General features: G+C 61.6%; 54 protein-coding genes and 1 tRNA gene. 16 read left to right on the forward strand and 39 right to left on the reverse strand.

The window, feature by feature from the left end; all coding sequences use genetic code 11:
* Positions 1-1,009 (forward strand): energy-dependent translational throttle protein EttA (ettA, locus tag VFE81_RS09330; RefSeq protein ID WP_325044320.1); only part of this gene is annotated, 1,009 nt, incomplete at its 5' end.
* Here ettA and VFE81_RS09335 read toward each other — a convergent pair.
* On the reverse strand, positions 988-1,185 hold the full coding sequence (locus VFE81_RS09335) for a hypothetical protein (RefSeq protein ID WP_325044321.1): 198 nt from the start codon (positions 1,183-1,185) through the stop codon (positions 988-990). The two genes, ettA and VFE81_RS09335, sit on opposite strands and share 22 nt — an antisense overlap.
* 127 nt (positions 1,186-1,312) lie before the next feature.
* On the opposite strand from VFE81_RS09335, the gene VFE81_RS09340 reads away from it, so the two are divergent.
* Positions 1,313-2,434: a DUF748 domain-containing protein gene (locus tag VFE81_RS09340; protein ID WP_325044322.1), complete on the forward strand. Its 1,122-nt coding sequence runs from the start codon at positions 1,313-1,315 to the stop codon at positions 2,432-2,434.
* A gap of 70 nt (positions 2,435-2,504) precedes the next feature.
* Here the strand turns inward: VFE81_RS09340 and VFE81_RS09345 are convergent, their stop codons facing one another.
* From VFE81_RS09345 to VFE81_RS09355, 3 genes are read right to left on the reverse strand one after another with little or no spacing between them, the layout of a single operon-like run.
* Positions 2,505-3,128, reverse strand: a complete 624-nt coding sequence (locus VFE81_RS09345) for an HAD family phosphatase (RefSeq protein ID WP_325044323.1) — start codon at positions 3,126-3,128, stop codon at positions 2,505-2,507.
* A 33-nt stretch (positions 3,129-3,161) separates the two neighbouring features.
* Positions 3,162-4,976, reverse strand: coding sequence for an aminopeptidase P family protein (locus VFE81_RS09350; protein ID WP_325044324.1), 1,815 nt, complete (start codon positions 4,974-4,976; stop codon positions 3,162-3,164).
* Between the two features lie 19 nt (positions 4,977-4,995).
* Positions 4,996-5,250, reverse strand: coding sequence for a hypothetical protein (locus tag VFE81_RS09355; RefSeq protein ID WP_325044325.1), 255 nt, complete (start codon positions 5,248-5,250; stop codon positions 4,996-4,998).
* Positions 5,251-5,475: 225 nt separating this feature from the next.
* Between VFE81_RS09355 and VFE81_RS09360 the strand changes: the two genes are divergently transcribed.
* The 7 genes from VFE81_RS09360 to VFE81_RS09390 all read left to right on the forward strand — a co-directional run bounded on the left by VFE81_RS09360 (position 5,476) and on the right by VFE81_RS09390 (position 11,588).
* Positions 5,476-6,186, forward strand: coding sequence for a response regulator transcription factor (locus VFE81_RS09360; RefSeq protein ID WP_325044326.1), 711 nt, complete (start codon positions 5,476-5,478; stop codon positions 6,184-6,186).
* Positions 6,187-6,248: 62 nt separating this feature from the next.
* Positions 6,249-7,535 (forward strand): glutamyl-tRNA reductase, encoded by a 1,287-nt coding sequence (hemA, locus tag VFE81_RS09365; protein WP_325044327.1) that lies wholly within the window; start codon positions 6,249-6,251, stop codon positions 7,533-7,535.
* Between the two features lie 122 nt (positions 7,536-7,657).
* Positions 7,658-8,740, forward strand: a complete 1,083-nt coding sequence (gene prfA / locus VFE81_RS09370; RefSeq protein WP_325044328.1) for a peptide chain release factor 1 — start codon at positions 7,658-7,660, stop codon at positions 8,738-8,740.
* 6 nt (positions 8,741-8,746) lie between these two features.
* Positions 8,747-9,589 carry a peptide chain release factor N(5)-glutamine methyltransferase gene (gene prmC / locus VFE81_RS09375; protein ID WP_325044329.1) on the forward strand — a complete coding sequence of 281 codons (843 nt, stop codon included), beginning with the start codon at positions 8,747-8,749 and terminating at the stop codon, positions 9,587-9,589.
* 115 nt (positions 9,590-9,704) lie between these two features.
* On the forward strand, positions 9,705-10,016 hold the full coding sequence (gene grxD, locus VFE81_RS09380; RefSeq protein WP_012434475.1) for a Grx4 family monothiol glutaredoxin: 312 nt from the start codon (positions 9,705-9,707) through the stop codon (positions 10,014-10,016).
* 49 nt (positions 10,017-10,065) lie between these two features.
* Positions 10,066-10,665 (forward strand): UbiX family flavin prenyltransferase, encoded by a 600-nt coding sequence (locus VFE81_RS09385; RefSeq protein WP_325044330.1) that lies wholly within the window; start codon positions 10,066-10,068, stop codon positions 10,663-10,665.
* 137 nt (positions 10,666-10,802) lie between these two features.
* On the forward strand, positions 10,803-11,588 hold the full coding sequence (locus VFE81_RS09390) for a class III extradiol ring-cleavage dioxygenase (protein WP_325044331.1): 786 nt from the start codon (positions 10,803-10,805) through the stop codon (positions 11,586-11,588).
* Between the two features lie 141 nt (positions 11,589-11,729).
* Here VFE81_RS09390 and VFE81_RS09395 read toward each other — a convergent pair whose 3' ends face one another.
* Entirely contained in the window at positions 11,730-13,325 is a 1,596-nt protein-coding gene (locus VFE81_RS09395; protein ID WP_325044332.1) for an APC family permease, read from the reverse strand.
* A gap of 532 nt (positions 13,326-13,857) precedes the next feature.
* Here VFE81_RS09395 and VFE81_RS09400 point away from each other — a divergent pair.
* Positions 13,858-14,061 carry a cold-shock protein gene (locus tag VFE81_RS09400; RefSeq protein ID WP_325044333.1) on the forward strand — a complete coding sequence of 68 codons (204 nt, stop codon included), beginning with the start codon at positions 13,858-13,860 and terminating at the stop codon, positions 14,059-14,061.
* A 111-nt stretch (positions 14,062-14,172) separates the two neighbouring features.
* Here the strand turns inward: VFE81_RS09400 and VFE81_RS09405 are convergent, their stop codons facing one another.
* Positions 14,173-15,423 (reverse strand): Hsp70 family protein, encoded by a 1,251-nt coding sequence (locus tag VFE81_RS09405; RefSeq protein ID WP_325044334.1) that lies wholly within the window; start codon positions 15,421-15,423, stop codon positions 14,173-14,175.
* 190 nt (positions 15,424-15,613) lie between these two features.
* Here VFE81_RS09405 and VFE81_RS09410 point away from each other — a divergent pair, with 190 nt between their 5' ends.
* Positions 15,614-17,089 carry an MFS transporter gene (locus tag VFE81_RS09410; RefSeq protein WP_325044335.1) on the forward strand — a complete coding sequence of 492 codons (1,476 nt, stop codon included), beginning with the start codon at positions 15,614-15,616 and terminating at the stop codon, positions 17,087-17,089.
* Positions 17,090-17,255: 166 nt separating this feature from the next.
* Here VFE81_RS09410 and VFE81_RS09415 read toward each other — a convergent pair whose 3' ends face one another.
* Both VFE81_RS09415 and VFE81_RS09420 read right to left on the reverse strand, forming a co-directional pair.
* Positions 17,256-17,849, reverse strand: coding sequence for a nitroreductase family protein (locus VFE81_RS09415; protein ID WP_325044336.1), 594 nt, complete (start codon positions 17,847-17,849; stop codon positions 17,256-17,258).
* A 186-nt stretch (positions 17,850-18,035) separates the two neighbouring features.
* Positions 18,036-19,319 carry an MFS transporter gene (locus tag VFE81_RS09420; RefSeq protein WP_325044337.1) on the reverse strand — a complete coding sequence of 428 codons (1,284 nt, stop codon included), beginning with the start codon at positions 19,317-19,319 and terminating at the stop codon, positions 18,036-18,038.
* A 154-nt stretch (positions 19,320-19,473) separates the two neighbouring features.
* On the opposite strand from VFE81_RS09420, the gene VFE81_RS09425 reads away from it, so the two are divergent.
* Both VFE81_RS09425 and VFE81_RS09430 read left to right on the forward strand, forming a co-directional pair.
* The gene (locus VFE81_RS09425; RefSeq protein ID WP_325044338.1) at positions 19,474-20,115 is read left to right on the forward strand and encodes a TetR/AcrR family transcriptional regulator; all 642 of its coding nucleotides are present in this window, start codon (positions 19,474-19,476) and stop codon (positions 20,113-20,115) included.
* Positions 20,116-20,200: 85 nt separating this feature from the next.
* A complete protein-coding gene (locus VFE81_RS09430; protein WP_325044339.1) occupies positions 20,201-20,755 on the forward strand; it encodes a DUF1415 domain-containing protein in 555 nt (184 codons plus the stop codon).
* Positions 20,756-20,796: 41 nt separating this feature from the next.
* Here VFE81_RS09430 and VFE81_RS09435 read toward each other — a convergent pair whose 3' ends face one another.
* Positions 20,797-21,639: an SAM-dependent methyltransferase gene (locus tag VFE81_RS09435; protein WP_325044340.1), complete on the reverse strand. Its 843-nt coding sequence runs from the start codon at positions 21,637-21,639 to the stop codon at positions 20,797-20,799.
* Between the two features lie 384 nt (positions 21,640-22,023).
* On the opposite strand from VFE81_RS09435, the gene VFE81_RS09440 reads away from it, so the two are divergent.
* Complete coding sequence (locus VFE81_RS09440) at positions 22,024-22,344, forward strand: DNA-binding protein (RefSeq protein ID WP_074282059.1); 321 nt, start codon at positions 22,024-22,026, stop codon at positions 22,342-22,344.
* 89 nt (positions 22,345-22,433) lie between these two features.
* Here the strand turns inward: VFE81_RS09440 and VFE81_RS09445 are convergent, their stop codons facing one another.
* Complete coding sequence (locus VFE81_RS09445) at positions 22,434-22,643, reverse strand: DUF1059 domain-containing protein (protein WP_325044341.1); 210 nt, start codon at positions 22,641-22,643, stop codon at positions 22,434-22,436.
* A gap of 399 nt (positions 22,644-23,042) precedes the next feature.
* On the opposite strand from VFE81_RS09445, the gene VFE81_RS09450 reads away from it, so the two are divergent.
* Entirely contained in the window at positions 23,043-24,314 is a 1,272-nt protein-coding gene (locus VFE81_RS09450; protein WP_325044342.1) for a TIGR03862 family flavoprotein, read from the forward strand.
* Between the two features lie 68 nt (positions 24,315-24,382).
* On the opposite strand, the gene VFE81_RS09455 is transcribed toward VFE81_RS09450, so the two are convergent.
* From VFE81_RS09455 to VFE81_RS09490, 8 genes are all read right to left on the reverse strand, one after another.
* Positions 24,383-25,507 (reverse strand): class I SAM-dependent methyltransferase, encoded by a 1,125-nt coding sequence (locus VFE81_RS09455; RefSeq protein ID WP_325044343.1) that lies wholly within the window; start codon positions 25,505-25,507, stop codon positions 24,383-24,385.
* Positions 25,508-26,106: 599 nt separating this feature from the next.
* Positions 26,107-26,182: transfer RNA gene (locus tag VFE81_RS09460), tRNA-Thr, on the reverse strand.
* 19 nt (positions 26,183-26,201) lie between these two features.
* A complete protein-coding gene (locus tag VFE81_RS09465; RefSeq protein ID WP_325044344.1) occupies positions 26,202-26,729 on the reverse strand; it encodes a ClpXP protease specificity-enhancing factor in 528 nt (175 codons plus the stop codon).
* 74 nt (positions 26,730-26,803) lie between these two features.
* On the reverse strand, positions 26,804-27,415 hold the full coding sequence (locus tag VFE81_RS09470; protein ID WP_006052302.1) for a glutathione S-transferase N-terminal domain-containing protein: 612 nt from the start codon (positions 27,413-27,415) through the stop codon (positions 26,804-26,806).
* 94 nt (positions 27,416-27,509) lie between these two features.
* Positions 27,510-28,265, reverse strand: coding sequence for a cytochrome c1 (locus tag VFE81_RS09475; protein WP_325044345.1), 756 nt, complete (start codon positions 28,263-28,265; stop codon positions 27,510-27,512).
* A 23-nt stretch (positions 28,266-28,288) separates the two neighbouring features.
* Entirely contained in the window at positions 28,289-29,668 is a 1,380-nt protein-coding gene (locus tag VFE81_RS09480) for a cytochrome bc complex cytochrome b subunit (protein WP_325044346.1), read from the reverse strand.
* Positions 29,668-30,288 (reverse strand): ubiquinol-cytochrome c reductase iron-sulfur subunit, encoded by a 621-nt coding sequence (gene petA / locus VFE81_RS09485; RefSeq protein WP_120289276.1) that lies wholly within the window; start codon positions 30,286-30,288, stop codon positions 29,668-29,670. The genes VFE81_RS09480 and petA overlap by 1 nt, the downstream gene beginning before the upstream one ends.
* 221 nt (positions 30,289-30,509) lie before the next feature.
* Positions 30,510-31,256, reverse strand: coding sequence for a Nif3-like dinuclear metal center hexameric protein (locus tag VFE81_RS09490; protein WP_325044347.1), 747 nt, complete (start codon positions 31,254-31,256; stop codon positions 30,510-30,512).
* A 19-nt stretch (positions 31,257-31,275) separates the two neighbouring features.
* Here VFE81_RS09490 and VFE81_RS09495 point away from each other — a divergent pair, with 19 nt between their 5' ends.
* Positions 31,276-32,502 carry a Do family serine endopeptidase gene (locus VFE81_RS09495; protein WP_325044348.1) on the forward strand — a complete coding sequence of 409 codons (1,227 nt, stop codon included), beginning with the start codon at positions 31,276-31,278 and terminating at the stop codon, positions 32,500-32,502.
* Positions 32,503-32,738: 236 nt separating this feature from the next.
* Here the strand turns inward: VFE81_RS09495 and tatC are convergent, their stop codons facing one another.
* From tatC to VFE81_RS09600, 21 genes are all read right to left on the reverse strand, one after another.
* A complete protein-coding gene (tatC, locus tag VFE81_RS09500; protein ID WP_325044349.1) occupies positions 32,739-33,518 on the reverse strand; it encodes a twin-arginine translocase subunit TatC in 780 nt (259 codons plus the stop codon).
* Positions 33,519-33,552: 34 nt separating this feature from the next.
* A complete protein-coding gene (tatB, locus tag VFE81_RS09505; protein WP_325044350.1) occupies positions 33,553-34,071 on the reverse strand; it encodes a Sec-independent protein translocase protein TatB in 519 nt (172 codons plus the stop codon).
* Between the two features lie 39 nt (positions 34,072-34,110).
* Positions 34,111-34,350, reverse strand: a complete 240-nt coding sequence (gene tatA / locus VFE81_RS09510) for a Sec-independent protein translocase subunit TatA (RefSeq protein ID WP_028199650.1) — start codon at positions 34,348-34,350, stop codon at positions 34,111-34,113.
* A gap of 252 nt (positions 34,351-34,602) precedes the next feature.
* The gene (locus VFE81_RS09515; protein WP_325044352.1) at positions 34,603-34,968 is read right to left on the reverse strand and encodes a histidine triad nucleotide-binding protein; all 366 of its coding nucleotides are present in this window, start codon (positions 34,966-34,968) and stop codon (positions 34,603-34,605) included.
* Positions 34,969-35,050: 82 nt separating this feature from the next.
* Complete coding sequence (locus VFE81_RS09520; RefSeq protein ID WP_325044353.1) at positions 35,051-35,446, reverse strand: hypothetical protein; 396 nt, start codon at positions 35,444-35,446, stop codon at positions 35,051-35,053.
* Positions 35,447-35,540: 94 nt separating this feature from the next.
* Complete coding sequence (locus VFE81_RS09525; RefSeq protein WP_325044354.1) at positions 35,541-35,933, reverse strand: phosphoribosyl-ATP diphosphatase; 393 nt, start codon at positions 35,931-35,933, stop codon at positions 35,541-35,543.
* Entirely contained in the window at positions 35,930-36,340 is a 411-nt protein-coding gene (gene hisI / locus VFE81_RS09530; RefSeq protein WP_325044355.1) for a phosphoribosyl-AMP cyclohydrolase, read from the reverse strand. The genes VFE81_RS09525 and hisI overlap by 4 nt, the downstream gene beginning before the upstream one ends.
* 1 nt (position 36,341) lies before the next feature.
* Entirely contained in the window at positions 36,342-37,115 is a 774-nt protein-coding gene (gene hisF, locus VFE81_RS09535) for an imidazole glycerol phosphate synthase subunit HisF (RefSeq protein ID WP_054036627.1), read from the reverse strand.
* Between the two features lie 212 nt (positions 37,116-37,327).
* Positions 37,328-38,080 (reverse strand): 1-(5-phosphoribosyl)-5-[(5-phosphoribosylamino)methylideneamino]imidazole-4-carboxamide isomerase, encoded by a 753-nt coding sequence (hisA, locus tag VFE81_RS09540; RefSeq protein WP_325044356.1) that lies wholly within the window; start codon positions 38,078-38,080, stop codon positions 37,328-37,330.
* A 214-nt stretch (positions 38,081-38,294) separates the two neighbouring features.
* Complete coding sequence (gene hisH / locus VFE81_RS09545; RefSeq protein ID WP_325044357.1) at positions 38,295-38,936, reverse strand: imidazole glycerol phosphate synthase subunit HisH; 642 nt, start codon at positions 38,934-38,936, stop codon at positions 38,295-38,297.
* Positions 38,933-39,553, reverse strand: coding sequence for a MarC family protein (locus VFE81_RS09550; RefSeq protein ID WP_325044358.1), 621 nt, complete (start codon positions 39,551-39,553; stop codon positions 38,933-38,935). The genes hisH and VFE81_RS09550 overlap by 4 nt, the downstream gene beginning before the upstream one ends.
* 69 nt (positions 39,554-39,622) lie before the next feature.
* Complete coding sequence (hisB, locus tag VFE81_RS09555; protein ID WP_325044359.1) at positions 39,623-40,210, reverse strand: imidazoleglycerol-phosphate dehydratase HisB; 588 nt, start codon at positions 40,208-40,210, stop codon at positions 39,623-39,625.
* Between the two features lie 115 nt (positions 40,211-40,325).
* The gene (gene hisC / locus VFE81_RS09560; protein ID WP_325044360.1) at positions 40,326-41,396 is read right to left on the reverse strand and encodes a histidinol-phosphate transaminase; all 1,071 of its coding nucleotides are present in this window, start codon (positions 41,394-41,396) and stop codon (positions 40,326-40,328) included.
* 192 nt (positions 41,397-41,588) lie between these two features.
* Positions 41,589-42,911 carry a histidinol dehydrogenase gene (gene hisD, locus VFE81_RS09565; protein ID WP_325044361.1) on the reverse strand — a complete coding sequence of 441 codons (1,323 nt, stop codon included), beginning with the start codon at positions 42,909-42,911 and terminating at the stop codon, positions 41,589-41,591.
* 61 nt (positions 42,912-42,972) lie between these two features.
* On the reverse strand, positions 42,973-43,671 hold the full coding sequence (hisG, locus tag VFE81_RS09570; protein WP_325044362.1) for an ATP phosphoribosyltransferase: 699 nt from the start codon (positions 43,669-43,671) through the stop codon (positions 42,973-42,975).
* Positions 43,668-45,029, reverse strand: coding sequence for a UDP-N-acetylglucosamine 1-carboxyvinyltransferase (gene murA, locus VFE81_RS09575; protein WP_325044363.1), 1,362 nt, complete (start codon positions 45,027-45,029; stop codon positions 43,668-43,670). Before murA ends, hisG begins: the two co-directional genes overlap by 4 nt.
* 12 nt (positions 45,030-45,041) lie before the next feature.
* On the reverse strand, positions 45,042-45,281 hold the full coding sequence (locus VFE81_RS09580) for a BolA family protein (RefSeq protein ID WP_006052280.1): 240 nt from the start codon (positions 45,279-45,281) through the stop codon (positions 45,042-45,044).
* A gap of 15 nt (positions 45,282-45,296) precedes the next feature.
* Positions 45,297-46,061, reverse strand: coding sequence for an ABC transporter permease (locus VFE81_RS09585; protein WP_325044364.1), 765 nt, complete (start codon positions 46,059-46,061; stop codon positions 45,297-45,299).
* On the reverse strand, positions 46,058-46,990 hold the full coding sequence (locus VFE81_RS09590; protein WP_325044365.1) for an ABC transporter ATP-binding protein: 933 nt from the start codon (positions 46,988-46,990) through the stop codon (positions 46,058-46,060). Before VFE81_RS09590 ends, VFE81_RS09585 begins: the two co-directional genes overlap by 4 nt.
* 267 nt (positions 46,991-47,257) lie before the next feature.
* Entirely contained in the window at positions 47,258-47,560 is a 303-nt protein-coding gene (locus tag VFE81_RS09595; RefSeq protein ID WP_325044366.1) for an STAS domain-containing protein, read from the reverse strand.
* A partial coding sequence (locus tag VFE81_RS09600; protein ID WP_325044367.1) for an ABC transporter substrate-binding protein occupies positions 47,557-48,101 on the reverse strand: 545 nt, incomplete at its 5' end. The genes VFE81_RS09600 and VFE81_RS09595, both read right to left, overlap by 4 nt.

Consider the following 48,101-nt stretch of genomic DNA (forward strand, 5'->3'; position numbering starts at 1 on the left):
CTTCCTCGATAACGCCGCCGAGTGGATTCTCGAACTCGACCGCGGCCACGGCATCCCCTGGAAGGGCAACTACAGCAGCTGGCTCGATCAGAAGGAAGAGCGCCTGAAACAGGAAGAGTCGTCGGAATCGGCTCGTCAGAAGGCGATCAAGAAGGAGCTGGAGTGGGTGCGCCAGAACCCGAAAGGCCGTCAGGCAAAGTCGAAGGCGCGTATTGCCCGCTTCGAGGAACTGAACAGCCAGGACTACCAGAAGCGCAATGAAACCTCGGAAATCTTCATCCCGGTCGGCGATCGCCTCGGTAATGAAGTGATCGAGTTCAAGAACGTCAGCAAGTCGTACGGTGACCGTTTGCTGCTCGACGACGTCAGCTTCAAGATTCCGGCGGGCGCAATCGTCGGCATCATCGGGCCGAACGGCGCCGGTAAGTCAACGCTGTTCCGCATGCTGACCGGCCGCGAACAACCGGATTCGGGCGAGATCGTGCAAGGCCCGACGGTCAAGCTTGCGTACGTGGATCAAAGCCGCGATGCACTCGATGGCTCGAAGACCGTGTTCGAAGAAATCTCCGGCGGTGCGGACGTGCTGACGGTCGGCAAGTACGAAACGCCTTCGCGGGCGTACATCGGCCGCTTCAACTTCAAGGGCGGCGATCAGCAGAAGACCGTCGGCAATCTGTCGGGCGGTGAGCGCGGCCGGCTGCATTTGGCGAAGACGCTGATCGCGGGCGGCAACGTGCTGCTGCTGGACGAACCGTCAAACGACCTCGACGTCGAAACGCTGCGCGCGCTGGAAGACGCGTTGCTCGAGTTCGCCGGCTCCGTCATGGTGATCTCGCACGATCGCTGGTTCCTCGACCGGATCGCGACGCACATCCTCGCATTCGAAGGCGATTCGCAAATCACGTTCTTCGACGGCAACTACCAGGAATACGAAGCGGACAAGCGCGCGCGCCTCGGTGAAGAAGCTGCACGTCCGAAGCGTCTGCGTTACAAGCCGATCGCGCGATAAATCGCGAGCTTTGCGACCCGCTCGTCTTTCGATGAGCGGGCCGTTTTGCTGGTCGTTTTCTTGCTGACAGGATTGCTGACCGTTTGATTGACCGCCTGGTCGGTCGATTTGCCGGTCGATTTGCCGGTCGATTTGCCGGTCGATTTGCTTTTCAGGGCACACGCATTGCGTGCCACGGCGGGATGCACGTCGTCCCGGCGGGATGCGGTAACTACGCCATATCAAACAGATGTGCGTCCAACCGGCGCACGCTCAGGCCAATCACATCCACGCCGCGCACAGCACGGCGACGAGGAGGCAAGCATGGCGATGTCCAAGGGCAAGCGCTGGGCCATTGCGATAGGCGGCGTGCTGCTGGTGCTGATCGTCGTTGCGGTCGGTGCGCTGCAGTTCGCACAGCGCGAAGTCAAAGAGCGGGTGATTGCGGCGCTCGGTCCATTAGGCCGCGCGGAAAGCATCCGGGTCGGCCTCACCTCAGTCCATCTCACCAACGTTCTGCTCCAAGCGCCGCCCGGCTGGCCTGCCGGTGATCCGCTACGTGCCGACGAAATCACGCTCACGCCCGATATTCGCGATCTGCTCGCGCGGCGCATGCATATTCGTAGCGTAGTGGTGCGCGGCTTCGACATCGCAGTGCTGCGCACCAAGGACGGCGCGATCCGCCTGCTGCCGAATCTGCGGCAATCCGTGGACAAGTCCGACGAAGAAGCCAGCGGCGTAGCAGCGACCGCTCCCCGCGAAAAGCTGGTCGACCACATCAGCTTCGAGCAAGGCAACTTTCATTTCTACGACATGACGGTCGGTCCGCCGGCATTCAAAGTGACCGTCAGCAACGCCAACGCGACGGTCGATCATCTGCAATTGCCCGCGCTCAGCGAACCGACCAATGTCAGCGTCTCCGGTTCGATCAAGGGTCCGACGCACACGGGCACCGTTTCGTTCGACGGGTGGATCAAGATCGCCAGCAAGGATTCGCAGACCACCAGCAAACTACGCGACGTCGATGTCGTGATGCTCGATCCGTACCTGCTGAAAAAAACCGGCGCAAAGGCGCAAGTGACGGGCGGCACGGTCGACCTCACGGTCGACTCGACGGTGCGCAACTATCAGTTGCACGCACCTGGCACGGTGACGATCCACCAGTTGCAACTCGCCGACAGCGACAACCCGCTCGACACCTTTATGTCGATCCCGACCAAAGCCGCCATCGCCGCGCTCAAGACGCACAACGGCAACATCACGCTGCATTTCGTGCTGGATGGGAATTTGCGCGATCCGAAGTTTTCGGTACAGGAAAGTCTGATGACGCGCCTCGGCGCCGGGTTTGCGAAAGCGACGGGCGTGAGCGTCGAAGGCGTGGCGAAGGGCGCCGGGGAGACAGTGAAAGGATTGGGTAACGCGTTGAAAAATCTGCTTGGTCAGTAGGCGGGCCGAGGCCGGCGGCGCCGTTAAAGCGAAGTCGCGCCGCGTCGCCGCTTTAACCGGTGTCCCGCGCTTAAACCGGCAACCCTAGCTCGCGCAATTTCGCTTCGGTTTGCGCGGCGCCCGCATGATGCACGCCATGCCAGCCGAGCGCCGTCGCGGCCTCGGCATTTTTCGGATTGTCGTCGATGAAGACGAGTTCGTCCGGCTGGATACCCGGCAGTTGCGCCTCGATCCGCTGACGCATTTCCGCGAAGATCGCCGGATCAGGCTTTACCAGCTTCACGCTGCCCGATACGACGATGTCCCTGAACCGCCGCAGCACAGGGAAGTGCTCCCACGCATACGGAAACGTCTCCGCCGACCAGTTCGTTAGCCCGAAAAGCGGCACATTGGCGGCTTCAAGCTTCTCCATGATCGCCACACCCTCTTCCAGCACGCCGGCCACCATCTCGTGCCAGCGCTCGTAAAACGCACGGATCAGCGGTGCATGATCGGGAAACTTCGCGATCAGTTCGTCCGTCGCCTCGGCGATTGGCTGGCCGCCGTCCTGACGGACCACCCAGTCCATCGAACAGACGTGGGTCAGAAACCAGCGGCGCTCCGTTTCGTCCGGAATCAACTGCCGATACAGATACTCCGGGCTCCAGTCGATTAGCACGCCGCCGAAATCGAACACGACTGCCTTGATGGCCATGCACTCTCCGTCAGTAAGGTCGTGGCGACGCGATCAGATAGGCTGTGTGCGCAGCTCCAGCCACGCTTTGGCCTCACCCGACACATGCGGCGACAGGCGTGCGCGCACCATCTCGTGATACGCGTTGAGCCATGCGCGCTCGTCGTCACGCAACAGCGACAGGTCAAGGCAGCGCGTGTCGATCGGGCACAGCGTCAGCGTTTCGAACTTGAGGAAATCCCCGAACTCGGTTTTTTCCGCGGGCACGTTCAGCACCAGGTTCTCGATCCGTACGCCCCACTTGCCCGGCCGGTAAATGCCCGGCTCGACCGAGGTGATCATGCCTTCTTCCATCGCTGTCCATGGTTCGGCCGGCGCGTAGTGCGAAATCACCTGCGGGCCTTCGTGCACGTTCAGGAAATAGCCCACGCCGTGACCGGTGCCGTGACCGTAATCGGCACCGGCTTCCCAGATCGGCGCGCGGGCGATCGCGTCCAGCATCGGCGAACGGATGCCGCGCGGGAATTTTGCGCGCGACAGCGCCATGGTGCCTTTCAGTACGATCGTGAAATCGCGCCGCTGTGCCTCGCTGATGGTGCCGATCGGCACGACGCGGGTGATGTCGGTCGTGCCGCTCAGATACTGTGCGCCCGAATCGATCAGCAACAAGCCATTACCCTCGATCACCAGATGCGCATCATCGGTCGCGCGGTAGTGCGGCATCGCGCCGTTCGCGTTGAAGCCGGCGATCGTCGCAAAGCTCAGGGACACGAAGCCCGGACGGCGCGCGCGGGCTGCCGTCAGGCGCTCGTCGATCGTCAGTTCGGTGATCGTTTCACGGCCCAAGGCGCCTTCAAACCACGCGAAAAATTCGGCGAGTGCCGCGCCGTCCTGCTCCATCGTCTCGCGCACGTGCTCCGCTTCCGCCTCGGTCTTGCGCGACTTGAAGAACGTGGACGGATTAACCGCCTCGACGACATTCACCGTGGACGGCACCGACTGCAGCGAGCCATACGTAATGCGGCGCGGGTCGATCAGCAGCGTGCTGCCGGCTGGCAACGCGGCCAGCGCATCGGCCGCCTTTGCATATGGCTCGACGCTGATGCCGTCACGCGCGAGCGCATCGGCCAACGCTTGCGGCACCTTGCCGTCGGCGACGAAGAGCGATGTGCTCTCCTGACCGATCAGCGCGTGCGCCACAAACACCGGGTTGTAGCTGACGTCGGCCCCGCGCAGATTCAGAAGCCATGCAAGGTCGTCGAGCGTGGAAATGAAGTGCCACTGCGCGCCCTTTTCCGCCATCGCGCGGCGAATCTGCGCGAGCTTTTCGGAACGGGCGACGCTCGCGTGCGGAGCGGCATGCTCAAACACCGCGGCGGCGGGCAGCGACGGACGCTGCGGCCAGATCACGTCGAACAGATCGACGTCGGTGCGCAGCGTCACGCCGTGCGCGGTGAGCGCCTGGCTCAAAGCACGCGCCGCCGACACACCGAGCACTGCGCCGTCCACGCCGACCGTGCCACCGGCGGCGACGTTCTGCGCAAGCCATTCGAAATGCGGCACGGTCTGCTGGCCGCCGGTCATTTTCATCAGCTGAACGCCGGTACCGGCTAGCTGCGCGTTGGCTTGTTCCCAATAACGGCTATCGGTCCATACGCCGGCGAAATCGGCGGTCACGACCAGTGTGCCGGCCGAGCCGGTAAAACCCGACAGCCACTGCCGGCCTTGCCAGCGTCCGGGTAGATATTCGGAAAGATGTGGATCCGCGGACGGCACCAGATAAGCGGCTACGCCTTCGCGTGCCATGGCATTGCGTAATGTCGCGAGCCGTTCAGGGATGGAGGAGGTTTCGGGGAGTCGGGCATTCATCAGAGTCACCTGCAAGTATTCATCGACGGGAAAGCAAGCCGACCGTCACGGCAACGGCGAGCAGCGCGATGGCGGTACATACCGGCCATTCGAGCATACCGCCATCATGAAAGAGACCAACCACGTTGCCGGCCATCCGCGCGACACTCGCGCCCAGCAAGCCGGCCAGTAGCGCGACCCACCATTGGGCGCGGCTCGAACGGCGCAGCGGGTGCAGCCGCCACCCCGCCAGGCCTATCACCGCACCCAGCACCAGGATTCCAGGCCACCCCATTAGCGGCGGGTCTGGCGCGGTTTCGGATTCGTCCCGCGCAGTTTCAGATTCGTCTCATGGGCGCCGGAGGTTTGGGCAGCTAGCATTTTTGTCTCATTAACTATAGAGGTTCAGCACGGCGCTTTCCGCATAGCGGTTGAGTTTAGGGGTCGGGGTGATGTTAGGCAAGCTGTAAGCCTTACGGAGAATCCCGGTCCTTGATTGTTGCCAGGCTGAAAGCGCGCCATGCGAATCGCCCTTATCGAGCCGGACCTTCGGCACGCCACATTAGTCGGCCGGCTGATCTTTGCCGGCGGCCATATGTGCCAGCACTTCACCGCGAGCGCCCCGTTCCTGCATCGCGCCGCCGACGAATTCTTCGATCTTCTCATCACTGCCAGCTGGGCCGGCGATCATTCAGCCGAAGACCTGATCCCACGCGCCCGTTCCATCCTGCCAAGCTTACCGGTGATCGTGCTGCTGTCGGAGCCACGCGAGAGCCAGATTGTTGCCGCGCTGCACGCCGGTGCCGACGACTGCCTGACCAAACCGGTCCGCGGCCCGGAAATGCTGGCCCGCGTGGACGCACTGCTGCGACGCGCGGGCCTGCGGCGGCCACCCAACCGGCGGCTCGACGCGATCGGCGGCTATGCGTTCGACGCGGGGCGCTTCGCCGTCACATTCCGTGGCCACACCGTCGCCCTGACGCCGAAGGAATTCCGCTTTGCGTTGCTGCTATTTACCAATCTGTCGCGGCCGGTGTCGCGCGCGCATATTCTCGAAACCGTCTGGACACGCCGCCGCGACGTAAGGTCGCGCACCGTCGACACGCATGCATCGCGCGTGCGGACCAAACTGCAATTGCGCCCCGAGCACGGTTATTGCCTGACACCGCTTTACGGCTACGGCTATCAGCTCGACGCAATCCCGCCAGAGGCCGTTGTAGAGGCCGAATGACGCGCGCACAATGTAAGAATGGTGAAAACGCTATAATATTGGGCTAAACCATAGCTCCCCATATGCAGCTTCTAACGATCGGAATCAATCACCACACTGCGCCTGTCGCCTTGCGCGAACGCGTGGCGTTTCCGCTCGAACAGATCAAGCCTGCATTGGACACCTTCAAGAGCATCTGGCTCGGCCGCACCGCCCGCACGGCGCCGGAAGCGGCGATTCTGTCCACCTGCAACCGCACCGAACTCTACTGCGCGACCGACGACCAGGCCGCGCGTGAAGCCGCGATCCAGTGGTTCTCGAAGTACCACAACCTGCCTATCGACGAACTCGCACCGCATGTGTACGCGCTGCCGCAGTCGGAAGCCGTGCGCCATGCGTTCCGCGTTGCATCGGGCCTCGATTCGATGGTGCTCGGTGAGACGCAAATCGTCGGACAAATGAAGGATGCGGTGCGCACGGCGTCTGAAGCCGGCGCGCTCGGCACCTATCTGAACCAGTTGTTCCAGCGCACCTTCGCCGTTGCGAAAGAAGTGCGCAGCACGACCGAAATCGGCGCGCAGTCGGTTTCCATGGCGGCCGCAGCCGTACGGCTTGCGCAGCGGATTTTCGACAAGGTCTCGAACCAGCGTGTGCTGTTCATCGGCGCGGGCGAAATGATCGAGCTGTGCGCCACGCACTTCGCGGCGCAACAGCCACGCGAACTCGTGGTCGCAAACCGCACCGCCGAGCGCGGCACCCGTCTCGCCGAACGTTTCAACGGCCGGGCCATTCCGCTCTCGGAACTGCCCACGCGCATGCATGAGTTCGACATCATCGTGTCGTGTACCGCTTCCACCTTGCCGATCATCGGTCTGGGCGCGGTCGAGCGGGCGGTGAAAGCGCGCCGCCACCGGCCGATTTTCATGGTCGATCTGGCCGTGCCGCGCGATATCGAACCCGAAGTCGGCCAGCTCGAAGACGTGTTTCTCTACACCGTCGACGACCTCGGCGTGATCGTGCGCGAAGGCAACGCGTCGCGGCAAGCCGCGGTCGCCCAAGCCGAGGCGATCATCGAAACGCGTGTACAGAATTTCATGCAATGGCTCGACGCGCGCAGCATCGTGCCGGTGATCCGTCACATGCATACGCAAGCCGACGTGCTGCGTCGCGCCGAAGTCGAACGCGCGCAGAAAATGCTCGCGCGCGGCGACGACCCAGCGGCGGTGCTCGAAGCGCTGTCGCAATCGCTCACCAACAAACTGATCCACGGCCCCACGCACGCGCTCAATCGCGCGAGCAGCGAGAACCGTGACACGCTCATCGAACTGATGAGCGGCTTCTACAAACACTCCGGTTCTACGGAGCGTTAGCGGCGCAGCCACTGCCGCATCGTCCGCGCCACCCCGTGTGGCCCGCGACGTGCTTCTGACCAGGGCATCTGCCCACTTCCCTAGTCGTCGTCTTTGCCGGAGTCCGCTCCGATACCCGTCCGATGAAAACGAGCATGCAACGCAAGCTCGACCAGCTCACTACCCGGCTGGCCGAACTGAACGACCTGTTGAGCCGCGAGGACATCACCTCGAATCTCGACCAATACCGCAAGCTCACGCGTGAGCACGCCGAGCTCGGACCGGTCGTCGAGCATTACGCACTGTGGCGCCACGCAATGAACGACGCGGCGACCGCGCAGGAGCTGCTGGCGGACGCGTCGATGCGCGACTTCGCGGAAGAAGAAATTCGCGCGGCGCGCGAGCGGATGGAAAAACTCGGCGCCGAATTGCAGAAAATGCTGCTGCCGAAAGACCCGAACGACGACCGCAACATCTTCCTCGAAATCCGTGCCGGCACAGGCGGCGACGAATCGGCGCTGTTCGCGGGCGATTTGCTGCGCATGTACCTGCGCTTTGCCGAGCGCAATCGCTGGCAAGTGGAGATGATGTCGGCGAGCGAATCGGATCTGGGCGGCTACAAGGAAGTGATCGTACGGATCGCCGGCGAAGCGGCCTATTCCAAGCTCAAGTTCGAGTCGGGCGGCCATCGCGTGCAACGCGTGCCGGCCACCGAAACGCAGGGTCGCATTCATACGTCGGCGTGCACGGTCGCGGTGATGCCGGAAGCGGACGAAATCGGTGAGGTCGAGATTAATCCTGCCGATCTGCGCATCGACACATTCCGCGCGTCCGGTGCGGGCGGGCAGCACATCAACAAAACCGACTCGGCCGTGCGCGTCACGCACTTGCCGACGGGTATCGTCGTCGAATGTCAGGACGACCGGTCGCAGCATAAGAACAAGGATCGTGCGCTGAAGGTTTTGGCCGCGCGCATCAAGGACAAGCAGTCGCACGAGCAGCAGCAGAAAGAAGCCGCGACGCGCAAGAGCCTGATCGGCTCGGGCGATCGCTCGGAGCGGATTCGCACCTACAACTTCCCGCAAGGGCGGCTGACGGATCACCGAATCAATCTGACGCTGTATCGCCTCGACGCACTCATGGACGGCGATCTCGACGAACTGATCGCGGCCCTGGTCAGCGAGCATCAGGCCGAGTTGCTGGCATCGCTGGGCGACGCAGACTAAGCGCGGATGGATCCGGTCACGCCCGCCGCGCTGTTGCGCGCCTCGCCACTGCCGTCGCTCGAAGCGCGGATTCTGCTCACGCACGTGCTCGGCTGGCGGCATACGCAACTGATTACGCGCAGCGATGAAACGCTCGACGGCACGCTAGTTAAGCGATACCGGTTGCTGGAAGCGCGGCGTGTCGCCGGCGAGCCGGTGGCGCAACTGGTCGGCGCGCGCGAGTTTTTTGGGCTTGATTTCGAAGTGACGCCGGACGTGCTGATTCCACGTCCAGAAACCGAATTACTGGTCGAAACGGCGTTGGCGGCAATGGACAACATCGCGCGGCCGTGCGTGCTCGATCTCGGCACCGGCACTGGCGCGATTGCCGTGACCATTGCGTCGATGCGGCCCGAGGCACAGGTCTGGGCGCTGGACCGTTCCGCCGAAGCGCTGGCGGTAGCCACACGCAACGCCGCACGTCTGCTGGATACCCGACGCCCCGGCGGCGCCGTGGTATTGCAGCAAAGCGACTGGTACAGCTCGCTCGACGCAGCATTGCGCTTTAACGTGATCGTCAGCAATCCGCCGTATATCGCGAGCGGCGATCCGCATCTGTCGGAAGGCGATCTGCGCTTCGAACCGCGCGGCGCACTCACCGACGAGGCCGACGGACTCAGCGCGATCCGCGCGATCGTCGCTGGGGCGCCGACACGTTTGGCCGCCAACGGCGTATTGTGGATCGAACACGGGTACGATCAGGCGGAAACCGTGCGCGACCTGCTGACGGCGCAAGGTTTTAAGCAAGTCCGCTCGGAGCAGGATCTGGCCGGCATCGAACGAATCAGCGGCGGCCTGTGGCCCGGCTGATCTCGATGAATGGCCTCAATCGCCGAGGGTGACAAAGCGGCCCTCGGCCGGTCGTACCGAAATCCGCTATCATTTCAGCCTATTCCCTACACATAACGGAACCGCAAGGTCAGTCATGGATACGCAACAACGCATCAAGCAAATCGTCGACGAAAACAACGTCGTGCTCTTCATGAAGGGTACCGCTCAGTTCCCGATGTGCGGCTTTTCTGGCCGCGCCATCCAGATTCTGAAGGCGTGCGGCGTCGGCGAAATCAAAACCGTCAACGTGCTCGAAGACGACGAAGTCCGCCAGGGCATCAAGCAATTCTCGAACTGGCCGACCATTCCGCAGCTCTACGTGAAGGGCGAATTCGTCGGCGGCTCGGACATCATGATGGAAATGTACGAATCGGGCGAACTCCAGCAGCTGTTCGCCGCGGCTTAAGCGGCCGCTGCCCGAACGATTGTTGTCCTCTGATAAGGCGCCGCGAGCCATGGAAACACGCGCTGCGGCGCCACGCCGGCTGATCGTCGCGATCACCGGCGCAACCGGCGCCATCTACGGCATCCGGTTGCTCGAGACGTTGCGCAGGCTTGGCGGCGTCGAGAGCCATCTGCTGATTTCGAGCGCCGGGTGGCTCAATATCCAGCACGAACTCCAGTTGAGCAAAGAAGACGTGCATCCGCTAGCGGATGTCGTCCATTCGGTGCGCGACGTCGGCGCGAGCATCGCGTCCGGCTCATTTGCGACCGATGGCATGGTGATCGCTCCCTGCTCGATGAAGACGCTAGCCAGCGTCGCGCATGGCTTTTCCGACAATCTGATCACCCGCGCCGCCGATGTCACGCTCAAAGAGCGCCGCCGGCTTGTGCTCCTCGTGCGCGAAACGCCGTTCAATCTCGCGCATCTGCGCAATATGACGGCCGTCACCGAAATGGGCGGCGTGATCTTCCCGCCCTTGCCTGCCTTCTACAACCACCCCGCCTCGATCGACGAAATGGTCGATCACACGGTGGCGCGTGTGCTGGATCTCTTCGCGCTTGGGCCTGCTTTGTCGCCGGCTTGGCAAGGATTGCGCGGGCCGCAGGAATAACACGCGCTGCGGGATGTCGATTAATAACACCCACGACACAATCAATTCCGTTTTCACCCGTTTATCAAACGTCGGTACGGACCTATATTGATAGCAACCTCACTTCCGCGCCGCATTCCTGCGGCGGCGTTGCTGCCATGAATCGCTTACCGTCGCTTTTCCTTTCCCACGGCGCACCTACGCTGCCAATCGACCCTTCCCTGCCGTCCGCTGAATTTGGCGTGCTGTCGGCGCAATTGCCGCGTCCTGAAGCCGTGCTGATGCTGTCGGCCCACTGGGGCACGGCGCAGCCGGTGGTGAGCAGCTCCCCCGCACCGGAAACCATCCACGATTTCTACGGTTTCCCACGTCAGTTGTATGAGATTCAATATCCGGCTCCGGGTGCGCCCGATGTGGCGCGCCGTGCCGCCGTGCTGCTCGGCGAACACGGCATCCTCGCCAACGCCCAGCCGCATGGGCTCGACCACGGCGCGTGGGTACCGATGCTGCTGATGTTCCCGGCAGCCGATGTGCCGGTCGCGCAGTTGTCGATCCAGCCGCATCTGGATGCCACCCATCACTTCCGCGTGGGTCGCGCGCTGCGCTCGCTGAAAGACGACGGCGTGATGGTGATCGGCTCGGGCCAGATCACGCACAACCTGCGCGCGGCCGACTTTTCCGCACGCCCAGAAGACGCCGACCCGCGCGTGGCCGAATTCACCGACTGGTTCGAAGCAAAGCTCGCCGCGCACGACATCGACGCGTTGCTCGACTACCGCCGTCAGGCGCCGCACGCCGTGCTGATGCATCCGACCGACGAGCACCTGCTGCCCGTATTCGCGGCGCTGGGCGCGGCTGACGACGATTATTCGCTGGCGATCCAGTCGCTTGGAACCTACCAGCGGTCGCTCGCCATGACGAATTACGTGTTCGGCACTGCCTGATTCAACGCCAACCCCGTGCCGTCGGAACGCCGAAACAAGATATGAACGCAGCCAACAAAAAAGCCCGCCTGAACAACCAGGCGGGCTTTTTTCGTACCGTGCCGGATCAAGATGATCCGGCGGAAGACTCAGCGCAGCAATCTAATGCGCGCCCATGCCTTCGAGCACTTCGTCGTGCGTCTGACGCTCTTCGAGGTAGTCCGAACGATAGCCGCTACGCACGCCCCAGTAGTAGAACACCAGCGAGAACGCGATCACCACCAGCATGTCCCAGCCATACGGGAGGACGCCACGGCCGCCGAATTCCTTACTGCCGATCAGCGACAGGGTCGCCATCACCGGCAGATAGGCCACGAGCCACCATGCGGCCTTCAGGTCACGCCCCCAGCCGCCGAAACCCGACTTCGCCTGGAAGTAGAAGTACACCGGCAGCGCGACGACCATCAACAGAATGATTTCGCCGGTCAGCGGCCACTTTGCCCAGTACAGGATGAGCGACGCGCACACGAACGCGAACGGCGCAATGATCTTCATGCCGGGAATGTGCAGCGGGCGCTCCAGATCCGTCGCCGCACGGCGCAGCGCCATCAGGCTGATCGGGCCGGTCAGATACGAGATCACGGTCGCGACCGAGATCACCGCCGCCAACGAGCTCCAGCCGCGGAAGAAGAACAGGAAAATGAACGACACCAGCAGGTTGAACCACATCGCCTGACGCGGCACGCCGTAGAACGGGTGCACGTTACCGAACATCTTCGGCATCGTGTTGTTGCGCTCCATTGCGTAGATCATGCGGGTGGTAGTGGCCATGTAGGTCGTGCCGGTGCCGCTCGGGCTGACAAACGCGTCGACGTACAGCAGGATAGCCAGCCAGTTCAGGTTCAGCGCGATCGCCAGTTCGGCGAACGGCGAAGCGAAGTTGAAGTGGCTCCAGCCCTTCATCACGTCGCCCGGGCTCACTGCCCCGATATACGCGACCTGCAGCAGCACGTAGATCACCAGCGCCAGCAGGATCGAGCCGATCACCGCGAACGGTACGCTCCTGGCCGGATTGCGCGCTTCACCCGCGAGGTTGATCGGGCTCTGGAAACCGTTGAAGGCGAACACGATACCGCTCGTCGAGACTGCCGTCAGCACAGCCGACCAGCCGTACGGCGCAAAGGTGCTCGCTTCGCCGAAGTTTTCCTTGTGAAAGCCCGTCAGCATCAAGCCGAGGATCGTCGCACCCGGAATCAGGAACTTGAAGATCGTGATTGCCGAATTGGCGCGCGCGAACAGTTTCACGCCCCAGTAGTTCAGCAGAAAGTAAATGATCACGAGCGCTGCGGACAGCAATAGCCCGGTGGTCGTTAATGACCCGTCCACGAATAGCGCATGCGCCCATGGATACGGCCACGTACTCATATATTGAATGGATGCTTCAGCCTCGATTGGAATTACCGAGACAATGGCGATCCAGTTGGCCCATGCACTGATGAAACCGACCAGTGCACCATGCGAATAGCGCGCGTAGCGCACCATGCCGCCGGACTCAGGGAACATCGCGCCGAGTTCTGCGTAGGTCAATGCGATCGCGAGAATCACGACTGCCCCAATGACCCATGCACAAATGGCTGCCGGCCCTGCAATTTTTGCAGCCTTCCACGCGCCGAACAGCCAGCCCGATCCGATGATCGAACCCAAGCCGGTCAGCAATAGCGCGACCGGCCCAATGTTCCGTTGTATAGAACTTTTCACATCCTCTCCTGTGTCGACCAGAATTAGCGCTTTAGCGCTTACTCTGGTCCCATACACCGTATTTCGGCCAGAGTGAAGGCTGTGGCACTTACTCCGGTCCCATGCAAGTTGCAGCAGAACCATGTGGCACCGCGTGACAACGCTTGTGGCGCTGGAGACGGGGTGACGCGCATGCATACGCGACGGCCCAATCTGATCAGGTGCAACCGACGCGCGGCGCGTAGTTTAACGGTTGCACCCCCTCGTTGCAGCGAAACTAAGGGTTCTCCCTAGCAAAATTCTTGGGCGAATAGCAAGCTTTGTAAGCAATTTTTACGCCAATCCATCAAAATTTTGTAAAGTTGGGATCCGAGTGTTGACCTTCGCCCCAAATGGCCGTATAACGTTCGGGCAGGATTTCAAGCGGCGAGTGAATTGGTCTTTCGTAGTTCGCCCATCAACGGTACTCCGGTTGGTCCCATTACCCCTTCCTTGATTTTCATGCGCACCCATTGGGCTTCGGCCTTATTTACCATCTTTAGGAACAAGTAATATGGAAACCGGTACCGTCAAGTGGTTCAATGACGCAAAGGGCTTTGGCTTCATCACGCCGGACGGCGGTGGCGAAGATCTGTTCGCGCATTTCTCGGAAATCCGCTCGGAAGGCTTCAAGACACTGCAAGAAAACCAAAAGGTTACGTTTGAAGTGAAGACGGGCCCGAAGGGCAAGCAAGCTGCTAACATCAAGCCGGCGTAAGCAAGCACGCTTCCTTCTGGACGCAAAAAACCCCGCCTCGGCGGGGTTTTTTTATATCCATCGCCATTGCATACGGAGATTATCTCCGCAGTATGCAATTGGTTAGTCTGGTTATCCGAACAGACGCCGCGCGTGAATACCGAGACCTGTCGCAACGCTGGCAAGACGGTCGCCGAATACCGCTTTGGCATCCGGAAATGCCGCCGCCAATGCACTCGATAGAAACGCTAATCCGGTGGAGCCGCCCGTGAAATAAATCGCGTTGACGTCACGCGGGGCGACGCCGGCCGCCTGCACCGTATCGCGTGCCGCCTGCACGATGCGCTGCGTCTCGTCGTGACCGGCCTTGATGAGTTGCGCTTCGTCGAATGCCAGGCGCAGATCGTCTTCCACCTCGTCGAGGTCGATCACGGTCTCGCCACCCGCCGCCACGCCGATCTTCGCCTCTTCCGCGTGGGCCGCGAGCGCATGCCCCAAGCGGCGCTCCACGACGCGCATCAGCCGATCGTGATGTTTGGCCTGGATGAACAGATGCCGCATGAGCGCGAGTTCGCTGACGCGCTTCGGTGCGTAGACGGTATTGATCAGGTGCCAGGTCGCCAGGTCGAAATAGATACGGCTCGGAATCTCGCGGCCTTCGGGGTCGAGCGTCTGGTAGCCGAGTTCGCGCAGGATCGTCACCAGTTCGACACGACGGTCGAAATCGGTGCCTGCAACGTGCACACCGTGGTGGGCCAGCACGTCGTCTTTCCGCTCGACGCGCGTCACCCGCTCCGGCCCCACCCGCACCAGCGAAAAGTCCGACGTACCGCCACCGATATCGGCCACCAGCACGAGCCCCTCTTCCGTCAGATGGGATTCGTAGTCGAACGCGGCCGCGATCGGCTCATACTGAAAGTGGATCTCCCGCAAACCGACTGAACGCGCCGCGGCTTCGAGCTGCTGTTGCGCCATCTGGTCCGCGCGCGGGTCGTCGTCGACGAAGAACACCGGGCGGCCCAACACGGCGCGGCTGATCGGTCCGCCGACGCTCTTTTCGGCCGAGCGCTTCAGATGGTCGACGAAAATCGCGATGATGTCCGTGTACTTGATCGCTGAGCCGTCGCCGAGATCGGTCGAATTCTCGGCGAGCGGCGAGCCGAGAATACTTTTCATCGAGCGCATTAGACGGCCGTCGAAACCGTCGATGTACGCCGCCAGCGCCGCGCGCCCGAACTCGCGGGTGTCCTCGTCGGTGTTGAAAAAGACGGCAGTCGGCAGCGTCGTATAGGCGCCCTCGACCGGCGCAAGCCTAAGCGCAGCGCCGTCAGGGACGGCTACGGCCGAATTGGAAGTACCGAAATCAATCGCGCAATAGTTCATGGCAGGAATCGCCGCTCACGGCTGGCGCGGACAGAAAGGGGAGCGGCTTTGTATCACGAAAGCCCAATCAGCATCAACTGACGCTTTCCGGGACGCCCGCAACAATGTCCCAAGCCCGCTCGACGGAACAAAAATTGCTGAATTCGACAGGATACGCCGCCAATTTTCGACAATCAGGAGACTAACAGCAATGAGCGCGCCGCCTACCGCCGTTGTCCACGAGAAAAACGCCGCCGTCATTGAAACCGACCTGCCATCGCGGCTCGACCGTTTGCCGTGGGGGCGCTTTCACTCGCTAATCGTTGTCGCGCTGGGCGTAACGTGGCTGCTGGACGGTCTTGAGGTGACGCTGGCGGGCGCTGTGGCAAGTGCGTTGAAGTCTAGCCAGGCGTTGCACTTTACCAACGCCGACGTGGGTCTCGCCGGCAGCGCCTACATTGCCGGCGCCGTGCTCGGCGCGCTCGGCTTCGGCTGGCTGACCGACCGGCTCGGCCGTCGCAAGCTGTTCTTCATCACGCTCGCACTGTATCTGGCCGCCACCGCGGCAACCGCGCTGTCGTGGAATCTCACCAGTTTTCTGCTGTTTCGCTTTCTGACGGGGGCGGGCATCGGCGGCGAATATACGGCGATCAATTCGACGATCCAGGAATTCACGCCGGCGCGGGTGCGCGGCTGGACCGATCTCGGCATCAACGGCACTTTCTGGGTCGGCGCGGGAATCGGCGCGGCGGGTTCACTGATCCTGCTCGATCCGAATTTATTGCCGGGCGACTGGGGCTGGCGCGCCTGTTTCTTCATCGGCGCGGTGCTGGCGCTGGGGATTCTGCCGATGCGCATCTGGGTGCCCGAAAGTCCTCGCTGGCTGCTCACACACGGCAGCGAACGCGATGCACGCTCGATCGTCGAAGGCATCGAAACGCGCCTTCGCAGCGAAGGCCATGCACTCTCCGACGACGACCTCACGCGACTAAAACTGCGAGCGCGCGGACATACGCCGCTGCGCGAGGTGTTTCACACGCTGTTCAATGTGCACCGACGGCGCGCGCTGGTCGGCCTCTCATTGATGACCGCGCAGGCGTTCTTCTATAACGCGATCTTTTTCACCTATGCGCTGGTGCTGACCGATTTCTACAACGTGCCGGGCGACCACATTGGCTGGTATCTGTTGCCGTTCGCGCTCGGCAACTTCCTTGGACCGCTGGTGCTCGGCCGGCTCTTCGACGTCATCGGGCGGCGCAAGATGATCGCTGCGACTTACGCGCTGTCCGGCATTCTGCTGACGCTGAGCGGCTACCTGTTTGAGCAGCACATGCTCACCGTCGTGACGCAGACGATTGCGTGGATGGTGGTCTTCTTCTTCGCCTCGGCGGCGGCGAGTTCGGCGTATCTGACGGTTAGCGAATCGTTTCCACTGGAAATCCGCGCGCTGGCGATCGCGGTGTTCTACGCATTCGGCACGGCGCTGGGCGGCATCATCGGCCCGGCGTTCTTCGGCCGGCTGATCGATACGCATCAGCGCAGCGAAGTGTTTTTGGGCTACCTGGTCGGCTCGGGGCTGATGCTCGCAGCCGCGGTGATCGCTGCGATATGGGGCGTGGATGCGGAGCGCAAGTCGCTCGAGAATGTCGCCGCGCCGCTTTCGAGCGTCACGGACGACGCGGAATGAACGGCGCGTTTCGAGCGACGTGGAGGGCGCTGATTGAATCAAGCGCCTTGAGCGACATGGCCGACAGGGGACGAACCACCCACCTTAAAGCGACGCGGACAATGTGGAATAAAAAAACGCGCGGTCAGCGCCGCGCGTTTTTGTAACCACCCAAGCTGCAAGACGCTCAGAACGCCTTCTTCCAGCCGCCGCCATAAGCGATGTCGGCAAGCGGCAGACGTTGACGCACCGACTTCTCGCGCTCGCGCAGCACCGGATCGAGCTTATCGACGTCGCCGTAATGGCCGAGCGAAATCATGGCGATCACGTCAACGTCGTTCGGCAGCTTGAACGCCGTGCGGAACGCGGCCGGATCGAAACCACTCATCTGATGCGCGGCGAGACCCAGTGCGTGCGCCTGCAGCACCAGCGCCATCGCCGCGGCACCCGCGTCGTACGGCGCGCAACGGTTCACTTCGCCCTTGTTGGTGAGCGTGTGCGTGGTCACCGCGATCAGCACCGGCGCCGGCGCATTCCAGCCCTGGTTGAACGGCACCAGGGTGGCGAAAGCCTGCTTGAACGAGACTTCATCGACGCTACGGTCGAATACGAGGAAACGCCACGGCTGCGCGTTATACGAAGACGGCGCCCAGCGTGCCGCTTCGAGCACCGAATGCAGATCCTCGCGGCTCACCGGCTCGCTCGAATACGCGCGCGGGCTCCAGCGACCTGCAATCAGCTCGTGAATGGCAACTGCGGTAGGGGCGGGTTTGTTGGTCATGCGCTTCTCTCGGTCGAAATTCATGATCGGCGGGCGGCTGCCCGGGGTCTCATAGCATAACCGGGCTGAGCCGCTCGCGCTCCAACAAGTGCGCAGTTACTTTTTACGTCGGCTGCAATGGCAAACAGCCTCGTATGAGGCCGTTTGCGCTGGTTCGCTTTGGTCACCCTGCGCAGGGGCGCGGCTTTATACCGCCTGCGGCTCCGGCAACTTGGCCGGCCGGTTGATCCGTAGCACGATCACGGCGGCAACGAGGCACAAACCACCCGAAATCATCGACGCCACCGTGTACGTGCCGAGGCTCGCGCGCAGCATGCCCGCGCCGAGCGCCGCGAAAGCCGCGCCGAGCTGGTGGCCGGCGACCACCCAGCCGAACACGACCGGCGCCGCTTCCTTGCCGTAGACATCGGTCGCGAGACGCACGGTGGGCGGCACGGTGGCGATCCAGTCGAGACCGTAGAACACCGCGAACAGTGGCAGACCGAAGAAATCGATGCCGAACGCGTGCGGCAGATACATCAGCGACAAACCGCGCAGGCCGTAGTACCAGAACAGCAGCACGCGGCTATTGAATCGGTCCGACAGCCAGCCCGACAGCGTCGTACCGAACAGATCGAAGATGCCCATGGCGGCGAGCAAGGATGCGCCCTGCACTTCGGTCATGCCGTAGTCGCCGCACATCGCGATCAAATGCGTGCCGACGTAACCGTTGGTACTCGCGCCGCAGATAAAGAAACTGAAGAACAGCAGCCAGAAATCTCGCGTCTTGCTCGCCATGGCGAGTGTGCCGAAGGCGATGGCCAGCGGGTTCTGCTTCGTCACTGAAGCGGAGATCGGCGCGTCGGCCGGTTCGCCGAACGGGCGCAATTTCATATCCGCGGGCCGCTCCGGCAACAGAAACGCGACCAGCGGCAAAACAATCGCCGCCGCGCCCGCGACGACCCACACCACCTGGCGCCAGCCGTAATGCTCGGCGATGGCCGCAAGCATCGGCAGGAACACCAGTTGGCCGGTCGCCGAACTGGCGGTCAGAATCCCCATCACGAGGCCGCGATGCGTGGTGAACCAGCGCGTCACGACCGTCGCGGACAACGACAGCGCCGCCACCCCCGTCGAGCCGCCGACCATCACGCCCCAGATCAGAATCATCTCCCACGGGTGCGTCATCAGCGACGACAGCGCCACGCCCGCCGCCATCGTGCCGAGCGCGATCAGCAAAGTAGGACGCACGCCAAAGCGTTGCATCGCCGCGGCCGCGAACGGCCCCATCAGGCCATAGAGCGCAATGTTCACGGAGATCGCGAGCGAAATCGTCGCGCGGCTCCAGCCGAACTGATGCTCCAGCGGCACCATCATCACGCTCGGCGTGGCGCGCGTGCCGGCCGCCGCCAGCAACACCAGAAACACCACCGCTACGGTCAACCAGCCGTAGTGAAAACGTCCGCCAATCAGTCTCGCTGCCCAGTTCATCAGTTCTCCAATCGACGCCTGCCTGCAGGCCGCGCCGCTCGCATTGTTACGACTTCGGTAAAGGACTTGTGACAGATCAGTCACAATGAGTGTTGCGATATTAGTGACCAGTCGGTAACATGTCAAGGCGTCAATTTAATTCAGGTGGTATTCCATGTCCGACGGTGAAACCCTCAAACCAGCCGGTGCTCGGCGCGCGCGTGGCGCGCAGACAGCCGGCCCGCAGGCGCAGCAGCATCTGTTGCGCGCCGCGGACGAACTGTTTTATCGCGAGGGCGTGCGTGCGGTCGGCGTCGATGCGGTCGTGGAACGCGCGGGCGTGAACAAGATGAGTTTGTACCGCCAGTTTTCGTCGAAGGACGAATTGGTGATGGCATATCTGGAGCAAAAGGACGAACAGTTCTTCGGTTACGTGGAGAAGAGCTTTGCGAAGCATCCGGGCGAGCCCGCGAAGCAGCTTCAGCAATATTTCGACGACCTGGCGGTGCGTGCATCGATCGACGACTACCGTGGCTGTCCTTTCGTGAATGTATCGGTGGAGTTTCCCGACGCGACGCACCCGGCGCGGCAATTCGTGTTTCGCAACAAGGAACGGCTGATGGCGCGGCTTCTGGAACTGACGACCGCGGCGGGCGCCGATGACCCCGTAGCGTTGGCTAACGGGTTGGGTTTGATGATCGAAGGCGTGTACGCGGCCAGCCAGACCTACGGCCCAGGCTGCGGGCCGATTCTTGTCGCGCCGAAGATGGCGGCGCAATTGATTGCCGCGGCGTGCGGCGAGTCGCCGACTCGTTAAGGTTTTTGCCGCCCTGTTGCGGTTGGGCGCGAGTCGGTGCCGGTCCGCGCCGTTAGAATGACACTTTCCCCTTTCGCTGCTTGCCATGTCGTCGTCTGCCGAATCTCATGATGCTGTTATCGCCGCCACTCGTCATTGGCTAACGGAGGCTGTGATTGGGCTCAATCTGTGCCCTTTTGCCAAGGCCGTGCATGTGAAGGGGCAGATTCGCTACGCAGTTAGCGACGCTGTGGATATGGAAGGGGTTTTAACCGATCTCGAAACCGAGATTCAGGCGCTGGTCGCGGCGAATCCTGAAGCGGTGGATACCACGCTTCTGATTTTACCGCAGGCGCTCGGCGATTTTCTCGACTATAACGATTGCCTGTTTTTTGCTGAAAGAATGATCAGGCAACTTCGGCTGGAAGGCATTATTCAGATTGCCAGTTTTCATCCTCATTATCAGTTTGAAGACAGTGAGCCCGACGATATCGAGAATTATACGAATCGTGCGCCCTATCCTATTTTTCATCTGCTTCGCGAGAATAGTATTGAACGGGCGGTTCAGGCTTTTCCCGATGCGGAAGATATTTATGAGCGGAATCAGGAGACCCTTCGGCGAATCGGTCTTAAAGGCTGGAATGAACTGATGAAAATGTAGTTCACGCGGTGGCTACGAAAATGCCACCGCCGCAGGACAGATCAGGCGGTAACAAAGAACCTGTCTTTCAGCGCCTCGATCCCAAGTGTCTCCATCACTTCATTAAGCCTTTCGGTCGGTCGCCGCCTCGGCAGATCCTTGAACTGGGCAATAATCAGTTCATTTTTCATGGAATGCTCCCAGCCGACCAGCTCAGTCACACTCACCTGATAGCCATGCGCTTCCAGTTGCAGGCAGCGCAGCACGTTGGTTATCTGACTTCCAAATTCCCGGGTATGCAGCGGATGCCGCCATATCTCGGTCAAAGCATTTCCCAGCGATTTACCTTTGTTCTGCCGTAAAACCCCGGCCACCTCAGCCTGGCAACACGGCACGACCACGATGTACTTCGCGTGCTTTTCCAGAGCAAACCGGAGCGCGTCGTCAGTTGCGGTATTGCACGCATGCAACGCCGTCACGATATCGATCTGCGCCGGCAAACGCTCCGACGTAATCGACTCCGCCACCGACAAATTCAGGAACGACATCCCCTTGAAGCCCAGCCGGTCGGCCAGCGCCTCGGATTTCGTCACGAGATCCTCGCGCGTCTCGATGCCGTAAATGTGCGAAGCACCACCAGCAGCGTCCTGAAACTCCTTGAAGAAAAGGTCATACAGGATAAAACCTAGGTATGACTTGCCCGCGCCATGGTCGACGAGCGTCACCGCGCCCTGCTGGTCCTTGAGGTCTTTCAGCAGCGGCTCGATGAACTGGAACAGGTGGTAGACCTGCTTCAGTTTGCGACGGCTGTCCTGGTTCATCTTGCCGTCGCGCGTCAGGATATGAAGCTCCTTCAACAGTTCGACGGATTGGTTCGGACGGATTTCGTGGGTTTTGCTGGACATCGTGGGGACCGCCATCGATTGCAACGCGAACGTGCGACAGATGACGGAAAAAAGGAAAAGTTGCTGCCAGTTTACCCAAAGCGCAGGCCGCTCACCTAAGGAGCTGCATCGACCATGCGAGAAACACCACAAACCTGGAACACTTCCTGCTCAAAAAGCGGTATGCGGGACGTTTTCGGCGTGGCTTGAGAGCATCTTGCGGGCCGGCTCATACGATGGCGTAAGCCGCGTCGCGCATAACAACAGGCTGCCGGCCGTGACTGCGATCACGCGAACCGAATGCATGTGGGGAGGACGGTCCCGGAACACGGACCGAACGTTACGTAACCAGCAGCGCGCCGCGATATCAAACGGACGCGCGCCTGGATAATAGAAGAGGCAGCAATGGACACGGTACCCAACGGAAACGTCGAACAGAAATTTCAGGAAATGCTGGCGAAGCTCACCGCGGCACCCGCGTGGTCGGAAAAGCAGCAGCTCGAACTGGAAATGGCGCGCGATATTTCCACCGAAATGCTGCGACTAGCCGAAGTCATGCGCGATGGCAGCGTCGACATGGAAACATGCCTGACGATGCTCAAGTACGCGAAAGTGCTCGACTTCGTGATGACGACGCTTGCTTCGCGCCGCGACATCAAACCACAAACGCTGCGGGTCATTTTCAAGCTGGCCGGCCTGAAGGTGGACGAGGCTTATCCCGGCTAGGATGCCCGGTTAACACCGAGACCAGCGCGAGCGGCTCGCCGCCGCTCGAACTGATCAGCCAACCCAATCCTCAAGGAAAGGACGACGAATCACGCACGCGGCGCCTCGACCGGCGGCGTGCCTTCATGAAACAGCGTCTTCAGTTGCGAGCGCAGTTCCGGCGAGTCCGTATGTTTGTGCACCGTCACGGCATGCTGCACGGCCGCGTCGAGCAATTCGCTCTCGCTGTCGGCGGATAGGGCAACGGTGCAATTGATTTCGCTCGGGAACTCGCGACAGTCGATGTATTTGCGAGTCATAGCAGTCTCCTTGATCAAACGTCGAAATATCCCAACGAACCGCACGCGCAGACCACGTCGCGAGCCGCGACGTGGCAGCATTGGCAACGTCGGGCGGAATGAAAACGGCGGGTTAGTTTGACGCTGGGAAGACGCGGATTGCGGTCGATGGAAGGTGTTTGAAAAGTATAGTTCGCGCGAGTGAATAGCAAAGGAGCGCGGGGGATTGCGACACGCCCGAACCCAGCGCTTTTCGGCCGCCAGGCCGTTAGCTCGCTAGCCGTTCGCCGTTCGCCGTTCGCCGTTCGCCGTTCGCCCAGTTTGCCCTGCGCTGCCCACGGTGTGAAAATAGCGTCCTTCGCGCCGCCCGATCGTCAGATCGGGCCAACGCGCCGCCCTTCCGCTCATCCGCAGGACCGCATGTCATCCTCCTTCGCTTCCGCCCGCATCGCCGTGATCGGCGGCGGCCCCGCCGGCCTGAAGGCCGCCGAGGCGCTCGCTCAGCACGGCTTACAGGTCGACGTCTACGACGCGATGCCGTCCGTTGGCCGCAAATTCCTGATGGCGGGCAAAGGTGGCATGAACATCACGCATTCAGAACCGCTAGAGCCGTTTCTTGGCCGCTACGGCGCGCGCCGCGAACAGATCGCGCCGCTGCTCGACACGTTTGGTCCCGACGCCTTGCGCGCATGGTTGCATGGGCTCGGCGTCGAGACGTTCGTCGGCAGTTCGGGGCGCGTTTTTCCGACCGACATGAAAGCGGCGCCGATGCTGCGTGCGTGGTTGCATCGGTTGCGGGAAGCCGGCGTGAGTTTCCACATGCGCCACAAATGGACCGGTTGGGACAACGATGGTAGCGACACCGCTGCGCACACGCTGCGCTTCGAAACACCCCAAGGCGAGCAAACCTTGACTTGCGATGCCGTGGTGTTCGCACTCGGTGGTGCAAGCTGGCCGCGGCTCGGATCCGACGCCGCCTGGGTGCCGCTGCTGAGCGCACGCGAGGTGCCGGTGGCGCCGCTGCGGCCCGCGAACTGCGGCTTCGATGCCGACTGGAGCCCTTATCTGCGTGAGCGTTTCGCCGGCCAGCCGGTGAAATCGGTGGCCATCACGCTCACCGAAGTAGACAAAAAAGTCCATAATCGACAAGGTGAAATACTTCTGACCGAAACAGGTCTCGAAGGGAGTCTGATTTATGCGTTGTCGGCAGTCATCCGGGAGCGAATTCTGGCCGACGGGGATGTCACGATCGCGCTGGACCTGGCGCCAGGCTTGACGTTGGAGCGTGTCGTGGCCGAGGTCACGCGACCGCGCGGCTCGCGTTCCATGTCGACTCACCTGCACGGCAGAATCGGGATTAGTGGCGTAAAACTGGCCTTGCTGCACGAGATTCTGTCGAAGGAAGCCTTCGCCGATGCGAACGGTCTTGCGCATGCGATCAAGGCACTGCCGGTGCGGCTGACGCGCGCCCGGCCTATCGCCGAAGCGATCAGCACCGCCGGCGGAATTCCCTTCGAAGCGCTCGATAAACATTTGATGATCGAGCGTCTGCCCGGTGCGTTCTGCGCGGGCGAAATGCTCGATTGGGAAGCGCCGACCGGCGGTTATCTGCTCACCGCCTGCTTCGCCAGCGGACTAGTAGCAGGGCGCGGCGCGTTAGCGTATCTCAAGGCGCGCGGCGTGCCGGTCTGACGGTACCGCGTTTCAGCGCCGCCTTATTGAGTCAACGCGCTCCATCGCACTCAATCGCGCGCCATCATTTAGCGCGCCTTCAAACGCCAGAGCGACGTAAGTTCAGCCAGGCGCGCCGTGTGCAGCGCATCGGTCTCATCTGTCGACTTCGGGTGTCGCGGACGAATGTCCTCGCGACCAACCACGGTCAATCCGGCCTTTTCAATGGCTTCAAGCAACCACTCGCGTGTGCGCAATTCGAGATGCTCGGCGAAATCCGACATGATCAGCCAGCCTTCCCCACCCGGCGACAAATGCTCCGCCAGGCCGTTCAGGAAACCGAGCAGCATACGGCTTTCCGCATCGTAGACAGCGTATTCGATCGGCGATGCGGGTCGCGCTGGCACCCATGGCGGATTGCAGACCACCAGCGGCGCACGGCCTTCCGGAAACAGATCGGCTTGTACGACCTCGACCTGCTGAGCGTAGCCGAGACGCGTGAGGTTCTCGCGAGCACAGGCAAGCGCTCGCGGATCCTGGTCGGTCGCGACGATTTTCTTCACACCGCGTTTGGCGAGCAGTGCGGCCAGCACGCCCGTGCCGGTGCCGATATCGAATGCCTTGTTCAAAGACGGCAACGGCGTGCGCGCGACCAGATCCACATATTCACCGCGCACCGGCGAGAACACGCCGTAGTGCGGATGGATGCGCTCGCTCAGCGCGGGAATTTCCACGCCCTTCTTGCGCCACTCGTGGGCGCCGATCAGACCGAGCAATTCGCGCAGCGACACGACCGAGGGTTCATCGGTAGATGGCCCGTAAGTTTCGATGCAGGCCTGCTGCACTTCAGGCGCGCGGCGCAGCGGAATGCCGTAAGCGGCGTCGAGCGGGATCAGAATCATGCCGAGCGTGCGGGCACGTTGCGACTGTGCCTGACGATGCAGGTTGAACGCGTCGATCGGCGTTTCGCCCTGCTTGCGCGGTTTGCGCTCCAGGCGGCGCGTGACCGCTTGCAGCAACTGGCGGGCGTTCTGGAAGTCCCCGTTCCACAGGAGCGCCGTACCTTCGCAGGCGAGGCGGTAGGCCGAGTCGGCAGTAGTGCGGTCATCTGCGACGACGACGCGTTTGGGCGGCGGCACCGCGGCTTCGGAGCGCCAACGCGCGGAGCGGGGGCCGTCGGCTTCGGGCCAGGTGATGGTTGCGGGGCTGGTCATGATGAAGGTGGGATGTGTTGTGCGGGAGTGACGCGGTGAAATGTCGCGTCTCGGGGGCGTTGCCCGCCGAACTGAACGGATAGTGATGCCGACTGACGCCCGAATAGTACCTCTCCCGGTCGGGTTCGCGGGACGGTATCTGTTGGCAGCCGCCGGGATGGGGCGGATGCAAGCGCCTTTTGCAGTGGTCTGCCGGCAATTTGTAGACTATAAAGTCCACAATCGACAAGGTGAATGAGATCCGGTGAAAAAGAGCTATTTCCCGCCTCGCTCAGCACCCTGAATCGACAAGTCTCTGCGTTTCCCAGCCGTCAGCCGCCCGCCGCCAAATGCAAGCCCAGGGCGGCTCCTGGCAGCATTCCGATTGTTCGCGGCGACGCTCGCGCGGCCGCATATCTGCACAGCCCTAGCGCTGCGCCGTCGAACAATATCGTGATCGCTGGCGTCAGTACTGTGGGGACGCCGGGAGCTCTTTTGCTCTTGCTCTCGCGCCGCATTGCGCCGGGCACCACCGGTACCCGTCCAACTTGCCGGATTTCTCGCCAGGAATAAAAAAAAACGGGTTTCTGAAATTCTTCAGAAACCCGTTTTCGAACTACTGGTGCCGGCTGCAGGACTCGAACCCGCCACCTCATGATTACAAGTCAAGCGCTCTACCTGATGAGCTAAGCCGGCATGAGGCCGTGATTCTACTTCATTTCACGATCTTCAGGCGAGCCCTTCCGCCACCTTTTGATCCGTCATCGTCAGGCTGCGGGCCATCCGTCGCGCTTTCCGCTTTGGCGGCTGCGGCATCGGTTGCCGGCGACGCTTCGACCGCGCGCGGCGCCGTAGCGCGTGGTGCAGCCGGTGCCTCCGTCTCGTCCGCCAGTTCCGCGTCGGCGCCCGAATCCTGCGCTTCGCCGCCGGCCGATTCGACCGGGAACGCCATGCCCTGCCCGTTTTCGCGCGCATAGATCGCGAGAATATTGGCGATCGGCACTTCGATCTTGTGCGACTTGCCGGAGAAGCGCGCGCTGAACTCGATCCATTCATTGCCCATCTGCAACTGGCTGGTCGCCTCGAAGCTGATGTTCAACACGATCTCGTTATCGCGCACGAACTGACGCGGCACGCGCGTCTGATTGTCGACCCGGACCGCAATATGCGGCGTGTAGCCGTTATCCGTGCACCATTCGTACAGCGCGCGCAGCAGATAAGGCTTGGTGGAAATCTCTTGCATCAACAGTCCTCTTACCGGGTTTGGGCGCACACGGAAAACAATCGAGACGCGGCGCCCTCACCCCAAAGCCAAACTCAACGACGCATCACCTTTTCCGAAGGCGTCAGCGCTTCGATATAAGCCGGGCGGCTGAAAATGCGCTCGGCGTACTTCATCAGCGGTGCAGCGTTCTTCGACAGCTCGATGCCGTAGTGATCCAGACGCCACAGCAGCGGCGCGATCGCGACGTCCAGCATCGAGAACTCTTCGCCGAGCATGTACTTGTTCTTCAGGAAGATCGGTGCGAGCTGCGTCAGACGATCGCGGATGGCAAGACGTGCCTTCTCGTGATTCTTCTCAGCGGCCTTACCCTTTTCGTTTTCGAGCGTGCCGACGTGAACGAACAGTTCCTTTTCGAAGTTGAGCAGGAACAGGCGGGCGCGAGCGCGCTGAACCGGATCGGCCGGCATCAGTTGCGGGTGCGGGAAGCGCTCGTCGATATACTCGTTGATGATGTTCGATTCGTACAGAATCAGGTCCCGTTCGACGAGAATCGGCACTTGACCGTACGGATTCATCACAGCGATGTCTTCCGGCTTGTTAAACAGATCGACGTCGCGGATCTCGAAGTCCATGCCCTTTTCGAACAACACCAGCCGGCAGCGCTGGGAGAACGGGCAAGTTGTGCCGGAATACAGAACCATCATGTTTACGTTTCCTCAAAAAGCTGAAAGGCCAGCGCGCGGAAAACCCGTACCGCAGGTTTTTCCTGGCGCCGGCCCCACGCCGGTGACAGCGTGATTATTTGATATCTTTCCAGTACGCGGCGTTCAATCGCCAGGCGAAAAAGCTCAGGACCCCGAGGAACAGCAGCACCCACACGCCAAGCTGTTTGCGGGTTTTCTGCGTCGGTTCGGACATCCATGACAGGTACGACACGAGGTCGGCCACAGCAGAATCATAATCTACCGGCGACATTGTCCCCGGCGTGACCTGTTGGAAGCCGACAAACTTATGCACCGTTTCGCCCGTTTTCTCGTCGACTTCGTCACCGAACTTCGCGGTACGTTGTCCCTGAAGCTGCCACAGCACGTGAGGCATGCTCACGTTCTCATACACCAGATTGTTCCAGCCGGTCGGCCGCGTATTGTCGCGATAGAAGCTGCGCAGATACGTGTACAGCCAATCCTTGCTGCGCGCCCGCGCTTCCACCGACAAATCCGGCGGACTCGCGCCGAACCACGCTTTCGCGTCGTCCGGGCGCATCGCCACGGTCATGGTGTTGCCGACTTTATCCGTGGTGAACAGCAGGTTCGACTGAATTTCGGTCGGCGTTATGCCGAGGTCGGTCAGCCGGCTGTAGCGCATCAGGTTCGCGCTGTGACAATTCAGGCAATAGTTTACAAATAATTGGGCGCCGTGCTGCAACGAAGCAAAATTCTCCGCGTTATCGGGCGCGCGGTCGAGAGGGAAATTCTCGTCCGCGTGCGCCGGTCCTGCCAGCACCGCGAGCAGTGTCGCGCCGATCAGCGCGCACGTCGAAAGCAGTTTTTTCATCTTCGTGTTCTCCTGGCTCGCGATTAGTGGGGCTTGAACCGCACCCGCTCGGGCGGCTGCTTGAACGTGCCAAGCTTCGTCCAGACGGGCATACCGAGGAAAAACGCGAAGTAGATCAGCGCGCACACCTGTGCAATCAACGTGGAGGCAGACGACGGCGGTTTGGTGCCGAGGAAGCCCAACGTCAGGAAAGCGAGCACGAAGATCCCGTAGAACACCTTGTGAAAAAACGGCCGGTAACGGATCGACTTCACGGGCGAGCGGTCGAGCCACGGCAGGAAAAACAGCGAGATCACCGCGCCGCCCATCACCACCACGCCCCAGAACTTCGATTCGGTGAACGCCATGGCCAGAACCACCAGCACCGCGAGCACCGGCAAACCGAGCTTCCACTTGCCGCGTGCGCGCACCAGCGCGAACAGACCGAGCAATGCGATGATGATCATCAACACGATCTTGAACGGATCGGTGGTGGCGCGCAGCATCGCATAGAAGGCGGTGAAGTACCACACCGGCGCAATTTCCTGCGGGGTTTGCAACGGATTGGCGGGAATGAAGTTATTCGCTTCGAGAAAATACCCCCCCATCTCCGGCGCGAAGAAAATGATCGCCGCGAAGATCATCAGAAACACCGACACGCCCATGAAATCGTGCACGGAGTAGTACGGATGGAACGGAATGCCGTCGAGCGGAATGCTATCCGGGCCCTTCTTCGCCTTGATCTCGATGCCGTCGGGGTTGTTCGACCCCACTTCGTGCAGTGCCACCAGGTGAGCGACCACCAACCCAATCAGCACCAGTGGAATCGCGATCACGTGAAACGCAAAAAAGCGGTTCAGCGTGACGTCCGAGACGACATAGTCGCCGCGAATCCACAGCGAGAGATCCGGCCCGATGAACGGAATCGCCGAGAACAGGTTTACGATCACCTGCGCGCCCCAGAACGACATCTGGCCCCACGGCAGCAGGTAGCCGAAGAACGCCTCAGCCATCAGGCAGAGGAAAATCGCGCAGCCGAAGATCCACACCAGTTCACGCGGTTTGCGGTACGAGCCGTACATCAGCCCGCGGAACATATGCAGATACACGACGACGAAGAACATCGACGCGCCCGTGGAGTGCATATAGCGGATCAGCCAGCCCCACGGCACCTCGCGCATGATGTACTCGACCGACGAGAACGCGAGCGTCGCGTCGGGCTTGTAGTTCATCGTGAGGAAGATGCCGGTGACAATCTGGTTGACCAGCACCAGCAGCGCGAGCGACCCGAAGAAGTACCAGAAGTTGAAGTTCTTCGGCGCGTAGTACTCGGAAACGTGCTTCTTCCAGGTGGATGTCAGAGGAAAGCGCCGGTCGATCCAGCCGACCAGCCCGGTCGTCTCTACTTCATGTTCGATCGCCATTACGCTTCTCCTTTCTCGTCCTTGCCGATCACGAGGCCGGTGGCCGACGTGAACATGTAAGGCGGGATGTCGAGGTTCTGCGGCGCAGGTTTGTTCTTGAAGACGCGGCCGGCCATGTCATAGGTCGATCCGTGGCAAGGGCAGAGGAAGCCGCCTGGCCAGTCGTCGGGAAGATTAGGCTGCGCGCCCTCCTGGAAGCGCGGCGTCGGCGTGCAGCCCAGATGGGTGCACACGGCAACGGCGACGAAAAGATTCTTGTGATCGGTGCGCGAACGGAATTCGTTGTTGCAGTACTCCGGCAACGGCATCGAAAAAGGATTCTTGGTGTGAGGATCCGCTACTTCGTTATCGGCTTTCTGGACATCGGCGAGCATCCTGTCAGTGCGGTTGATGATCCACACCGGCTTACCACGCCAGGCAACGGTCTTCATGTCGCCAGGCTTGAGATCACTGATATCGACTTCGACCGGGGCGCCTGCCGCCTTGGCCTTTTCAGATGGTGCAAACGAACTAACAAAGGGTACGACAGTGGCAACGCCTCCTATGCCACCTGCTACGGTCGTCGCTATCAGCCAGGTACGGCGGCCGCCGTCGACGCGTTCATCTTCCTTGTCTCGCATTACACGCCCCACTTCTGAGTTGGATTTTTCCTTCACGTCCCTTCTACCGCCGCTAGTTTGCGCGAATGGAGTCGGCATTTACAAGGCCCCATTGCCAAAAACCGTGCGAAGCCCTTGATAAGTCAGGGTTTCTCCGTACGGATCGCAAACTTTTTTGCACCTCCTTTTAAGCGCCCTCTACGTTATTCGTGCCTTTTCCTTATCTAATGCCGAATTTCAATTCAAACGGGATTCGGGATATCGATAAACAGGTGCTCGATATCGAACTGCTCGGACAGATGCTTGCCCACCGCCTGCACGCCGAAACGTTCGGTGGCGTGATGGCCGGCCGCGAGGAATGCGACGCCGCTTTCCGCCGACGTGTGCATCACCGATTCCGACACTTCACCGGTGAGGTAGACGTCAGCGCCGGCATTGATCGCAGCCTCGAACATGCCTTGCGCAGCGCCCGTGCACCAGCCCACGCGGCGCAGTTCGCGATCCGGGTCGCCGAATACAAGCGGCGTGCGGCCGAGCGTCTGTTCGACTTGCGCGGTGAAGTGCGCGAGCGTGATCGGCATCGGAAACGTGGCGAGCCAGCCGAGATCGTTCTCGCCGAAGCGCGCGTCGCTGATCCAGCCCATCTTCGCGCCGATCTGCGCGTTATTGCCGAACTCGGGGTGGTCGTCGAGCGGCAGGTGATAGGCGAACAGGTTCAGGTCGTTGGCGATCAGCAGCTTCAGCCGCGCGTGTTTGCGCCCGGTGATCTGCGGCGCCTCGTTGCGCCAGAAGTAGCCGTGATGGACCAGCACCGCATCCGCGCCCCAGTCGAGCGCGGCCTCGAGGAAAGCCACTGAAGCCGTCACACCGGTCGCGAGCTTATTGATCCGGCGGCGGCCCTCCACCTGCAATCCATTGGGGCAATAGTCCTTGAAGCGCGCGGTTTCAAGAACATTGTTCAAGTACAATTCAAGTTCGATCCGATCCATATAAACCTCTAGTCTTCAGATGCTTAGACGCTTTTGGCTGTTCTTTGCCCAAGCGGTGACCGTGCTGTTGGCGCTGATGTTCATCATTGCGACCCTCAAACCGCAGTGGCTCCAGCGTCAAGGGCAATTCGGCAAGCAACTTGCCGAACCGATCGTCGCCCTTCGGGAAGTGGCGCCAGGCATCGGCACCGGCCCTGCACAGGCGTCCTATGCAGACGCCGCGCAAAAAGCCATGCCCGCGGTCGTCAATGTGTTCTCCAGCAAGGATGGCTCACTGCCACCCGATCCGCGCGCGAAAGACCCGCTGTTCCGCTACTTCTTCGGCGACAAGAACAAAGGCAAGCAGCAGGAACAACCCGCCTCGAATCTCGGCTCAGGTGTGATCGTGAGTTCGGAAGGTTACATTCTAACGAACCAGCACGTCGTGGACGGCGCCGATCAGATCGAAATCGCGCTCGCCGACGGCCGCACCACCAATGCCAAGGTGATCGGCGTCGATCCTGAGACCGATCTGGCCGTGCTGAAGGTCAACATGACCAACCTGCCCACCATCACGCTCGGCCGTATGGACCAAACGCGCGTGGGCGACGTGGTGCTGGCGATCGGCAATCCGTTCGGTGTCGGCCAGACGGTGACCATGGGTATTGTCAGTGCGCTCGGGCGCAATCACCTCGGCATCAATACCTTCGAAAACTTCATTCAGACCGACGCGGCGATCAATCCGGGTAATTCGGGCGGCGCTCTGGTCGACGTGAACGGCAACCTGCTCGGCATCAATACCGCCATCTATTCGCGCTCAGGCGGCTCGCTCGGCATCGGCTTCGCGATTCCTGTCTCGACCGCGCGCAGCGTGCTGGAGAGCATCATCACAACGGGCTCAGTCACGCGCGGCTGGATCGGCGTGGAGCCGCAGGACGTGACGCCGGAGATCGCCGAATCGTTTGGGCTCGAGCAGAAGTCGGGGGCGATCGTCGCGGGCGTGCTGAAGAACGGGCCGGCCGACCGGGCGGGCATCAAACCGGGCGACATCCTGGTGAGCGTGAACGGTCAGGAGATCACCGACACCACGCGTCTGTTGAACGTCATCGCGCAGATCAAGCCGGGCACGGCAGCGAAGGTTCACCTGGTGCGCAAGAGCCGCGAGATGGATCTTGACGTGACCATCGGCAAACGCCCGCCTCCGCCGAAGCAACCGGCGGAAGACAACAACGGCGGTGGCGATCAGCAGGACGACGACGGCGGTTGAGAACGAAGCGGTGGCCAACAGCACGGCGCCGGTTGATTGAATACACAGCAACAGTAGCGGGCGACGCTAGCCGAAGCAGCAGGTAAGACGGACACCGTTGGCTTGAGCAGCCAGCGACGTGGCAAGCCCAAACACCCCCGCCGCCGCAAAAACAAAAAGGGCATTCCTCAATGGACTGCCCTTTTTGCTGCGCCCGGCCTTCCGGCCAGCGCGACTAGCGCCCGAGGCGCATTACATCAATTCGGCGGACTCGCATCTTCAACAACCGCCGGCTGCTTGCCGACAATCAACCGCGCCGCGATGATGCCCGCCTCGTACAGCACGATCAGCGGAATCGCCAGAATCAGCTGCGAGAACACGTCCGGCGGCGTCACCACCGCTGAAATCACGAACGCGCCCACGATCACATAGGGACGGATTTCCTTGAGCTTCTTGATGGTCAGCACGTTCATGCGGACCAGTAGCACCACGACAATCGGCACTTCGAACGTCACGCCGAACGCGAGGAACATGGTGAGCACGAAGCTCAGGTAATTGTCGATATCGGTGGTCATCTCCGCGCCGAGCGGCGCGTTGTAGTGCGCCATGACACGAAAGATGGTGGGAAACACCACAAAGTACGCGAACGCCATGCCGCACAGGAACAGCGTGTAGCTGCTGCCCACCAGCGGCCCGACCAGCCTCTTCTCATGCTGATACAGGCCCGGCGCGACGAACGCCCAGATCTGGTACAGCACGATCGGCAACGCGATCACGAAGGCGACCAGCATGGTCACCTTCATCGGCACGAAGAACGAGCCGGTCACGTCCGTGACGATCATCTTGCCGTCCTTCGGCAGATTCTGCATCAAGGGCCGCGCCAGCAGCCGGAAGATGTCCGGCGCCCAATACACGAGCCCGACAAACACCACGATGACGGCCAGGCCGGCGCGGATGATACGGTCGCGCAATTCAACGAGGTGGGAAATGAAGGTCTCTTCAGTGCCTTCGTCCTGGGTTTGCTGGGGGTCGCTCACACCGGCCCTCGGTTAGAGATTGTCGTTCTGATCATCAGAAGAACCGCGTCTGACGACGCATGGTGGCCGGCGTATGCCGTGCCACGCGCGCAGCGCCCGACTGCACGCGCGTGCGGCGCGTGGTGGCGCGCTTGTACCAGGTGGGCATGGCTGTCTGCTTGACGCGCCAGTTCTTGCGTTTGGGGCCTGCCGGTGGCGTGCTAGGTCGCCATGGCGAATTGCCGGCATCTTCGAGCGCGCCGCCGGCAATGCTCGGCGACACCGACGTGCCGCTATTCCACGCGTCGTTCAGTTCGGATTCGTGCTTACGCAGATTGTCCTGAACGCTGGTTTCGACGTTGGTAGCGGCCGCTTCGAACTCGGTTTTCATGCGACGCAATTCGTCGAGTTCGATTTCGCGGGTGACTTCAGCCTTCACGTCGTTGATATACCGCTGCGCGCGGCCGAACAACGCGCCGGCCGTGCGGGCGACGCGAGGCAGGCGCTCAGGCCCGAGTACGACCAGCGCGACGACGCCGATCAGCGCCATCTTGGTTAGACCGAGGTCCAGCATGAAGTGGAATGTCCGTCAGTAACGCGGTTGGGCCGCGGCTTAGCGGTAATCGCCGGAACGCGGCGTCTTTTCCTTCGCATCCACATCCACGGTGCCGTTACGCGGTAGTTCGCGCTGTTGCGCTTCACCTGCGGGCGTTTCGGCTTCCTTCATACCTTCCTTGAAGCCCTTCACCGCGCCACCCAGATCAGTGCCGATATTGCGCAGCTTCTTCGTGCCGAACACGAGCGCCACGATCAGCAACACGATCAGCCAATGCCAAATGCTCAACGAACCCATGACTACTCTCCTTAACCCCGACACCGCATCTTGATGCGGCAGAACTCGTGCGCCTTGCGGCGTGAATCGAAGCGCGTACGCTCCATCTATACGTTGCCGCGAGCTGTTCCGATGCAACCCACGACACGGCGTGCCATTGTGACCCGACGATCGCGTCGGCGTCATTACAGTGCAGCAAAAACATCGGCCGCGCTATTGTCGACCGCCAAAACTCGCCGCCGCGCCTCACGGCTCACGGCTCACGGTTATCTGTCAGCCCATTCGCTGCCATGGGCGCGGCCCTGCGAGGATGTGCGCGTGCAGGTGATACACCTCTTGCCCACCACCCGGACCGGTATTGATTACCGTGCGAAAACCGGTTTCACCACCGGTGTACGCTACGCCCAACTGGTCGGCCAGACGCGCCACCAACACAAGCATTCTACCAAGCAGCGGTGTATCGCTTTCCGTGCAATTCGACAGCGTGGCGATGTGTTTGCGGGGAATCACCAACACATGCGTTTCAGCTGCCGGACGGATGTCGCGGAAGGCGACAAACTCGTCGTCTTCGTGGACTTTGGTCGACGGAATCTCGCCGGCGGCGATCTTGCAGAAAAGGCAGTTCGGGTCGTGACTCATCGTATTCCTGACACAGTATGGCTAGAGCGCGAAGCGCGGCGAGGCTTGGCTCATGGTCCGCCCGGCCGCAACCGGACTCGACTCAGAACCAGGCGCGCGGATTCGCGAGCGGCTTGTTATCGTACAGATACAGCCAGCCTTTGATAATACGGTACAGCATCCAGAGGCTGACGGCCCACAAAACCGGAATACCGATCACCACGAACAGCAGCACGCCACCGATCGCATACCCCAGCAAGGCCATCCAGAACGAGCGGATCTGCCACTCGAAGTGCGCTTCGTAAGGCGTGCCCACCACATCGGGCCGCTTCACATAGTTGATGATGATTGCGATCAGAATCGTCAGGCCACCCGTCAGCCAGTGGACCGCGTACAGCCCGTACAGCACATGCGTCAGCGTGCGCAGACTGCGTTCGCGCTCCGGCTCGATCGCGTTGCGGTAAACCGGCGGCGGATAATTTCCTTGCGACTGTTCCATGCTTGCGTCCTCCCGAGGATGCGATCCTATGCGTTCAGTGCAATGTGGGTGCCGACGTTCGCCACTTCAAGACAGGGCGGACAAATCCAGACAATCAGTCGCCGTTCTGCTCGCGCTCGCGGCTCTTGCGCAGCGCCTTTTCCTCGATGCCCGACAGGCCTTCACGGCGCTCGAGTTCGGCGAGCACATCAGCCGGGCTCAGGTCGAAATGCGACAGCATCACGAGGCAGTGAAACCACAGGTCCGCCACTTCGCCGACCAGCGCGGTCGGCGCACCGCCCTGACGCACGTCTTTGGCGGCCAGCACGACTTCGGTGGCCTCTTCGCCGATCTTCTTGAGAACCGCGTCATCGCCCTTGTGGAACAGGCGCGACACATACGAGACGTCCGGATCGCCCCCCTTGCGGCTGTCGATGATGGCCGCGAGGCGCAGCAGCGTGTCGTTGATGGACGAAGAGGGTTCCGTGGATTGAGTGGATTGCGTCATTTGTAGATGTGTTCGGGGTCTTTCAACACGGGTTCGACGGCGACCCAGCCGCCATCTTCAACCGTGCCTTCGAATTTCTGGAAAAAACACGAGTGACGGCCGGTGTGGCAAGCAATGCCCGACACCTGCTCGACTTTCAGCAACACGACGTCTTCGTCGCAATCGAGCCGTACCTCATGCACATGCTGCACGTGGCCGGACTCTTCACCCTTGAACCACAAGCGCTGGCGCGAGCGCGAAAAGTACACCGCGCGGCCGGTTTCGACGGTTTTCGTCAGGGCTTCGCGGTTCATCCACGCGAACATCAGCACGTCGTTGGTCGACGCTTCCTGCGCGATCACCGGCACGAGGCCGTTCGCGTCCCACCTGACCTTGTCGAGCCATTCTGCTACCGAAGGATTCACCACGTCACAACCTCACCGAAATACCTTGATCGGCCATGAAGCGCTTGGCCTCGCCCACGGTGTGTTCGCCGTAGTGGAAGATGCTGGCGGCCAGCACTGCGTCCGCGTGGCCGCTCTTGATGCCGTCGGCCAGATGCTGCAGCGAGCCGACGCCGCCCGAGGCGATCACCGGAATCGACACCGCATCGGACACCGCGCGCGTGAGCGCCAGATCGAAGCCGCTCTTGGTGCCGTCGCGGTCCATGCTGGTCAGCAGGATTTCGCCCGCGCCCAGTTCGGCCATCTTGCGCGCCCATTCGACGGCTTCGAGGCCGGTGGCCTTACGACCGCCATGCGTGAAAACTTCCCAGCGCGGCGGTTCACCATCCGCGGACACGCGCTTCGCGTCGATGGCGACGACGATGCATTGCGAGCCGTATTTGTCCGTCGCGTCGCGCACGAGTTGCGGATTCGCGACCGCCGACGAGTTCATGCTGATCTTGTCCGCGCCCGCGTTGAGCAGCCGCCGCACGTCTTCGACGGCGCGCACGCCGCCGCCGACCGTCAGCGGAATGAACACCTGAGACGCGACCGCTTCGATGATCGGCAGGATCAGATCGCGCTGGTCGGAGGTCGCGGTGATGTCGAGGAAGGTCAGTTCGTCGGCGCCCTGATCGTCATAGCGGCGCGCGATTTCGACCGGGTCGCCCGCATCGCGCAGTTCGACGAAGTTGACGCCCTTGACCACGCGTCCAGCCGTGACGTCGAGACAAGGGATGATGCGTTTAGCTAGAGCCATGATCCTGCAATTCTGCCAATACCGCTGATGAAGCCGCCCGCTTGAATCTTCACGAGCGGCACAATGCCGGCGCGGCTCGCCGCGTCAGGCCGCAAGCGTGTCGAACAAGAACACCTGCGGCTTGACGCGCTTTCAGGACGCGCCGTTGCGTCCGCTTTTAAGTCCGCTGCCGCGTCGATTCTGAGTCGACCGCGACGCCTCGAGCTTGAGCCTTACGCGTCGTCCTCTTCGCGCAGCCGGTCCGCGAGGGTCTGCGCAGCCGCGAAGTCCAGATCGCCCGAGTAAATCGCCCGGCCGCAGATCACGCCTTCGATGCCTTCGCCCTCGACTTCGCACAACGACTCGATGTCCGTGAGGTTCGACAACCCGCCGCTCGCGATCACCGGAATCTTCACCGCACGCGCGAGACGCACCGTCGCTTCGATGTTAATGCCTTGCAGCATGCCGTCACGGCCGATGTCGGTGTAAATGATCGACTCGCAGCCGTAATCCTCGAACTTGCGCGCCAGATCGACCACTTCATGGCCGGTCAGCTTGCTCCAGCCGTCGGTGGCAACCTTGCCGTCTTTCGCATCCAGACCGACGATGATATGGCCGCCAAACGCGGTGCACGCATCCTGCAGAAAGCCCGGGTTCTTCACCGCAGCCGTGCCGATGATGACGTACGACAAACCGTCGTCCAGATATCGCTCGATCGTGTTCAGGTCGCGGATACCGCCGCCCAGCTGGACGGGAATCTGGCCACCGACTTCTTCGATGATCGCGCGGATCGCGTCTTCGTTTTTCGGCTTGCCGGCGAACGCGCCGTTCAGGTCGACGAGGTGCAGACGCCGGGCGCCGCGGTCGACCCAATGTCGGGCCATTGCCGCCGGTTCCTCGGAAAATATCGTCGCCTGGTCCATATCGCCCTGTTTGAGGCGTACACAGTGACCATCTTTCAGGTCGATGGCGGGAATCAGCAGCATAGCAATCGGGTGTTGTCTGGGAGGTGGTTGAAGGTCGGCGGCAGCGGCTGACAAACCAGCCCGCCACATCGCCGTTTCGCTAGTTTAGTACAACTCTTTCGACGCCTTTGCGGAGCGCCGTATTGGGGTGAATCCGTCTTGCTGCGGTCATGATGCACGGCCGACGCCCCGCTTGTGGCGGAACGGCGCACGGCAACAGGATGAAGAAAGGCGCTCACGGGTTCCAGTGCACGAAGTTGCGATAGACGCGCAGCCCCGCTTCGGCGCTCTTTTCCGGGTGGAATTGGGTCGCGAAGATGTTATCCCGCGCCACCGCCGAGGTAAAGGGCACACCGTACACCGTTTCGCCCGACGTATGGGCGGTGTTGTCCGGCACGACGTAATAGCTATGCACAAAGTAGAAGAAGGCGTTGTCCGCGACACCGTCCCACAGCGGATGCGGCTGGGCCTGACGCACGCGGTTCCAGCCCATTTGCGGGACTTTGAAGCGCGAGCCGTCGTCCTGCACCTGACCCGCCAGGTCGAAACGCAGCACTTTGCCGGGCAACAGACCCAGGCCGGGCGTATTGCCCTCGGCGCTCCAGTCGAACAGCATCTGCTCGCCAACGCACACGCCCATCAGCGGCTTGGAGCGCGACGCTTCAATGACCGCTTCCTGCAGGCCGGACTCGGCCAGACTGCGCATGCAGTCGGGCATCGCGCCCTGGCCGGGCAGCACCACGCGATCGGCCGAGCGGATCGCTTCGGGCTGGTCGACGATCGCTACGTCCGCCTCCGGCACGGCATGGCGCAATGCCTGAGCAACCGAGCGGAGGTTGCCCATTCCGTAATCCACAATCGCTATCGAAGTTTTCATTTCAAGTTAGGCAGCAATGCCTTCAATCCATCGACGATGAATTCCACCGCCAGCGCCGATAACATCAAACCCATGAGCCGCGTGCCGATATTGATACCCGTGCGACCTACCCAGCGGGCAATCGGTTCAGCGAGTCGCAGCGAAAAAAAGCAGATCGCCGCCAGCACCGCGCCGATCGCGACGAGGCTCAGCCGGTCGTACCAGTGCGTCGAGCCGGCCGCGTAGATGATCGTGGTGCTGATCGCGCCCGGACCGGTCAACAGCGGAATCGCGAGCGGCACGACCGCGATGTTGTCCTTCTGCTCGGCTTCATGGCGCTCTTCCGGCGTCGAACGGCTGTTACCGATTTGCGCGTTCAGCATGTTGATCGCCATCAGCAGCATGATGATCCCGCCGCCCACTTCGAGCGATCCGACCGAAATGCCGAAGAAGCTGATGATCTGCTGTCCGAGCAGCGTGGTCACCGCGATTACGCAGAACACCGAAATCGCCGCGATACGGATGGTTCTGCGGCGCTCCACATCGCTCTGAAGCGCAGTCAGGCTCATGAAGAACGGGATGGCGCCGACCGGGTTGATCAGCGCCAGCAGCGAAATAAACGACTTCAGAATGTCCATCGCACACCGGGCACGCGCAAGCGGCCGGTCCTGGTTCTAATTCCGCTCAATGAGCCGGTAAATGAGCGCTTAAAGGCTGCCCTTGGTCGACGGAATCTGCCCCGCCGCGCGTTCGTCCAGTTCGACGGCCATGCGCAACGCACGCCCGAACGCTTTGAACACCGTTTCCATCTGATGATGGGCGTTCAGGCCGCGCAGGTTGTCGATATGCAGTGTGACGCCGGCGTGGTTCACGAAGCCGCGGAAAAATTCGATGGAGAGATCGACGTCGAACGTGCCGATGCGCGCGCGCGTGAACGGCACATGGAATTCGAGGCCCGGACGGCCGGAAAAATCGATCACGACGCGCGACAGCGCCTCGTCGAGCGGGACGTAAGAATGACCGTAGCGGCGGATGCCCTTGCGGTCGCCGATCGCCTTCGCGACGGCCTGGCCGAGCGTGATACCGGTGTCTTCGACCGTGTGATGGTCGTCGATATGCAGGTCGCCATGCGCTTCGATGTCGAGGTCGAACAGTCCGTGCCGTGCGATCTGGTCGAGCATGTGATCAAGAAACGGCACACCGGTGGCCAGCTTCTGCTGACCGGTGCCGTCCAGATTGATCTTCACACGGATCTGCGTTTCGCTTGTGTTGCGAACGACTTCCGCAATGCGCATGGTAATTCCTCGAATCTAGCTAGAAAGCGATAGTAGTGTGGGATAGGAACACGGCAGGCCGCGCGCGCTTGTCCGCTGGGCGGAAAAGCGCTCACGCGGCCATTCGGCGCGCCGTTCAGTGCAGCACGAGTTTCAGTCCGGCGATCAATTGGGCGTTTTCTTCGGGCGAACCGACCGTCAAACGCACGCAATTGGCCAGCAATGGGTGCATTTTACTCACGTTTTTGATCAAAACCCGTGCTGCCAGCAGCGTTTCGAACATAACGGATGCATCCGGCACCCTCACCAGCAGGAAGTTGCCGGCGCTCGGGAACACTTCGGCGCCCGGCAATTGGGCCACCGCATGCGCGAGTTTCGTGCGTTCCTCGCGCAATTGCGCGGCCTGGGCGTCGAGCACGTCGACGTGGTCGAGCAGGAAATCGGCGGCGGCTTGCGTCAGCACGTTGGTGTTGTAGGGCGGCCGCACTTTGTCGAATTCGGTGAGCCAGGCGGGCTTACCGACGAGATAACCCAGGCGGATGCCGGCCAGACCGAGCTTGGACACGGTACGCATTACAACGACGTTGTCGAACGCATCGGCGCGCGGGAGCCAGCTTTGCTGGGCAAACGGCTGGTACGCTTCGTCGATCACCACGAGGCTTTGATTCGCCGCGGCGATGATGCGCTCCATGTCCGCGTCGTCGTACAGCGTGCCGGTCGGGTTGTTCGGATAGGCCAGATAGACGATCGCCGGTTCATGCTCGGCAATCGCCGCCAGCATCGCTTCGGTGTCGAGCGTGAAATCGGGCTTCAGCGGCACGCCGATGAATTCCAGATTCGCCAGCTGCGCCGACATCTGATACATCACGAAACCCGGCACCGGCGCGAGCACCTTGGCACCGGGCTTCGCGCACGCCACCGACACCATGCTGATGATCTCATCCGAGCCGTTGCCGAGCAGCACGTCGCAACCCCTCGGCACACTCATCACGCGCTTGATCTTTTCGATCAGCGCTTCCGGACGCGGCGCGGGGTAGCGGTTTAGCGCGACGCCGGCCAGATGCTCGCCCAGATGCGCGGCGAGCACCGGCGGCAATGGAAACGGATTTTCCATCGCGTCGAGCTTGATATAGCCCGTAGCGTCCGGAACCGGATAGCTCGTCATCGCGAGCACGTCGCGGCGAATGATGTCTTGAGGTGTCGTCATAAGTCAGCGGACCGGGCCGCAAGGGAGAATCCGGCCTGGCATCGGCGGCACGCCGGCCGCTCCAGGTTGGTCTGTATTGTCGTTATTTAACGGGGAAACGCGTGAAATCCGTCGGTGAGGTTCGCGGGCACCGGTTCGATGCCCGCTTGCGTCATCATCGGTTCGCCGCATTCAGGCGCTTGTGCCTCACCTTCAGCCGGTCTGACGCATCCGGTACTCGGCGCTGCGGGCGTGCGCCTGCAGGCCTTCGCCGTAGGCGAGTTCGGCAGCGATCTCGCCGAGCGTCTGCGCGCCGTCCGCACTGACTTCGATCACGCTCGAACGCTTGAAGAAATCATAGACGCCCAAAGGTGACGAGAACCGTGCGGTACGAGACGTAGGCAGCACGTGGTTCGGCCCCGCGCAGTAGTCGCCGAGGCTTTCACTGGTGTAGCGGCCGAGGAAGATCGCACCGGCATGGCGGATCAGTTGGCCCCATTGATGCGGCTCCAGCGCGGAGATTTCGAGGTGTTCCGGCGCGATGTCGTTAGCGATCGCGCAGGCTTCAGCCATATCGCGCACCTTGATCAGTGCACCGCGCCCTTCTAGCGACGCGCGGATCACGTCCTGACGTGGCATGGTCGGCAGCAGTTCGTTGATCGCGTCGCGCACGCGGGCGATAAATGCGTCGTCCGGGCACAGCAGGATGGATTGCGCGAGTTCGTCGTGCTCGGCTTGCGAGAACAGGTCCATCGCGATCCAGCGCGGGTCCGTCGTGCCGTCGCATAGCACGAGAATTTCCGACGGCCCGGCGATCATGTCGATCCCAACGGTGCCGAACACGCGGCGCTTGGCCGACGCGACATAGGCGTTGCCCGGGCCGCAGATCTTGTCGACTGCGGGCACCGTTTCCGTGCCATAGGCCAATGCGCCCACCGCCTGCGCACCGCCGATCGTGAATACGCGATCCACGCCGCCCAGCAATGCAGCCGCCAGCACCAGCGGATTCTTCACGCCATCCGGCGTGGGCACGACCATGACGATTTCGCGCACACCCGCCACGCGCGCCGGAATCGCGTTCATCAGCACCGACGACGGATACGCCGCCTTGCCGCCCGGCACATAAATACCCGCGCGATCGAGCGGCGTGACCTTCTGGCCGAGCACGGTGCCGTCGGCTTCCGTGTACTGCCAGCTATGGCTGCCGCACTCAATCTTCTGCTTCTCGTGATAACCGCGCACGCGCGCCGCCGCTGCTTCGAGCGCCGCACGGCGCTTCGGCTCCAGGCCTTCGAGCGCCGCTTCGAGTTCGGACATCGGCAACTCGAGCGCCACGACGCTCTTCGCCTCGACACGGTCGAAGCGGCTCGTGTACTCGAGCACCGCAGCGTCGCCGCGTGCCTTCACGTCGTTCAGAATCTGCGCGACCGAGCGCTCGATTGCTTCGTCTTCGCTCGCCTCGAACGCGAGCACCGCGTGCAGCGACTTTTGAAAGTCGGGTGCGCTGGAATCGAGTTTGCGAATCTTGATAGACATATGGGTATCCGTTTCGGTAAGGCGCGCGTTAAAAGTTTGACCACGCGCGTGGTCAAACTATTCAGGCTGCCGCAGTGCCGGCCTTCGACGCGCGTTCGAACGCATCGAGAATCGGCCGCAGCGCGGCACGCTTGAGCTTCAGCGCCGCCTGGTTCACCACGAGACGCGACGAAATCTGCATGATCTCCTCCACCTCGACAAGATTGTTGGCGCGCAGGGTATTGCCCGAACTCACCAGATCGACGATCGCGTCGGCGAGGCCAACCAGCGGCGCCAGTTCCATCGAACCGTACAGCTTGATCAGATCGACGTGCACGCCCTTGGCGGCGAAATGCTCACGTGCGGTTTCAACGTACTTGGTCGCCACGCGCAGGCGTGCGCCTTGGCGCACCGCATTCGCATAGTCGAAACCGGCCGCCACCGCGACCGACATCCGGCAACGCGCGATATTCAGGTCGACCGGTTGATACAGCCCGCTGCCGCCGTGCTCGAGCAGCACGTCCTTGCCTGCCACGCCGAAGTCGGCTGCACCGTATTCGACGTAGGTCGGCACGTCCGTGGCGCGCACGATGATCACGCGCACGTTCGCGTCCGTAGTGGGCAGAATCAGCTTGCGCGAAGTTTCCGGATCTTCGGCGACTTCAATGCCGGCCGCGGCGAGCAGCGGCAACGTCTCTTCGAAGATACGCCCTTTCGACAATGCCAGCGTAAGCGGTGCGCTCACAGCCGGCGAAGACGCCGTTTGCGGCATCGAGCTCATGCCTGGCTCCCGGCGATGCGGCGCACCTTGGCGCCGATGGCGTTGAGCTTCGTCTCCATCCGGTCGTAACCACGATCCAGGTGATAGATACGGTCGATCAGCGTTTCGCCTTCGGCACGCAACGCGGCAATCACGAGGCTCGCCGAAGCACGCAGATCGGTCGCCATCACCTTCGCGCCGGACAGCTTCTCAACGCCGGTCACGAGCGCGGTGTTGCCGTCGATCGTGATGTTCGCGCCGAGGCGGTTCAATTCCTGCACGTGCATGAAGCGGTTCTCGAAGATCGTCTCGACGGCTTGCGAGGTGCCATCCGCGATAGTATTGAGCGCCATGAACTGCGCCTGCATGTCGGTCGGGAACGCCGGGTATTCGGACGTGCGGAAGCTGACCGCGCTCGGACGTTTGTCCATACGCACGCGCATCCAGTCGTCGCCTTCGTCGACCGTGACGCCGGCTTCACGCAGCTTTTCGGTGACGGCTTCAAGGATCAGTGGACGCACCTTACGCAATGTGACATCGCCGCCCGCAGCCGCGACTGCGCACAGGAACGTGCCGGCTTCAATACGATCCGGAATCACCGTATGCTTCGCGCCATGCAGCTTGTCGACGCCCTGGATCACCAGCCGGTCCGTGCCGATACCTTCGATCTTTGCGCCCATCGAGACCAGCAGATGCGCGAGGTCGCCGACTTCCGGCTCACGCGCCGCGTTCTCGATAACCGTTTCGCCTTCGGCCAGCACCGCCGCCATCAGCAGGTTTTCGGTGCCCGTCACGGTAATCATGTCGGTCACGATGCGCGCGCCCTTCAGACGCGTAGCACGCGCTTCGATAAACCCGTGCTCGATTGTGATCTCGGCGCCCATGGCCTGTAGACCCTTGATGTGCTGATCCACCGGACGCGCGCCGATTGCGCAGCCGCCCGGCAGCGACACCCTGGCGTGACCGAAGCGCGCGACCAGCGGGCCGAGCACCAGGATCGACGCACGCATGGTCTTCACCATTTCGTACGGTGCGACGAGGTTATCGACCTTCGACGCATCCAGAGACACCCGCCCCGCACCGCTCTCGATGCGCACGCCCATCTGGCCGAGCAGCTTGAGCATCGTGCGCACGTCCTGCAAGTCGGGCACGTTTTCCAGATCGACCGGTTCCGCGCTGAGCAGACTCGCGCACAGAATCGGCAACGCCGCGTTCTTCGCACCTGAGACGACGACTTCACCCGACAGCGGGTAGCCACCTTCAATGACGAGTTTATCCATGCCTGTCAGTTCCTGATTGACCCGGGCTTCAGCCGGGTCTGCTTTGACTGTGTGCGACGCGCCACTACCGGCGTCGCGCCTTTCTTGAGTAATTCGCACTAAATTTCCAGATTACGCGTTCTGCCATTCGGCGGGCGTCAGCGTTTTCATGCTGAGCGCGTGGATTTCTTCGCGCATGCGGTCGCCGAGCGCCGCATACACGAGTTGATGGCGCTGGATCAGGCGCTTGCCTTCGAAACTTGGCGAAACGATCGTCGCAAAGAAATGCTGACCGTCGCCCTCGACTTCGAGATGCTGGCAAGCGAGTCCAGCCGCGATGTATTGCTTGACCTGTTCGGGAGTCGGCAACATGAGAGAAGCTCCTGATCAGTGGCGCAGTTTGTAGCCGGAGGCGAGCATGCGCATCGCCACCACGGCCAGCACCACAAAGAAACCGGCAACGATCGCGAGGCTCACGAGCGGATTAATATCCGACATCCCGAAGAAACCGTAGCGAAAGCCGTCGATCATGTAGAAAAAGGGATTGAGCCGCGACACTTCGCGCCACACCGGTGGCAGCGTATGCGTCGAGTAGAACACGCCAGAGAGGAACGTGAGCGGCATAATCAGAAAGTTTTGAAATGCGGCAAGCTGATCGAATTTTTCGGCCCAGATGCCGGCGATCAAACCGAGCGTGCCGAGAATCGCCGCGCCGAAAATCGCGAACGCGATGATGTAAAGCGGCGCGCTGAAGCTGACCGGCACGAACCAGATCGTCACGATGAACACGCCGAAGCCGACCGCCAACCCGCGCGCCACGGCGGCGAGCACATACGCGCCGAACATCTCGTAGTGCGACAACGGCGGCAGCAGAACGAACACCAGGTTGCCGGTGATCTTCGACTGGATCAACGAGGACGAGCTATTCGCAAACGAGTTCTGCAACACGCTCATCATCACGAGGCCAGGAATCAGGAAGCTCGTGTACTCCACGCCCGGATAGACCTGAACGTGACCGCGCAACGCGTGGCCGAAAATCGTCAGATACAGGAGCGCGGTGATGACCGGCGCCAGCACGGTCTGGAACGACACCTTCCAGAAACGCAGGATTTCCTTGTAAAACAACGTACTGAAACCACCATAGCCGCTCATGCCAGCCCCTCGATTACTTCCGGACCGTTCATCACCTGAACGAACACATCTTCGAGGTCGGCTTTGCGGACCTCGATTTCTTCCAGTGTGCAACCCGCCGCGCGGCACTGCGCGAGAATCCGCTCGACGTCGTCGTAGCTCGCGAGCCGCAACAGGTGTTGACGGCCATTGCCGTTGCCCGCGCCGCTGTCTACTGCGAGCGGGCGCAGTTCAGTCGGCAACTCGCCTTGCGCGAAGCGCAGGAATAGTTGCATACCAGCAAAGCGCTGCAGCAGCGTGCTGGTGCGCTCGAGCGCAACGACCTCGCCGCGCCGCAACATCGCGATGCGGTCGCACAGCGATTCGGCTTCTTCCAGATAGTGCGTGGTCAGCACGATCGTGTGCCCTTCACGATTCAGGCGCGAGATGAATTTCCACAAGGTTTGACGCAACTCGACGTCGACGCCCGCGGTCGGCTCATCCAGCACGATCACCGGCGGCCGGTGCACCAGCGCCTGCGCGACCAGCACGCGGCGCTTCATGCCGCCCGACAGCGCGCGCATATTGGCGTCGGCTTTGTCGGTGAGGTCGAGATTGGCCATGATTTCGTCGATCCACGCGTCGTTGTTGCGCAGACCGTAGTAGCCGGACTGGATACGCAAGGTTTCGCGCACGGTGAAGAACGGATCGAACACGAGCTCCTGCGGCACCACGCCGAGCGCCCGGCGCGCGCCGCGGAAATCGCTGACTACGTCATGCCCACGCACCGCGATGCTGCCTTCATCGGCGCGCGCGAGACCGGCGAGGATGCTGATGAGCGTCGTCTTGCCCGCGCCGTTCGGACCGAGCAGTCCGAAGAACTCGCCTTCTTCCACCGTGAGGCTGACGCCCTTGAGCGCTTGCAAATCTTTGTAGCGCTTCTTGACGTTACGAATTTCTATGGCTGACATGACTGTGGGCCGCGTGCGTCGCGGCGCCTAAAGGAGCCCTGAGGGGGCGCAAAAGTACTGGGAGGGACGAAATTGGGGCCGGTTATATGCCCCAAAAAACATTTGATTATAGGGCAAAAATCAGCCGCCCCGACTCAGCCGGGGGGATTGGAAGTGACGCTATTAGAGCGTCAATGTCGCGCCGCGCTGCAAGCAGCATGGGACCGGGGGCGCGCTGCGTGGGACCGGAGTAAGTGCTGAAGCACTAACTCCGGATCGACATAAGCGCTAAAGCGCTAACTCCGGTCGACATAGCAGGGTATCGACGCCGTAGGCTTGTGCGAGGCTGGCGAGACCAGCCGGCAGATTGACGATCTCGAACGCGATGCCGCGTGCCTGCGCGGCACGCTCCCACGCAAGCAGGACGGCAAGCGCGGAGGAATCGAATTGCGCGAGCGGCGCGCAATCCACACCCTTCGCGCCCGCAGCGATGCGCTGCAAGCCCGCCTCGAGCGCGGCTTTCGCGCTCTCGTGGGTCAGCGTCGCGCCGCTTTCGAAGCAGCCTGCGACGACGTTCAGCACTTCGCTCACGACTGCTTGCCCGCAGCCAGTTGCTGGTTGCGCTGCGTGAGGAACTGAATCAGTCCGTCCACACCCTTCTGCTGGATCTGCTCGTTGAACTGCTGCTGATACGCCTGGATCAGCCATGCGCCGAGCACATTGATGTCATAGACGCGCCAGCCTTGCGGTGTCTTGTACAGACGGTAGTCGAGTTCGATCGGCGAGCCGTTGTTCATCACCACCGAGCGCACCACGGTGTCGGTGTCGTCCGGATTCATGCGGAACGGCTTGTACTGGATCTGCTGGTCGCGTACTTGTGCCAACGCGCCCGAGTACGTGCGGATCAGCAGCATCTTGAACTGCTCGACCACGGCGTTTTGCTGCTCCGGCGTTGCGGTGCGCCAGTTGCGGCCCATCGCCAGTTGTGTGGTACGGCGGAAATCGGTGTAGGGCAGAATCTTTTCGTTGACGAGTTGAGTAATGTGCGAAATGTCGCCTTGCTGGATCGACTTGTCGCCGCGCACCGCATCGATCACCTGCTGGGTGACCGTTTTGATCAGGCCATCCGGCG

It is taken from the genome of Paraburkholderia sp., from assembly GCF_035656215.1.
In the GTDB taxonomy this organism is placed as follows: domain Bacteria; phylum Pseudomonadota; class Gammaproteobacteria; order Burkholderiales; family Burkholderiaceae; genus Paraburkholderia.

Coding starts and splice junctions, on each gene's coding strand:
- VFE81_RS09445 (WP_325044341.1), bottom strand. CDS start 22,643: ATGACTCGCAAATACATCGACTGTCGCGAGTTCCCGAGCGAAATCAAT.
- VFE81_RS09405 (WP_325044334.1), bottom strand. CDS start 15,423: ATGAACTATTGCGCGATTGATTTCGGTACTTCCAATTCGGCCGTAGCC.
- VFE81_RS09435 (WP_325044340.1), bottom strand. CDS start 21,639: ATGTCCAGCAAAACCCACGAAATCCGTCCGAACCAATCCGTCGAACTG.
- VFE81_RS09410 (WP_325044335.1), top strand. CDS start 15,614: ATGAGCGCGCCGCCTACCGCCGTTGTCCACGAGAAAAACGCCGCCGTC.
- VFE81_RS09390 (WP_325044331.1), top strand. CDS start 10,803: ATGAATCGCTTACCGTCGCTTTTCCTTTCCCACGGCGCACCTACGCTG.
- prfA (WP_325044328.1), top strand. CDS start 7,658: ATGAAAACGAGCATGCAACGCAAGCTCGACCAGCTCACTACCCGGCTG.
- petA (WP_120289276.1), bottom strand. CDS start 30,288: ATGCGAGACAAGGAAGATGAACGCGTCGACGGCGGCCGCCGTACCTGG.
- VFE81_RS09520 (WP_325044353.1), bottom strand. CDS start 35,446: ATGGAACAGTCGCAAGGAAATTATCCGCCGCCGGTTTACCGCAACGCG.
- hisG (WP_325044362.1), bottom strand. CDS start 43,671: ATGAGCTCGATGCCGCAAACGGCGTCTTCGCCGGCTGTGAGCGCACCG.
- VFE81_RS09550 (WP_325044358.1), bottom strand. CDS start 39,553: ATGGACATTCTGAAGTCGTTTATTTCGCTGCTGGCGCTGATCAACCCG.
- tatB (WP_325044350.1), bottom strand. CDS start 34,071: ATGCTGGACCTCGGTCTAACCAAGATGGCGCTGATCGGCGTCGTCGCG.
- VFE81_RS09525 (WP_325044354.1), bottom strand. CDS start 35,933: ATGACGCAATCCACTCAATCCACGGAACCCTCTTCGTCCATCAACGAC.
- VFE81_RS09340 (WP_325044322.1), top strand. CDS start 1,313: ATGGCGATGTCCAAGGGCAAGCGCTGGGCCATTGCGATAGGCGGCGTG.
- VFE81_RS09585 (WP_325044364.1), bottom strand. CDS start 46,061: ATGAGCGGCTATGGTGGTTTCAGTACGTTGTTTTACAAGGAAATCCTG.
- VFE81_RS09490 (WP_325044347.1), bottom strand. CDS start 31,256: ATGGATCGGATCGAACTTGAATTGTACTTGAACAATGTTCTTGAAACC.
- VFE81_RS09360 (WP_325044326.1), top strand. CDS start 5,476: ATGCGAATCGCCCTTATCGAGCCGGACCTTCGGCACGCCACATTAGTC.
- hisC (WP_325044360.1), bottom strand. CDS start 41,396: ATGACGACACCTCAAGACATCATTCGCCGCGACGTGCTCGCGATGACG.
- VFE81_RS09470 (WP_006052302.1), bottom strand. CDS start 27,415: ATGATGGTTCTGTATTCCGGCACAACTTGCCCGTTCTCCCAGCGCTGC.
- VFE81_RS09425 (WP_325044338.1), top strand. CDS start 19,474: ATGTCCGACGGTGAAACCCTCAAACCAGCCGGTGCTCGGCGCGCGCGT.
- hisF (WP_054036627.1), bottom strand. CDS start 37,115: ATGGCTCTAGCTAAACGCATCATCCCTTGTCTCGACGTCACGGCTGGA.
- VFE81_RS09345 (WP_325044323.1), bottom strand. CDS start 3,128: ATGGCCATCAAGGCAGTCGTGTTCGATTTCGGCGGCGTGCTAATCGAC.
- VFE81_RS09350 (WP_325044324.1), bottom strand. CDS start 4,976: ATGAATGCCCGACTCCCCGAAACCTCCTCCATCCCTGAACGGCTCGCG.
- VFE81_RS09415 (WP_325044336.1), bottom strand. CDS start 17,849: ATGACCAACAAACCCGCCCCTACCGCAGTTGCCATTCACGAGCTGATT.
- tatA (WP_028199650.1), bottom strand. CDS start 34,350: ATGGGTTCGTTGAGCATTTGGCATTGGCTGATCGTGTTGCTGATCGTG.
- VFE81_RS09455 (WP_325044343.1), bottom strand. CDS start 25,507: ATGACCAGCCCCGCAACCATCACCTGGCCCGAAGCCGACGGCCCCCGC.
- VFE81_RS09400 (WP_325044333.1), top strand. CDS start 13,858: ATGGAAACCGGTACCGTCAAGTGGTTCAATGACGCAAAGGGCTTTGGC.
- VFE81_RS09475 (WP_325044345.1), bottom strand. CDS start 28,265: ATGAAAAAACTGCTTTCGACGTGCGCGCTGATCGGCGCGACACTGCTC.
- VFE81_RS09440 (WP_074282059.1), top strand. CDS start 22,024: ATGGACACGGTACCCAACGGAAACGTCGAACAGAAATTTCAGGAAATG.
- hemA (WP_325044327.1), top strand. CDS start 6,249: ATGCAGCTTCTAACGATCGGAATCAATCACCACACTGCGCCTGTCGCC.
- VFE81_RS09450 (WP_325044342.1), top strand. CDS start 23,043: ATGTCATCCTCCTTCGCTTCCGCCCGCATCGCCGTGATCGGCGGCGGC.
- VFE81_RS09580 (WP_006052280.1), bottom strand. CDS start 45,281: ATGTTGCCGACTCCCGAACAGGTCAAGCAATACATCGCGGCTGGACTC.
- hisA (WP_325044356.1), bottom strand. CDS start 38,080: ATGCTGCTGATTCCCGCCATCGACCTGAAAGATGGTCACTGTGTACGC.
- hisD (WP_325044361.1), bottom strand. CDS start 42,911: ATGTCTATCAAGATTCGCAAACTCGATTCCAGCGCACCCGACTTTCAA.
- hisH (WP_325044357.1), bottom strand. CDS start 38,936: ATGAAAACTTCGATAGCGATTGTGGATTACGGAATGGGCAACCTCCGC.
- VFE81_RS09590 (WP_325044365.1), bottom strand. CDS start 46,990: ATGTCAGCCATAGAAATTCGTAACGTCAAGAAGCGCTACAAAGATTTG.
- prmC (WP_325044329.1), top strand. CDS start 8,747: ATGGATCCGGTCACGCCCGCCGCGCTGTTGCGCGCCTCGCCACTGCCG.
- VFE81_RS09480 (WP_325044346.1), bottom strand. CDS start 29,668: ATGGCGATCGAACATGAAGTAGAGACGACCGGGCTGGTCGGCTGGATC.
- VFE81_RS09385 (WP_325044330.1), top strand. CDS start 10,066: ATGGAAACACGCGCTGCGGCGCCACGCCGGCTGATCGTCGCGATCACC.
- hisB (WP_325044359.1), bottom strand. CDS start 40,210: ATGCGCATTGCGGAAGTCGTTCGCAACACAAGCGAAACGCAGATCCGT.
- VFE81_RS09515 (WP_325044352.1), bottom strand. CDS start 34,968: ATGAGTCACGACCCGAACTGCCTTTTCTGCAAGATCGCCGCCGGCGAG.
- VFE81_RS09430 (WP_325044339.1), top strand. CDS start 20,201: ATGTCGTCGTCTGCCGAATCTCATGATGCTGTTATCGCCGCCACTCGT.
- VFE81_RS09465 (WP_325044344.1), bottom strand. CDS start 26,729: ATGCAAGAGATTTCCACCAAGCCTTATCTGCTGCGCGCGCTGTACGAA.
- grxD (WP_012434475.1), top strand. CDS start 9,705: ATGGATACGCAACAACGCATCAAGCAAATCGTCGACGAAAACAACGTC.
- VFE81_RS09355 (WP_325044325.1), bottom strand. CDS start 5,250: ATGGGGTGGCCTGGAATCCTGGTGCTGGGTGCGGTGATAGGCCTGGCG.
- VFE81_RS09495 (WP_325044348.1), top strand. CDS start 31,276: ATGCTTAGACGCTTTTGGCTGTTCTTTGCCCAAGCGGTGACCGTGCTG.
- VFE81_RS09420 (WP_325044337.1), bottom strand. CDS start 19,319: ATGAACTGGGCAGCGAGACTGATTGGCGGACGTTTTCACTACGGCTGG.